Source organism: Cylindrospermopsis sp. CR12, from assembly GCF_001432185.1.
GTDB lineage: Bacteria > Cyanobacteriota > Cyanobacteriia > Cyanobacteriales > Nostocaceae > Raphidiopsis > Raphidiopsis raciborskii.
Map to the genome: position 1 here is coordinate 1 of NZ_LMVE01000042.1, position 57,671 is coordinate 57,671.

42 protein-coding genes, 1 tRNA gene and 1 pseudogene (1 of these 44 running past the window's edge) are annotated in these 57,671 nt (G+C 40.1%); 21 read left to right on the forward strand and 23 right to left on the reverse strand.

The window, feature by feature from the left end; translation table 11 throughout:
* Positions 1 to 280: 280 nt before the first annotated feature.
* From ASL19_RS04430 to ASL19_RS04450, 4 genes are all read right to left on the reverse strand, one after another.
* Positions 281 to 2,956 (reverse strand): RNA helicase, encoded by a 2,676-nt coding sequence (locus tag ASL19_RS04430; RefSeq protein ID WP_057177589.1) that lies wholly within the window; start codon positions 2,954 to 2,956, stop codon positions 281 to 283.
* Positions 2,957 to 3,183: 227 nt separating this feature from the next.
* Entirely contained in the window at positions 3,184 to 3,987 is an 804-nt protein-coding gene (locus tag ASL19_RS04435) for a PhzF family phenazine biosynthesis protein (protein ID WP_057177590.1), read from the reverse strand.
* A gap of 169 nt (positions 3,988 to 4,156) precedes the next feature.
* Positions 4,157 to 5,203: an anti-sigma factor antagonist gene (locus ASL19_RS04440; RefSeq protein WP_057177441.1), complete on the reverse strand. Its 1,047-nt coding sequence runs from the start codon at positions 5,201 to 5,203 to the stop codon at positions 4,157 to 4,159.
* A 333-nt stretch (positions 5,204 to 5,536) separates the two neighbouring features.
* On the reverse strand, positions 5,537 to 6,178 hold the full coding sequence (locus tag ASL19_RS04450; RefSeq protein ID WP_057177443.1) for a DUF3318 domain-containing protein: 642 nt from the start codon (positions 6,176 to 6,178) through the stop codon (positions 5,537 to 5,539).
* Positions 6,179 to 6,568: 390 nt separating this feature from the next.
* Between ASL19_RS04450 and ASL19_RS04455 the strand changes: the two genes are divergently transcribed.
* Genes ASL19_RS04455 through ASL19_RS04465 form a run of 3 tightly spaced genes read left to right on the forward strand, consistent with a single transcriptional unit; the run spans position 6,569 to position 9,660 of the window.
* Positions 6,569 to 7,624, forward strand: a complete 1,056-nt coding sequence (locus ASL19_RS04455; RefSeq protein WP_057177444.1) for an amino acid ABC transporter substrate-binding protein — start codon at positions 6,569 to 6,571, stop codon at positions 7,622 to 7,624.
* 33 nt (positions 7,625 to 7,657) lie between these two features.
* Entirely contained in the window at positions 7,658 to 8,599 is a 942-nt protein-coding gene (locus ASL19_RS04460; RefSeq protein ID WP_057177445.1) for an amino acid ABC transporter permease, read from the forward strand.
* A 38-nt stretch (positions 8,600 to 8,637) separates the two neighbouring features.
* Positions 8,638 to 9,660 carry an amino acid ABC transporter permease gene (locus ASL19_RS04465; RefSeq protein ID WP_057177446.1) on the forward strand — a complete coding sequence of 341 codons (1,023 nt, stop codon included), beginning with the start codon at positions 8,638 to 8,640 and terminating at the stop codon, positions 9,658 to 9,660.
* Between the two features lie 73 nt (positions 9,661 to 9,733).
* Here ASL19_RS04465 and ASL19_RS04470 read toward each other — a convergent pair whose 3' ends face one another.
* A complete protein-coding gene (locus ASL19_RS04470; RefSeq protein WP_057177447.1) occupies positions 9,734 to 13,123 on the reverse strand; it encodes an alkaline phosphatase in 3,390 nt (1,129 codons plus the stop codon).
* A 275-nt stretch (positions 13,124 to 13,398) separates the two neighbouring features.
* Between ASL19_RS04470 and ASL19_RS04475 the strand changes: the two genes are divergently transcribed.
* Entirely contained in the window at positions 13,399 to 14,139 is a 741-nt protein-coding gene (locus ASL19_RS04475) for an amino acid ABC transporter ATP-binding protein (protein WP_057177448.1), read from the forward strand.
* Positions 14,140 to 14,201: 62 nt separating this feature from the next.
* Here ASL19_RS04475 and ASL19_RS04480 read toward each other — a convergent pair whose 3' ends face one another.
* On the reverse strand, positions 14,202 to 16,793 hold the full coding sequence (locus tag ASL19_RS04480) for a M1 family metallopeptidase (protein WP_057177449.1): 2,592 nt from the start codon (positions 16,791 to 16,793) through the stop codon (positions 14,202 to 14,204).
* 301 nt (positions 16,794 to 17,094) lie between these two features.
* Here ASL19_RS04480 and ASL19_RS04485 point away from each other — a divergent pair, with 301 nt between their 5' ends.
* The 4 genes from ASL19_RS04485 (at position 17,095) to truB (ending at position 22,646) form a co-directional block, all read left to right on the forward strand.
* Positions 17,095 to 18,720 (forward strand): DUF3352 domain-containing protein, encoded by a 1,626-nt coding sequence (locus ASL19_RS04485; RefSeq protein ID WP_057177450.1) that lies wholly within the window; start codon positions 17,095 to 17,097, stop codon positions 18,718 to 18,720.
* A 45-nt stretch (positions 18,721 to 18,765) separates the two neighbouring features.
* Positions 18,766 to 19,689 (forward strand): class I SAM-dependent methyltransferase, encoded by a 924-nt coding sequence (locus ASL19_RS04490; RefSeq protein WP_057177451.1) that lies wholly within the window; start codon positions 18,766 to 18,768, stop codon positions 19,687 to 19,689.
* Positions 19,690 to 20,027: 338 nt separating this feature from the next.
* On the forward strand, positions 20,028 to 21,707 hold the full coding sequence (locus ASL19_RS04500) for an alpha/beta fold hydrolase (RefSeq protein WP_329606406.1): 1,680 nt from the start codon (positions 20,028 to 20,030) through the stop codon (positions 21,705 to 21,707).
* A gap of 63 nt (positions 21,708 to 21,770) precedes the next feature.
* A complete protein-coding gene (gene truB / locus ASL19_RS04505) occupies positions 21,771 to 22,646 on the forward strand; it encodes a tRNA pseudouridine(55) synthase TruB (protein WP_057177454.1) in 876 nt (291 codons plus the stop codon).
* A 172-nt stretch (positions 22,647 to 22,818) separates the two neighbouring features.
* Here the strand turns inward: truB and ASL19_RS04510 are convergent, their stop codons facing one another.
* Positions 22,819 to 24,828: a TonB-dependent siderophore receptor gene (locus ASL19_RS04510; protein ID WP_057177455.1), complete on the reverse strand. Its 2,010-nt coding sequence runs from the start codon at positions 24,826 to 24,828 to the stop codon at positions 22,819 to 22,821.
* Between the two features lie 111 nt (positions 24,829 to 24,939).
* Positions 24,940 to 25,821: an ROK family protein gene (locus ASL19_RS04515; RefSeq protein WP_057177456.1), complete on the reverse strand. Its 882-nt coding sequence runs from the start codon at positions 25,819 to 25,821 to the stop codon at positions 24,940 to 24,942.
* Between the two features lie 158 nt (positions 25,822 to 25,979).
* Between ASL19_RS04515 and ASL19_RS04520 the strand changes: the two genes are divergently transcribed.
* On the forward strand, positions 25,980 to 26,906 hold the full coding sequence (locus ASL19_RS04520) for a cobalamin-binding protein (protein WP_057177457.1): 927 nt from the start codon (positions 25,980 to 25,982) through the stop codon (positions 26,904 to 26,906).
* A 16-nt stretch (positions 26,907 to 26,922) separates the two neighbouring features.
* On the opposite strand, the gene ASL19_RS04525 is transcribed toward ASL19_RS04520, so the two are convergent.
* Positions 26,923 to 29,193, reverse strand: a complete 2,271-nt coding sequence (locus ASL19_RS04525; RefSeq protein WP_057177458.1) for a bifunctional (p)ppGpp synthetase/guanosine-3',5'-bis(diphosphate) 3'-pyrophosphohydrolase — start codon at positions 29,191 to 29,193, stop codon at positions 26,923 to 26,925.
* Positions 29,194 to 29,325: 132 nt separating this feature from the next.
* Between ASL19_RS04525 and patD the strand changes: the two genes are divergently transcribed.
* A complete protein-coding gene (gene patD / locus ASL19_RS04530) occupies positions 29,326 to 29,736 on the forward strand; it encodes a heterocyst frequency control protein PatD (RefSeq protein ID WP_235528929.1) in 411 nt (136 codons plus the stop codon).
* A gap of 303 nt (positions 29,737 to 30,039) precedes the next feature.
* On the opposite strand, the gene ASL19_RS04535 is transcribed toward patD, so the two are convergent.
* Positions 30,040 to 30,777 carry a lipoate--protein ligase family protein gene (locus ASL19_RS04535; RefSeq protein WP_006276911.1) on the reverse strand — a complete coding sequence of 246 codons (738 nt, stop codon included), beginning with the start codon at positions 30,775 to 30,777 and terminating at the stop codon, positions 30,040 to 30,042.
* Between the two features lie 70 nt (positions 30,778 to 30,847).
* Between ASL19_RS04535 and ASL19_RS04540 the strand changes: the two genes are divergently transcribed.
* The gene (locus tag ASL19_RS04540) at positions 30,848 to 31,423 is read left to right on the forward strand and encodes a gamma-glutamylcyclotransferase (protein ID WP_006276912.1); all 576 of its coding nucleotides are present in this window, start codon (positions 30,848 to 30,850) and stop codon (positions 31,421 to 31,423) included.
* Between the two features lie 12 nt (positions 31,424 to 31,435).
* Here ASL19_RS04540 and recR read toward each other — a convergent pair.
* Positions 31,436 to 32,017 (reverse strand): annotated as a pseudogene (gene recR, locus ASL19_RS04545) (recombination mediator RecR); the annotation flags it as partial.
* A gap of 165 nt (positions 32,018 to 32,182) precedes the next feature.
* On the opposite strand from recR, the gene ASL19_RS04550 reads away from it, so the two are divergent.
* From ASL19_RS04550 to ASL19_RS04565, 4 genes are all read left to right on the forward strand, one after another.
* Entirely contained in the window at positions 32,183 to 34,804 is a 2,622-nt protein-coding gene (locus ASL19_RS04550) for a DNA translocase FtsK (RefSeq protein ID WP_057177459.1), read from the forward strand.
* A 40-nt stretch (positions 34,805 to 34,844) separates the two neighbouring features.
* Positions 34,845 to 35,753, forward strand: a complete 909-nt coding sequence (locus ASL19_RS04555; RefSeq protein ID WP_006276917.1) for a lipopolysaccharide assembly protein LapB — start codon at positions 34,845 to 34,847, stop codon at positions 35,751 to 35,753.
* A 257-nt stretch (positions 35,754 to 36,010) separates the two neighbouring features.
* Entirely contained in the window at positions 36,011 to 36,559 is a 549-nt protein-coding gene (locus ASL19_RS04560; protein ID WP_006276918.1) for a phosphate-starvation-inducible PsiE family protein, read from the forward strand.
* Positions 36,560 to 36,679: 120 nt separating this feature from the next.
* Positions 36,680 to 36,919, forward strand: coding sequence for a hypothetical protein (locus ASL19_RS04565; protein WP_006276919.1), 240 nt, complete (start codon positions 36,680 to 36,682; stop codon positions 36,917 to 36,919).
* Between the two features lie 66 nt (positions 36,920 to 36,985).
* Here the strand turns inward: ASL19_RS04565 and ASL19_RS04570 are convergent, their stop codons facing one another.
* Together ASL19_RS04570 and ASL19_RS04575 are read right to left on the reverse strand one after the other, a co-directional pair.
* On the reverse strand, positions 36,986 to 38,797 hold the full coding sequence (locus ASL19_RS04570; RefSeq protein ID WP_057177460.1) for an ABC transporter ATP-binding protein: 1,812 nt from the start codon (positions 38,795 to 38,797) through the stop codon (positions 36,986 to 36,988).
* Between the two features lie 159 nt (positions 38,798 to 38,956).
* On the reverse strand, positions 38,957 to 39,586 hold the full coding sequence (locus ASL19_RS04575) for a hypothetical protein (RefSeq protein WP_057177461.1): 630 nt from the start codon (positions 39,584 to 39,586) through the stop codon (positions 38,957 to 38,959).
* A 235-nt stretch (positions 39,587 to 39,821) separates the two neighbouring features.
* Between ASL19_RS04575 and galE the strand changes: the two genes are divergently transcribed.
* Positions 39,822 to 40,829, forward strand: a complete 1,008-nt coding sequence (gene galE / locus ASL19_RS04580; protein ID WP_057177462.1) for a UDP-glucose 4-epimerase GalE — start codon at positions 39,822 to 39,824, stop codon at positions 40,827 to 40,829.
* Between the two features lie 9 nt (positions 40,830 to 40,838).
* Here the strand turns inward: galE and ASL19_RS04585 are convergent, their stop codons facing one another.
* Complete coding sequence (locus ASL19_RS04585) at positions 40,839 to 41,351, reverse strand: RidA family protein (RefSeq protein ID WP_235528930.1); 513 nt, start codon at positions 41,349 to 41,351, stop codon at positions 40,839 to 40,841.
* 131 nt (positions 41,352 to 41,482) lie between these two features.
* Between ASL19_RS04585 and ASL19_RS04590 the strand changes: the two genes are divergently transcribed.
* Positions 41,483 to 42,499 (forward strand): aldo/keto reductase, encoded by a 1,017-nt coding sequence (locus ASL19_RS04590; RefSeq protein WP_057177463.1) that lies wholly within the window; start codon positions 41,483 to 41,485, stop codon positions 42,497 to 42,499.
* A 9-nt stretch (positions 42,500 to 42,508) separates the two neighbouring features.
* On the opposite strand, the gene ASL19_RS04595 is transcribed toward ASL19_RS04590, so the two are convergent.
* Positions 42,509 to 42,742: a hypothetical protein gene (locus tag ASL19_RS04595; RefSeq protein WP_006276929.1), complete on the reverse strand. Its 234-nt coding sequence runs from the start codon at positions 42,740 to 42,742 to the stop codon at positions 42,509 to 42,511.
* A gap of 85 nt (positions 42,743 to 42,827) precedes the next feature.
* On the opposite strand from ASL19_RS04595, the gene ASL19_RS04600 reads away from it, so the two are divergent.
* Positions 42,828 to 44,900, forward strand: coding sequence for an NAD(P)/FAD-dependent oxidoreductase (locus tag ASL19_RS04600; RefSeq protein WP_057177464.1), 2,073 nt, complete (start codon positions 42,828 to 42,830; stop codon positions 44,898 to 44,900).
* Here ASL19_RS04600 and ASL19_RS04605 read toward each other — a convergent pair.
* From ASL19_RS04605 to ASL19_RS04635, 7 genes are all read right to left on the reverse strand, one after another.
* Positions 44,897 to 46,030: a hypothetical protein gene (locus ASL19_RS04605; RefSeq protein ID WP_057177592.1), complete on the reverse strand. Its 1,134-nt coding sequence runs from the start codon at positions 46,028 to 46,030 to the stop codon at positions 44,897 to 44,899. The genes ASL19_RS04600 and ASL19_RS04605 overlap by 4 nt on opposite strands.
* A 40-nt stretch (positions 46,031 to 46,070) precedes the next feature.
* Positions 46,071 to 47,582 carry an Ig-like domain-containing protein gene (locus tag ASL19_RS04610; protein ID WP_057177465.1) on the reverse strand — a complete coding sequence of 504 codons (1,512 nt, stop codon included), beginning with the start codon at positions 47,580 to 47,582 and terminating at the stop codon, positions 46,071 to 46,073.
* An 89-nt stretch (positions 47,583 to 47,671) separates the two neighbouring features.
* Positions 47,672 to 48,448: a TIGR03943 family protein gene (locus tag ASL19_RS04615; protein WP_057177466.1), complete on the reverse strand. Its 777-nt coding sequence runs from the start codon at positions 48,446 to 48,448 to the stop codon at positions 47,672 to 47,674.
* 24 nt (positions 48,449 to 48,472) lie between these two features.
* A complete protein-coding gene (locus tag ASL19_RS04620) occupies positions 48,473 to 49,516 on the reverse strand; it encodes a permease (protein ID WP_057177467.1) in 1,044 nt (347 codons plus the stop codon).
* 111 nt (positions 49,517 to 49,627) lie between these two features.
* Complete coding sequence (ccsB, locus tag ASL19_RS04625) at positions 49,628 to 50,671, reverse strand: c-type cytochrome biogenesis protein CcsB (RefSeq protein WP_006276936.1); 1,044 nt, start codon at positions 50,669 to 50,671, stop codon at positions 49,628 to 49,630.
* Between the two features lie 52 nt (positions 50,672 to 50,723).
* Positions 50,724 to 51,344: a chorismate lyase gene (locus tag ASL19_RS04630; protein ID WP_006276937.1), complete on the reverse strand. Its 621-nt coding sequence runs from the start codon at positions 51,342 to 51,344 to the stop codon at positions 50,724 to 50,726.
* A 429-nt stretch (positions 51,345 to 51,773) separates the two neighbouring features.
* A tRNA-Ala gene (locus ASL19_RS04635) sits at positions 51,774 to 51,846 on the reverse strand.
* Positions 51,847 to 51,980: 134 nt separating this feature from the next.
* Here ASL19_RS04635 and purL point away from each other — a divergent pair.
* The 3 genes from purL (at position 51,981) to ASL19_RS04650 (ending at position 57,406) form a co-directional block, all read left to right on the forward strand.
* The gene (purL, locus tag ASL19_RS04640; protein WP_057177468.1) at positions 51,981 to 54,317 is read left to right on the forward strand and encodes a phosphoribosylformylglycinamidine synthase subunit PurL; all 2,337 of its coding nucleotides are present in this window, start codon (positions 51,981 to 51,983) and stop codon (positions 54,315 to 54,317) included.
* Positions 54,318 to 54,504: 187 nt separating this feature from the next.
* Positions 54,505 to 55,995, forward strand: coding sequence for an amidophosphoribosyltransferase (gene purF / locus ASL19_RS04645; protein ID WP_057177469.1), 1,491 nt, complete (start codon positions 54,505 to 54,507; stop codon positions 55,993 to 55,995).
* Between the two features lie 223 nt (positions 55,996 to 56,218).
* On the forward strand, positions 56,219 to 57,406 hold the full coding sequence (locus ASL19_RS04650) for a glycoside hydrolase family 10 protein (RefSeq protein ID WP_057177470.1): 1,188 nt from the start codon (positions 56,219 to 56,221) through the stop codon (positions 57,404 to 57,406).
* A gap of 63 nt (positions 57,407 to 57,469) precedes the next feature.
* Here ASL19_RS04650 and lpxB read toward each other — a convergent pair whose 3' ends face one another.
* Positions 57,470 to 57,671: the 3' portion of a lipid-A-disaccharide synthase gene (gene lpxB, locus ASL19_RS04655; protein ID WP_057177471.1), read on the reverse strand. It continues 962 nt past the right edge of the window; the window shows 202 of its 1,164 coding nt (coding positions 963–1,164); the start codon falls outside the window, past its right edge; its stop codon occupies positions 57,470 to 57,472.

The following is a 57,671-nucleotide window of genomic DNA, read 5'->3' on the forward strand; positions in this document are numbered from 1 at the left end:
GTCTTAAACCTCATAAACGCCTCTTTTTCAAGCGTGGCTTTCAGGCTCTATCCCTTATGAAACAAGCTGTTTGACCACTTTGTCACCCGGTAAGAGCTTGTGCCGGGATCTAAATGCGGCTATAAATATAAAGGCGCGTGGGACACACGCCCTCAAAGCTCAATCAATGTCTTCATAGAAGAGTCGTTGAGAAGCCCACACTCACCTGTAAGGGAGTGTGTGGAGTATGTCACTATATCCAATTTATCTTAAACCACGCCCCCGATTTATCGAGGGAGCGTCAATCCATCACCTCATTTACAGGAAAACGGTCGATTAACTGCATCGCCCTTCCAGCATTTTTCCGCAAAGACTCGCTCACAAAGGGAGCATGAGGAATTTGTGATAACAAATCAAGAGTACGCCTTAATAACCTAACTACATCACCCTCATCTAAAGTGGTCATAGCACAAAGTTGTAACCATTTGGTCCCCAGTGCCCATTGTTCCACAATAGCAATCAGTTCAAATTCTAACCATATAGGTAGAGCAACATGATAACGATGTTGAATCTGAAATAACTTACGTCTAATATTACGCAACTTTGACAGGGCACTCCCTACCTCATTACTCAAATTAAAACTTACCCTACTATCAGGTCGTGGTGTTTCCGTGACTAGTGCTGCTACTGCTGCTGCTAAGTGATGGGGATCTAAATTATCTAGTTCACCACTATCTATAGCTAATCCTAACCATAATTCATTCTCACCCCTAATGGTGGACGCCATTTGTCCCAAGTGTGTGGGTGCCAAATTGTCTAGGGCATCAAAATGTTGTAGAATCCTAATCAAGTTCAGAAACTGCTCCCAATGTTCCTCAGAGTTTCGTTTTACCTTCTTCTCTAAACCCTCCAGATATGATTTTAATTCCACAAACTCGGCTTTCTGCTTAAATATATGCCCAATTTTCCCCGACTGATGTACGGAATTCTTTTCCATTTGTGACTGTATAGACACTACCCGATTGAGTTGATTTGCTAACTCCGGTGTCATGTACAAAAACTCTGTCGTATCTGGAATAAGATCCGCTATTTGTGCTGTCTGTGCATCTCCTCGCCAAGAATAACCCTTTTTTAATCCTAGCTCTATAGGGGGTATAATACTTTCTGGCACTTCTACCCTAGATATGTGAGCATGTACTTCAATTACATCTGAGTTTGTAGCTGAATACCAACGATTATTCTTGCCCAAGCAAATAATGAAGGAACTTGGACCAGTTTCTGGCACTTTACTATATAATATGGCTGTCATTGGTAGGGTAGCTGTCGTGTTTTTATCTCTCAAGCTCAAAAGGGTACCTTTGACGGCAAATTCTAGCATCATATACAATTCAGACTCTCTTTCTTCCCTTAGTTGCTCCTGTAAGGTTCTAAATATATGTAGCTCTACCTTTAAAATCTGTTTCAACTTTTCATAAAGGGTAATTTCATTTTCGTCTATGGCACTTAATTCTTCCTCAATTTTTGCCAGTTCTGCCTTAATTTCCTCAATTTCGTCGTATTCTGGCTTTAAATATAAAGTCGCCATGTACTGACCAAAACTGCGCTCTATTAGTTCCTTAGCTTGTTCTAATGTATGGGTTTGCAACAGGTTTAACACCATGCCATAACTGGGGGTAAACTGACTCACTAGGGGATCCGCAGGGGATGTGGCTAAATATGCAGCTTCTCTTGCTCCCTCAAAGGGTGTTTGTAGGGTTACTACGTGACCCTGTTTATCCATTCCTCTTCTACCTGCACGACCGGACATCTGTAAAAACTCAGAAGCCTTCAATAGTCGATGTCCATTATCAGTTCGCTTGGAAAGAGTTGATATTACTGTCGTTCGAGCAGGCATATTAATACCTGCCGCTAAAGTCTCTGTGGCAAATACAACTTTAATTAGACCCTGCTGAAATAGTTCTTCAACTAGTAACTTCCAAGCTGGTAATATGCCTGCATGGTGTGCCGCAATACCTTTATACAGGGGAGCAATTTGCCCAGAACGTCCAGCTTCCGGATTACGAGTTAAAAATTCATCAATTTGTACTCGTAATATTTGGGATTCTTCATTATTGACCAGCCATAGGTCGCTAACTTCTGAAACCGCTTTATCACAACCACGACGGCTGAAAATAAAGAAAATCGCAGGTAACATATCCCTCTCGGATAATTGACTGAGGGTATAAACTATAGTTGGCGGTTCGGGACGATTACCATAACCCCTCTCCCCAATCCCCTTCTTACCCCGTTTGATTAACCTGGAATTAATTTTGGTCTTATTCTCATTGAGTAGGGGAAATAAACCTTTTGGGTTACAGAAGTGAAACTCTAGGGGAACGGGACGAAAATCAGAGTAAATTAAATCTGTTGGTCCGTGAACCCGATTTAACCAATCTGTTAGTTGGTCGCTATTATCAACAGTAGCAGAAAGAGCAACCAACTGAACCTCCTGGGGACAGTAAATTATGGATTCCTCCCAAACCGTACCCCGCTGCTGATCATTCATGTAGTGGCACTCATCTAATACCACAGCCTCAACATTGGTCAAAGATACCCCAATTTGTCCTATGGGGGTACCATAAAGCATATTACGGAAAATTTCCGTGGTCATCACAATAATCGGTGCTTCCCGGTTTACAGAAGCATCTCCCGTGAGCAGTCCCACCTGGTCAAAACCAAATTTTTCCCGAAAGTCCCGTAACTTTTGATTGGATAAGGCTTTTAGGGGAGTAGTGTAAAATACCCTTTTACCCTGAGACAAAGCCCGATAAATGGCATATTCACCAATTAAGGTTTTACCAGAACCTGTCGGAGCACAGACAACTACCGATCTTCCAGCATTTAAAGAGGCGATCGCATCTAGTTGAAATTGATCGAGTTCAAAGGGAAAAATTGACTGTAGGTCAATTTCTAAAGGGGATGGAGTGTGATTGTTCACTAGAACCTCCACTCTGAGGAGGATGATGCTATCACAAGACCTGGAAGTAACATCTGGGCGAATTGATTCGCCACCTGAAAATTCATAACTGTAACCATCCTGAATTTGCGGATTGTTGAACAATATTTGTGGGTGACTGTGTGCCCCCTGCACATACTGGAGGAACTGTACTTCCCACCATTATAAATGGATATGGTGGAGGATGGGGGGTTTTCAGTAAGTCCCACTTAATAATTCACCAATTCACCACGGATGATGGTAATAGCCTGTCCGCTTAAAAAAACCCGATTTCCTCCTGAATAGGTCACTTTCACTACTCCGCCCCGTTGAGAAGCTTGATAAGCTAAAAAACTATCTTTTTGCAGTTTATGTCGCCAAAAGGGCGCTAAACAACAATGTGCAGCACCAGTTACTGGATCTTCGTCAATACCAAAACCGGGGGCAAAAAAACGAGATACAAAATCATATTCCAGATCACCAGTACTGGTAACAATCACGTTCCTGACTGGTAACAGTCTCATTTGTTGCAAATCTGGCTGTATTTGTCGGACTAATTGTGGGGAGGCCAATTCCACTAAATAACCAAGGGAGTTCAAAGAAACTGATTTGTAACCAACTCCTAAAACCTCATTTAGCAAAGGTAGTGGTTCCACAATTTGGGAATGATTAACGGGAAAATCTAATTCAATCCAATCATCTTGCTTTTTCGCAATCAATAAGCCACTTTTAGTATAAAACCGGGCTGTTTGTTCCGGTGATAAATATCCTTCTGACCAAAGAACGTGGGCACTAGCTAAGGTAGCATGACCGCACAGGGGAACTTCTGTGGTTGGCGTGAACCACCGTAAATTGAAACCGTCATTTTCTGCTAGCAAAAAAGCTGTTTCTGATAAATTCATTTCTTGAGCTACTTGCTGCATCCACTCGTCAGATTGAGAATTGGTCAAGACGCAAACTGCAGCAGGGTTACCTTGGAATGGTTTGTTGGTAAAAGCGTCAACTTGGATAATTTTTTGGTTAGTGGTTCTCATGTTATTGTTATATGTAAGTAGGGAGGCACAATTATTTGTAGGATGGGTTGTAGGGTAACCCATGGGGGCGTTGGGTTTCGTTCCTCAACCCAACCTACGTTCATCTTATGTTTAATTCCACCCACCTAGAAGCCATTAACCACAATAGATTCCGGATTTGCCCGAGGATTTAAACAGCACCACTGTTTTTATTAAATAAAATGGATATAGTTTTAACAATTAATTGCAAATCGTAAACTAAACTCCAATTTTTCTGATACTGTAGGTCTAGACGAATAACATCCTCAAAATTGCGTACTTTGGAGCGACCATTTACTTGCCATTCCCCAGTCATCCCTGGTTTTACATCCAAGCGTTGCCATTCTGGCACTTCGTATAATTCCACTTCATCAGGGGTGGGTGGACGAGTACCAACTAAACTCATTTCCCCTTTTAACACGTTCCAAAATTGTGGCAGTTCATCCAAACTGGTACGACGCAAAAAACGTCCTACCTTAGTGATTCTAGGGTCATGATCATTTTTAAAAAATGCCCCAGCTACTTGATTTTTTACCTGGGACTTTTTAGCTTCCGCATCTACACACATGGAACGGAACTTCCAAATATAAAAACGTTTACCCATCCACCCACAACGGATCTGTCTAAAAAAAATCGGACCTGGATCATTGATGCTGATGGCAATCCCAATGGGAATCAATAAACATGCTGTAATTACTAACCCTACTAAAGACCCAACTATATCAATAATTCTTTTCATCCGAGACTTTACGCAAGGATGAGTTGCTGGTAGGTCTTCTAGTCTACAATTACTGCCACGACTATTTCCGGAGTTAGTCAATTCTGAGGTTTTATTAGTTACAGAAGATTTAATTATAAATACCTGATCTAATCCCGTTAAATTCAGGACTGCCATCACTTGTGGGGTCACATTATCAAGTATAAATTCTATCTCCTTTTCTTGAGCGGACTTAAAACTACTGACTAAAGCCCCCAGCCCACTACTATCCATAAAAGTTGTGTTATTCAAGTCTATTAATAGAACTTTAGAATCTAGGTTAGACTCAATTAGATCTCGGCAGGTCTTTTTAAAGCAAATGGCTTCATTTACGCTGAGACGATTTGAAGCCTGGACTACCATCGTACCTTCCAGATAATGAACCGGAAGATCTATTTCTGCGAATTTTCCAGTCATGAAGCTATCAACTTGGGTTACCATCTACAGATTAAGCTAAGATTCCACCACGCTCACCCACCCGGAATGTTTAGTTTTAAGTAAAAATAAACATCTCCAGGGTAAATCTTTCCCACTGTTTATCCCCTACCCAAGGGGTAGAGGTTCTCAACTAGTTTCAACTAATAATTATGTTTCTAAGGATAGATGCTAGTGGCTACTTTACGAATAGAAAACAGTTTAGACTGTTTGCTCCTATGATAAATTTCCCTATATTGACGAAAAGTATCTTGCTTACCTTTTTTGGAAATGTCGATAAACTTTCATTTTTTCCACTAGAACAACACAAAACTTTATATTTAGAAATAGGTAGTTGAATTAGTAATTTTCATCTACATTGTTAGATCTAGATTTGGCTTTATTAGCACTACGTTTAAGAGCAGAAAGCCTAGCTTCGTAACGGTAACGCTGACGCTTACCTGGGGTAGTATCAATTAAGGTTTTAAGAGCACTTCCTAAACTTTTATAGGCATTAGGTAAAGTATAACCAAATCGCGTAGCTAAATTAATAGCTTTTTCATCAGCATCAATTAACTCTTTTGTTTGCTTTGCGCCATTATTTTTTTGATATAGTCGCCAGCCAGAAACTCCACAAAGAGCTAAAGCTAAAACTAATAATAATCCATCCTGCACCCACAATTCACCTACAGCACCACCTAAACCAATAGCCAACGCAGCCATTTCCCACCCATCTTTAGGAATAGTATCATTTTGAATACGTCCCACCTCATGCCAAAATAGGAGGTTACGCTGGTCCATAGCTAAGGCATCCCACTTAATTAAATCAATTTGAATCTCCACTTGGTCTTTACCAATTTCTTCAGAACGAATCAAAGGAGGACTGACTTCTGTTGTTCCTTCCACAATTACCCAACTTTGTAATTCTGGTGGAAGTAGACTCTTTAATCGTCTAAGTTCGCTCATTTCTGCCTTAGCAGAGGAAGTTGTGTATGATGTCATAAAAATTCAAGCGATATCAGTTTGTTAATATTTACTAAAAAACGACTATGTGGACAGTCATGGTGGTATCATGACCCGGAAGAGAATTTGGAAACTCTACCACAACCATCTTAACTTGCTATGGATATTTTTGAGAGAAAGTGAAGCAGTCGAATCCTATTGGTTTGAGGTTTGTTTGAAAACTTACATGATTGGAGCTAGTTAGAACATTAACTATTGGTTTAAAGAATGTGAGAATGGCTACAATTACTGTTTAAAACCCCAGACATCATCACATAGTGAAAATAATGGGGAGTAAAGGTTATATAGTTGAAACTATTGACAGTAACTAAGAAAATTTACTATAATTCTCCCCGAGTTTATCCCGACATTTACCATTGTAGCAAAATTATGGCAAAATCATTTTTGTTTTTAGCAGTTGCTCCTCTTATTTTCACCCTTTTAGGTTGCAATAGCAGTCCTACTAGCAGCACATCTACATCAACAGTACAACCACGCAATACTACTGGCAAAGTTAAAACCAATCTCCGTTTAGTTTGTGGTGTTAGTGGTGAGTTACCTGGATTTAGCTTTGTGCAAACCGATAGTAAATATGCTGGTATTGATGTGGATGTTTGTCGTGCTGTTTCAGCTGCCTTATTTGACAATCCGGACAAAGTAGAGTTTCGTAATCTTAGTGCTAAAGAAAGATTCACTGCTTTACAAACTGGTGAAGTGGATTTACTTAGCCGTAATACAACATGGACTTTTAGTCGTGACACTTCTATGGGTCTATATTTTTCACCCGTGGTACTATATGATGGTCAAGGGATCATGATCCGTAAAAATAGTGGCATTAATTCCTTAGCTGATTTAAAAAACAAAGCTATCTGCACCCAAACAGGTACAACCACAGAACAAAATTTAGCTGACCAAATGCGGAGGCGGGGCATTAGTTATAAACCCGTAGTTTTTGAAGATATTAACGTTACCTTTGCTACCTATTCGGAAGGTCGTTGTGATGCCATAACAGCTGATCGTTCAGCCTTAATTTCCCGACGTACTACCCTACCCAAACCTGAAGATAATATTGTTCTGAATGAATTACTTTCTTCAGAACCTTTAGCTCCTGCAGTTGCGCAGGGAGATCCCCAATGGCATAACATTGTCAAATGGAGTGTTTACGCCCTAATTAAAGCTGAAGAGTTAGGCATTAACTCTCAAAACATATCCCAATTTGCTAATAGTAAAGACCCAGAAATTAAACGTTTTTTAGGCACAGAAGGTAACCTAGGTCAAGGTATAGGTTTAACCAATGATTTTGCTGCTCGAATAATTAAGCATGTTGGTAACTACGGGGAAATTTACGATCGCAGTTTAGGGTCTAAAACCAAACTGAATCTCCCCCGTGGACAAAATGAACTTTATAGCAAAGGTGGCTTACTGTATTCTCCACCATTTCGTTAGTTTCCAACCAGTAATTATTGGAGAAGATAACCAATGACTAATTCCCAACCACCAATATGGCGTAATTATCGGTTTTGGCAAATTGCCATACAGGTTGTAGCCATAATTATAGCCTTGGGTATAGTGAATATCCTGTGGAATAATGCCAACCATAACTTACGCCAGTTGGGTATTAGTTTAGGCTGGGATTTTCTTGAGCGACAAGCGTCTTTTGACATTGGTGAGAGCCTAGTTAAATATCATGCTACTGACTCCTATGGGCGCGCTTTAGGTGTGGGACTAGTTAATTCCTTGCGGGTAGCAACTTTAGGAATTTTGTTCGCTACGGTTGTGGGAATAACTGCTGGTATAGGGCGTTTATCTGATAATTGGTTAGTAAGAAATATCAGTTTAGTTTACGTGGAGATTTTTAGAAACACCCCTTTATTATTGCAATTGTTATTTTGGTATTTTGGAGTTTTTCTATCTCTACCAAGACCAGAAAATAAAATTTCTCTTTTTGGTTTAGGTTACCTGAGTCGAAATGGCATAGATTTACCCACCCTCACCTATCAGGGAGTTAACCTAACTCCAGAATTTTCTACCTTGTTATTAGGTCTGACATTTTACACCGGTGCTTTTATTGCAGAAATTGTCAGAGCGGGTATAAAGTCAGTTTCCCAGGGACAGCGAGAAGCGGGATTATCCCTAGGATTAAGACCTGGTTTGTTAATGAGGTTGATAATCTTTCCCCAGGCTTTAAAGCTGATTGTTCCCCCACTTACCAGTCAATATTTGAATTTGATGAAAAATTCTAGTTTAGCGATCGCTATTGGTTATCCAGATATTTATTTTGTCGCTTCCACCACCTTTAACCAAACAGGAAAAGCTGTGGAAGTCATGATTTTATTGATGATCACCTATTTAACTTTAAGCTTAACTATTTCTATAGTAATGAATTTAGTCAATCGCACTGTTCAAATTAAAGAAAGATAATAATCACTTTGCTCAAACTAGTTATGGATAACTAAATTATGGATCAGCTAATTTGGCTTAGAAAAAATCTATTTAATAACTGGTACAATGGGGTATTAACTATAGTTTGTGTAATTGCTTTATTTTTCCTAGGTAAAGGCGTATTATTTTGGATATTTAATCAAGCCAAATGGCAAGTTGTCACGGTAAATATCCATTTATTTTTAGTTGGGAGATTCCCCCGGTCCTTATATTGGCGAATCTGGTTAGCTTTGGCAATCAATTCTATTATAGGGTTGATAACTTGGCATGGATTGATGCAAAAATATCATTTGCCTAAAAACCAATTGCTTCAAAAAGCTTATCAGTTAATTAGACCTCTGTTAGCACCTATATGGTTATTAACTTTTATCATTACTATTTGGTTACTTGGTGGCGGTTTTGGGTTACAATCTGTTCCTACAAATCTGTGGAATGGACTTTTATTAACCTTGTTAATGGCATTTGTTAGTATAGCACTTTCCTTTCCTCTGGGTGTACTATTAGCATTGGGAAGAAATAGTGAATTACCTGTAATTCGCTGGTTTTCTATTCTCTACATTGAGCTAGTTAGAGGTTTACCGCTCATAGGAATTTTGTTTATTGCCCAGGTGATGTTACCTCTGTTTCTACCTGCCGACTGGCGTTTAGACAGATTAGTTAGAGGTGTTGCAGGACTAGTTTTATTTAGTGCTGCTTATATGGCAGAAAATGTGCGCGGGGGACTGCAATCCATACCTAAAGGACAATTTGAAGCAGCAAGAGCATTGGGTTTAAATACCTTTTTACTCCTGATATTGGTTGTATTACCTCAAGCTTTACGAGTGGTAATCCCTACAATTGTAGGACAGTTTATTGGTTTATTCAAGGATACCTCATTACTGTCCCTAGTGGGTTTAGTGGAATTAACCGGAATTGCCCGCTCTATTTTAGCACAACCACAATTTCTGGGTACATACATGGAGGTTTATATATTTATTGGCGCAGTGTATTGGCTATTTTGTTATTCCATGTCCCTAGCTGCACGTAGGTTAGAAACCTAGAATGGAAGTTCCCTGGATCTTCGTAAAAGACCCAGGGAACGCACAACCAAGATTGCTCTAACTTAATTCGTAATTAAATGTTAGGACTAGCAAAAACAAAAGTTGCACTTGCAGCATTCACACCGTTAAGAGTGGCAACTAACACACCATTGATGCTGATGTTACTACCACTAAAGGTCAAGTCGCTTACAGATGTAGCAACCTGATTAGTAATGCCAATTACGTCAGTACCAATGGTGTAGTCAACAATTGTATTGGGGGTTTTCAACAAAGTGGGGTTATCAGTCAGAATCCAAAACTGATCTACACCAGCACCACCGGAGATTACATTACCTCCACCTTCACCCACAAAGAACCGGTCATCACCATCACCACCTAAAGCACGACCATTCGCACCTAGGTAGAATGTGTCATTCCCAGTACCACCGGATATGCGGTAGCCACTGGCATCTGTGGCATAAAATATATCATTACCACTACCGCCAAAAATGCGATCGCCATTGTTGAGATATATTTCATCTCCACCACTACCGGTAAAAACGCTATTATTTCCGGCAATAGCAGATTTTGCGGTAGAAGCATCCACCTGATCAGCGCCCGCACCAGTAAATACCAGGTCATTAATACCGTCAAAGGACCTAGGACTGGAGTTAGCACCCGCAACCAATTCATCATTACCTGAAGTACCAGAAATTAATTTTACTTCCTGTTGGGTAGCAGCAAATTCTGGTGTTACACCGAACAGAGTTTGATACATTAGATCATAAATTTGAGTATTATCTACAGTACCGGGTAGCTTATCAGCATTCATTCCGTAGGCCTTGGAAACAATACTACCAGGAAAATCAGGAGTTCCCACCCAAGCAATCCCAAAATTACCCATGGGTCCATCAATACTATTCTTAGCAGCAAAGGGAATCCAGGGTTCCGCAGCAGTACCAGTACTACCTTTGGGACCATCCAAAAATGCCCGGTTATTGTTGGTAGTTGTCGGGTTAACTCCAATGAATGGTACTTCAGGTTGGCTATTAGCTAAATTCGGTTTATTAGCATCAAAGTTACCACTGGGACGGTTGTAAGGAGCAAATTGAAACACCTGCATCCCACCAGCATCACTGTCTGCTGCTGTTATTACCAGAGTATTAGGGTCTTGTTTAACATAGTCCATAGCTACGCCTATAGCCGCATCAGCTCGGCGTAGAGCTTCTATGGTTCCTACCGCGTTGTTATTATTGGCAAAGTTATCAGTTCCTTCCTCTTCTATGACCACAAAGAATCCCTGGGGGTCTTGACGAAGAATTTTTAATGATGCTGTTAACATTTCCGCCACTGTGGGAGCTGTACTCACATACAGAGGTAAAGGACTGTTGGTGTTCAGTCCTAGAGACTCTTCCCGACGATCATCAAAGGTGTGGTTGGCGGCAAAAACCCCTAGAAGCTTGGTGTTAGCAGTAGCAGTAGCAACTGCTGCATTCATTTGCTCCTCCGTGTAAACCACGGTGTAGCCGAGGGATTTAGCCAGGTTAATTAGGTTAATGGTTGGACGATCAGCTGCATCAGTGTATTCCGCATCAATGGCAGCAGTAACATGGAAACCAGTAGTACCCTTGGGTAATAAATAAACCTCGCCCCCAGCCATGATTATTTGAGTACCAGAGCGAATCACCTGCTCCGCAATTTCCGCTGTTTTATCCCGAGCGCGAATATTGTCCCCATCTCGGTTGGTTGTAGCAGCTGCAAAAGCCGCAGTTCCAGGCTCACCAATGTGACCAGACTGAATTAGGGCTGTTGCTTTACCAGAGGCGATCGCCTCTTCTAGGATGGTGTAGCCAACTTTACCAGAAGCCGGGGTAACAATGGAATTATCTTCATTTAGTCCAAAGGACTCATTAAACACCTTGACACCATTAGCATGGGTAACAGCTCCTGCATTAGAGGTTCCCGTGAGTTGGTTTTCCATGTGACCGAGGTAAACTCCAGCGTGGGACATTTTATCCCAGTTGAGTCTGCCATCTGGTCCCAAATCAACGTTTCGCAGGGCCATGAAGTGAGAAGGGCTAGTACCATCCGGATGAATAAATATCACATTCCCCGTTGGTTTTGTAGCAGCAGGAGCGGCCAAGTTATTATCAGCAGGATTACGAGCCGTCAGTTCTTTTTCAAACAAGGTCTCGTACATCAACTCATAGATTTTGGTGTTATCTAAAGTGGGCGGTAACCTATCTGCATTTAGACCATGGGCTTTGGAGATAATGGAACCACTAAAATCAGGAAGACCCGCCCAAGCAACACCAAAGTTAAAACGATCACCATCAGCATCGGGAGCGGACACAAATGGAGGACTAGCTACTCCTGTTCGACCATCCATTGGTACGTTTCGTGCTGAAGTGCTGTCAATGGGGTTATTGTTAATATTGCCTACATTACCAGTTCCCAGAGGATCACGGATTTGCAGACCACCGGCATCACTATCTGCAGCGGTAATAATCAGCGTATTTTCATACTTTTTAACAAAGTCCATAGCCACCCCAATAGCCGCATCAGTACGACGCAGAGCTTCCAGGGTTCCAGAAGCATTGTTATTATTACCAAAGTTGTCTGTTCCTTCCTCTTCCAAAATAGTAATGGATCCCTTGCTGAAGTTGGGGTGACGTTCCATCAACTTTTGGGTTACATTCAACATCTCCCCAATGGTAGGAGCTGCTGGTGAATATAAGGGGAGGTTCTGTCCTGCTAATACTTCTTCAGGTCGGTCATTGAAAGTGTGAACGATTGCGAAAACACCTAATACCTTAGTCGGGGGTGTGGGTAGAGTAAGTAAAGCGTTAAGTTGGTCTTTGTTGTAAACAACCGTATAGCCCAGAGTTTTAGCTTTCTCTATCAGGTTTTCCGTGGGGCGCTGTAAAGAATTTGTACTTACAGCATCAAGCTGTGCCGCAGTACCATGAAATCCATTGGTTCCCACGGGTAATAGGTTTAATTCCCCACCACCCATAATGAAATCCACACCGGAGTCAATTACCTGTTTAGCGATTTCTGCAGCTTGAGCCCGGGGTACTATGCGGGAACCATCAGGATTAACAATTTCCTTTGTTTTGGCGACAAAGGCCGCAGTTCCCGGTTCATAAATGGCACCAGATTGAACTAAAGCAGTTACTTTACCAGCATCCCGAGCTGCTTGCACAATAGTTTTATTACTGCCATCCAGAGAAACAATCGGAGTGTTTCCCGCTTCAAAACCAAAGGACTCTGCATAGGCCTTGGCTCCTGTTGCATGGGTGACTGCTCCTGAATTGGAGGTTCCACCCAGTTGATCTTCCATGTGACCAAGATATACTCCGGTCTTTTCTAGGTTGTCCCAGTTTAATCTTCCATCAGGACCTTTGTCTACAAAGCGAGCAAAAGCGAAGTGAGAAGGACTAGTTCCATCCGGGTGAATGAAAATAACGTGGTTTCCAGCCATATTGTTATATCAACTCCTAATCAAATACAGTCTAAAAGATTTAACCGAATAAATTTTTAACCCATATCTATCTTGATGAATTATTGTTAAATCGCGTTTATTTTTAGATTAAGAGTAAATGAACTAAAGGTTAAAAAATAGCAACTCTCCTATAACCATAACATAAAGATGATATATATCATAGATAAAAGTCTATTAGAGTTGTTGGGAAATAATACTAATTGTTTAACCATAAATCAGCTATAATTAGGTGAGATTAATGTAAAATATCAGGCATGAAAACACCAAAGGCAGTTATTATTGCGGAAGACGTACATAAGTGGTATGGTAAATTCCATGTCCTTAAAGGGGTGAGTTTAAGAGTAGATCGAGGACAGGTAGTAGTCTTAATGGGCCCATCCGGGTCAGGAAAGTCAACCTTCATACGTACATTTAATGCACTAGAAGCATATCAACAGGGGAGAATAATTATTGATGGTATTACCTTGAGTAGGGATTTAAAAAATATTGAGGCGATCCGCTCAGAAACAGGGATGGTGTTTCAACAGTTTAACTTATTTCCCCATTTAACCGTCTTACAAAACATCACACTAGCACCCATTTGGGTGCGTAAATTGCCAAAAGTTAAAGCAGAAGAATTGGCAATGCAGCTGTTAGAAAGAGTGGGAATTTTAGCTCAAGCTAATAAATATCCAGGACAATTATCTGGGGGACAACAACAACGGGTAGCCATAGCGCGTGCGTTAGCCATGCAACCGAAAATTATGTTATTTGATGAACCGACATCCGCCCTGGATCCAGAAATGGTGCGGGAGGTTTTAGATGTGATGCGGAATCTTGCCCGGGAGGGAATGACCATGGTAGTGGTGACCCATGAAGTTGGTTTTGCTAGGGAAGTTGCTGACAGGGTGATTTTTATGGATGAAGGTTATTTGGTCGAAGACACAACCCCGGATTTGTTTTTTACTGCACCTAAAGAGGAAAGAACGCGAAAGTTTTTATCACAAATTCTTTAGAATACAGTAACCCAATTCTCCGGTTTCTCTTCCTAACTTGTTTAGCAAGTTTTAGATGGGCATCATTCCTGCTTACCAACTATCTTGGATTTGGCTTCTAAATTCTCCAGACGGCTTCTTAACTCCTGATTTTGTTGTTTGAGCTGGTCTAATTCTTCACGCATGTGACGGAGACTTTTTTCCGGTCCAATGTGCTTTTGAACTTTCGGAATTTCTTCCTGTGCATAGCGTCTGACCCTTCCATCAGAGGTTTGATCAGCTAGACTTTGTAAAATGCCAATTGCTTTTGGTGTTTCCATTTTTCCTAAGGCGCTGATCACAGCGATTTGGGTTAAAAAGAATGTCTCCTTAGCTATTTCTCCTAATTGACCTAAAATTCGTTCTAGATTGGCTGAACTTTGACCTAGGGAAATTTTACCCAAAGCTCTAATAGCAGATAATCGCAATGCTTGAGAAACCCCTAGTTTGCTGTATTCCAAGACTAAATTTAAGGCAGCTTCTGATGTCTTAAATTGTGATAATCCAGCAATTGCACCACTTCTAACTATTTCATTCCAACCTGCTCTTGATTGTAAAACAGATGCCAATAAGTTAATTGTAGTGTCTTCATCAATGTTTTCATCTAGGTTAGTAGCACTAATTAATCCCAAACTTTGACAAGCTGCAGCTTCTACATAATAGCTTTGGTCTCCTTTTTCTACCAGCTCTTTCACAGCTTGATAACTAGAATAGGTTTTGATTTGAGATAGGGATTCAACCACCGCTAATCGCACAAAGGGACTGGTATCTCCCAACCCGGAAACTAAACTATCAAAGACCTGATCTAGCTTAACTTCTGCCAGGTTTTTGGCAACTTCTGCTCTCACACCCCAAAAGGGATCGTTTTGTAAGGCGTTGGATAAAGCTTGTACAACCTCCCAACCACCTTTTTTGGCTAGTGCTTCTGCTGCATAAATACGAGAAACTGGATGGGGGTCACCTTCTAACTGGGCTTTTAGTTCCGGTAGGGGATATTCCAAAACTACAGTTTTTAAAAAATTATTGCCTACATCAAAACTGATAAAATCTGGTTTTTCTCCCAAAGGAAAGTAAAAACTTTGTTCTCTTTCATTAATCCGCACGGTAAAGGTTTTCAGGGGGGATTTTTCTGCTCTATAACCAAAACCAATGGGAATCTTGAGATCAAATAAATCTCTTTCATCACTAGCTTGAGTTTGAGTTACTGTGAGTTTTGCTAGGTTAACATCTCCATCCCAAAAGTAAGTAATTTTAAAATCCGGATGACCACCACGATAAACGTATTGGTCAAATAAGAAACTTAAATTTCTCCCTGTCGCTTTTTCTATGGATCGCAATAAATCTATGGTTTCTACGGTTTGGTGGGCATAATCTTGAACAAAGGTGTGAATGGCTTGCCAAAATAGCTCTTCCCCTAGCTCTGCGCGAATCATGTGATAAACACAGGAACCTTTTTCGTAAATATGGCGATCATACAGTTCTATCGCTTCTCGGTAAACATGAGTTACCATGGGACGACGATAACGATGACTGTCTTCATTTAAATAACTACGTGCTTCTAACAAGCGATAGTAGGCTGCTTCCTCCGGTCCGTATTCATGCTCTGTCCACATCACTTCTGAATAGGAGGCCATCCCTTCCTTAATCCAAGCATGAGACCAGTGTTTAATGACTAATAAGTCACCAAACCATTGATGCGCCAATTCATGGACAACTAAACTTTCTGTATTACGGTTGTCTAGGAGGGATCTTTCATCTAGCAAGCATCGATCTGTTAGCAGGGTGGTAGAAGTGTTTTCCATCCCCCCAAAAATGAAGTCATCCACGCACACTTGAGCATATTTGGGATAGGGGTAAATATAACCATAGCTTTGACTTAAAAATTCTACCATGCGAGGCGTTTTGCCTAAGCTGCGTTCAGCATCTGCTTCTCTCCCTTTCTCTACGTAATAACTGATAGTTTTATCTTGCCACCCCTGTTTTATCTCTGAAAAATCACTGACAGCTAAGGTCATTAAATAGGTTGGATGTACTTGTTTTTGGACCCAGTGATAAATTTGATGATTTCCATCCTCTAATGTATCAATTAACTCACCATTGGAAATTGCCATCAGAGGTTTGGGCACGCGAATACGAATTTCTGAGGTGGATAACTGTCCTGGATAATCAAAACAGGGAAACCAGTAACGGGAATCTTCGTCTTCACCTTGAGTCCATACCTGAGTTGGTTTATGGGGGTAGTATTTGTCCGGTTGGATAAAGTAAATTCCTCTTTGGGGCTTTTCTACTGAGTAGGCGATCGCCAGTAACAGCCTTTTGCCACACTGGGTAGCTTCAGACAAGTAAATATAAAGCTTTTTTCCATCATGTTCAAACTTCTGCTCAATTTCATTGATTAAGACAGATTTTATTTTCAGGTTGACAGCATCCAATACTAATCTATCAATGTGATTTCGTATTGGTAATAGACTAATGCTACAATCACCAAAACAAATTTGGTTGGAAATGTCTAAACTCAAATTCAGAAAAATATGCTCTACTTGTCCTGGCTTATCAGGATTATAATGTGGTTTAGCTCCTGGTAGTTCGAAAGATTTGTATCTTTTTTTGTCTGTATCAAAATGGAATTGCAACATTGTTTATTAATAGCCTTGTCATCCTGAACATTTTCTTCAACAGAATAGATAATGCACCCTGTTCAAAATTTAACTTGAGCAGTATGGTGTTTGGGATCTGATGATTACAAGCAATCCCCCCATTCTATCACCCAAGTTTCATATATTGGTATCATCTGATATTGGGTAATTTGGAATCGTTAACAAAATTTTCCAAAATCATATCCAGATTATCATTAAGCAGATATTAATTAACTCCCAGAAACTTAGTAATGGACTTTGTTACTATTTAAGATATTTTCAACCCGAGAGGATGATGACAATGGCTAAGAGTAAATCCAAGTTCCTAATTCCCGCTGTTGGCGCTACCATGGTGGTTGCAGGGAGCATAGCTACATATCTGTACCTAAATTCTTTTACAAGTGAAACTCCGTTGGAGAGTGCTAAATTAATTCCCAGCAACACTTTAATGGTAACCTACTTCAATACAGATCCACAACTCTGGAGTAAACTGGGCAAATTTGGCACTTCCCAAGCACGACAAATAGTAACTCAACGGTTACAGTCCGTCAATCAAAGTATATTTGAAAACAATATTTCCTATGAAAAGGATATCCAACCCTGGATTGGTGGTGTCACCCTTGCTGTATTACCATCAAACTCTAATGGGAATTTATCTACCTCAGCACCTAATCTACTAGTGGTTGGCATTAAGGATAAGTTTGGTGCCCTAAATTTTGCTAATAAATTAAGACAGCAAAAGACTCTCAAAACTGAGGAGTTCAACTACAAGGGGGAGAAAATTATTTCTAGTAATAACAAGGGTAAGTCTAGTTATCTTTGTTTGTTAAACAGTACATATATACTATTATCTGATCAAAAGGAAACTGTACAAAAAGCTATTGATACTTTTAAAGGTCAACCTTCCTTTGCAAATGCGGAAGCAAGTAAAAGTATTCTTTCTCAAACAGTAGATGTAAAAAATAGTCTAGGTCAAATATATGTACCTGATTATGGTAAGATGATCAAGGAACTAAGTGCGTCAAGTCCGAATGCTGGACCATTACAACCACAAGTTTTGGAACAAATTAAGCGAGTAAAATCACTAGTAGCCAAGGTTGGGATTGATGATTGGGGACTCAGGTTTAAAGCGGTGGTAAATTTAGATCCTCAACTAAACAAGTTTGAGTATGAAAGCAGTTCTTCCAAAATACTGGAACTGGTTCCTGGAGATACTATTGGTTTGGTCACAGGGAAAAACATTAATCGCACCTGGCTAACTTTCTTAGACGAATCAAAAAATGATCCTCAAATTTGGCAAGGGATTCAACAAGTAAAACAACAATTCCAAAACAATGCTAATATTGACCTCAATAAAGACATATTTAGCTGGATGGACGGGGAGTTTGCTTGGAGCGCAGTCAAGTCAAATCAAGGACTACTAGCTAATAGTGGGTTTGGTATAGCAATGGTCTTTGATACGAGCGATCGCCCGACAGCGGAAACAACCTTAAAGAAACTAGATGACTTAGTCAGAAAGCAGTCATTAACAGTAGCAAAAAGGAACATTAACAATAAAAGCATTACGGAGTGGGGGGTTCCGGGTGGAGGGATTTTATTTACCCATGGTTGGTCAGATCAAGATACCGTATTTATGGCGCTTGGGGGTGCGGTGGGGGAGAAACTGGCTGACAATAAGGGACAAACCATTGACAAAAGCAACAATTTTAAGTCTGTAATTAGTTCCCTAGAAAAACCCAACGGTGGTTATTTCTATCTGGATATGGACAAAACCATCCCCATAATCAATAGTATATCAGGTCAACCCCTACCACCAGATACAACTGCCATTTTATCTTCAATTCGCGGTTTTGGGATGACCTTTCACAACCCCAATAAGTCCACCACTCAACTGGAAATGTTATTGGGATTGAAACCGAGTAGGTAGGAAGCATACAATCGTAAATCAACTGCTCATCATCTAACCATCCACATGACTACTGCTATCAAACCCGATTTAACTTCAAACTTGGTCAATAGGGTACTTTCCATTAAGCCCTTATTTGATTTTGCTAAACACCAAGCAAGAGAAATGATGATTAAACGGGCCCAAAAAATAGGTGTAAATTGGCATCAAGAAGTGGAAAAGTTGCAAGCACGAGACTGGAGCAATGATCTGGCCCAAGTGCAAGATCCTCAACTTACCTATCCAGACTACTATCTTACCTCATTTCACGCATACGAAACGGGTAATATGAGTTGGCAAGCTGCTTTTGAGGTAGAATCTGCTGCTTATGCAGTTCATGCAAAGGTTTGGCCAGATTTTCTTCCTGACGGAGATGCCAAACTTAGACAAAGCTACCACCATATCCTGAAAACCTTGATCCCCGACACACCAAAGGATATTTTAGACCTAGGTTGCAGTGTGGGAATGAGTACCTTTGCTTTACAAGCAATTTATCCCCAAAGCCAAATTACGGGTTTGGACTTATCTCCCTATTTTTTAGCTGTTGCTAATTATCGTTCTCAAAAAAGTCCTCAATATCAAAATTCCATTAATTGGCTTCATGCAGCAGCGGAGTCTACAGGAATGCCAGATAATTCCTATGATCTGGTTTCTATTTTTCTAATGTGTCATGAATTACCCCAGTCTGCTACTCAAAAGATCTTTGTGGAAGCAAGACGGGTTTTACGTCCAGGTGGTCATTTGACCATTATGGACATGAATCCCCAATCAGAGATTTACAAAAAAATGCCCACTTATGTTTTTACCTTGCTAAAAAGTACAGAACCCTATTTAGATGATTACTTTACCCTAGATATGGAGAAATCATTGATAGATGCTGGTTTTAAAACTCCAACTATGACTAGCAATAGTCCTAGGCACAGAACTGTTATTGCTCAAGTAATCAAGTAATGACCCGCTCTGTGAACAACAACCCTCATATATGGATTACGGGGGATTTATTGACAGGTAAAAAAGTATCAAAGAACCCTGAAATAACCCCCGGATTCGAAGTAATCTCCCTATTAAATCCCTCTTTTCCCCACTTCCAAAGGACTGCTCAGAAATATCCAGAGGATGGGGGTAAAAAGGGGTATATCAATGTATCAACTTACCAGGTGTTTATATGACTACCAAATCAAAATCCTACTTAAACGCACTAAAAAACCCCGGATATGAAGAGTTTATTTGGTAATTTCCCCAATTTCCCCAACAGAGTCAAAAAAAATTCCCTTCTATTGCTACTATCAATGCTACTACCAACTTTTAGCATCGGTAGTTCCGCTACAGCAGCAGAAAAAATATATGTTAATTATTCCATTTTAGAAATTCCCATTCCAGTCCTTAGTTTGGAAAAATATACCAAAACGGGAGTGCTAGATAATGATTTATCAGTTTATCAAAACTCCCTCCAGCAGTTACAAGATTTAAAACAAATACTCTCCATAAAAATACGTATTGATCCTGCCACTACTAAACAGTTTCTTCATACCTTACCAGGGGAGTTTATATTACAAAGATTGGCAAAACTAATAACTAATAAATCTGGGGAATCAACATCACAAATTGAAAATTTACGCACTGCTATAGTTGCTGCATCAGCACAACCAGAGGGTTTAACATTATTGAACTTAGTGAAAAATTACCCTGGTTATAGTGTGAATATAGACCTAGACCATGGTTTATATGTGGCTAAGAATTTAGAGCGGTTAATTAATAAAACAAATCAGGCGATCGCCATTATACAAGAGCAATCAAAAAAAGAAGCTGCTAATATTCCCCAAGGGAATTTATCCGTTTTACCAGATTTGCAAAATCAAGGTAATTTCATAGTTAAAAAATCTGTCAAGAATTTTTTTGATACTAGTCGCAATCGGCAATTATTAACAGATATTTATATTCCAGAAAGTAATAATTTTCATCAGTCGATTCCAGTGATAATTATTTCCCATGGATTAGGTTTAGATAGTAGTAATTTTCGCTATTTAGCCAAACATCTAGCTTCTCATGGATTAGCTGTGGTTGTTCCCAATCATCCTGACGTGCTGCTCAAAAAAATTAATCTCACTAAATTAGAAGAAGCAAAAGAGCTGATTGATAGACCTCTTGATATAAAATATATCTTAGATGAACTAGAAAAAATTGACCGGATCCATATACCATTCCAGGGTAAATTGAATCTGCAACAGGTGGGAGTATTTGGACAATCTCTGGGAGGTTACACCGCCCTAGCATTAGCAGGAGCAAAAATTAACTTTCAGCAACTAAAAAAGGATTGTACTCCCAATGCACTGGGGGAAACCTGGAACATGTCCTTATTACTTCAATGTCGGGCCCTAGAATTGCCCAATAATTTCTTGACTGAACAACAAGTTAAGTTAAAATTGAAGTTGTACGGAGACTTGAACACTAATCTCAAAACTAATCTAAAACCAAATTTAACCCTTAATTTACGGGATGATAGAATAAAAGCAGTGATTGCGGTTAACCCTTTAATCAGTTCTATATTTGGAGAGGATGGATTAAATGAAATTGCCACTCCAGTTATGTTAATTAGCAGCAGTCAAGACGCTGTCTCACCAGCGTTATATGAGCAAATTCTTCCTTTTTCTTGGTTAAATAAGGTTAATAAATTTCTGGTTATGCTGGTAGGTGGAACTCATTTTTCTAGCATTGGCAATAGTGAACCAGGAAGCGAGCAAATACTATTACCACGAGAATTAACCGGAGACACGGATCAGGCCCATACCTATATCAATACTTTAAGTTTGCCTTTCTTCCAAAGCTATGTATGGGGGAGACCACAATATCTCCCCTACCTCAATGCTGCTTATGCTCAAAAGATTTCTCGTCAGTCCTTGGGTTTAACTCTGATTCGGTTTTTAAAAACTCCCCAGTTATTACCTCTATTCAAGGAGCAACCAGAGTAGGGAAATAGAAAATATAATAAAGTATAATTTAGAAACTATAACTTAGAAATTACTAATTATTTCGTGGAAGGATTTCTCAATTTAAACAAACCTGATAACTGGACCTCTCATGACTGCGTAGCTAGGGTGAGAAAATTGCTTCGGTTAAAACGGGTAGGACATGCAGGAACTCTAGACCCAGCAGCTACGGGAGTATTACCCATTGCTCTTGGTAGGGCTACAAGACTGTTGCAATTTTTACCTGGCAATAAAGCATATCAAGCTACGGTCCGCTTTGGGATCAGAACCACCACAGATGATTTACAAGGGGAAGTACTTACTTGTGAACCTTGTCCCCATTTAAATTTAACTGACATAGAAAGGGAAATTGGGCAATTTACCGGGTTAATTCAACAGATACCTCCCAGTTATAGCGCTATCCAAGTGGATGGTAAACGATTGTATGATTTGGCACGACAGGGAGAAATCTTCCAAGCGCCAACGAGAACTGTACAAGTATTCAAAATAGATATTCTGGGTTGGCGTACTGGTGATTTTCCTGAATTGGATTTAGTTATATGCTGCGGTACAGGTACTTATATTCGTGCGATCGCCCGGGATTTAGGGGTAGTGTTAAAAACAGGCGCGACTCTGGCTAAATTGACTAGAACTGAAAGTAGTGGTTTTGATTTAGAAAACAGTTTGAGTTTTTTAGACATAGAAAACCAATTACAGTCCCAGACATTTAAACCTATTGCTCCGGATACACCATTAGAAAACTTGTCATTTATTAACCTGGAGGAAACAATTGCCAAAAAATGGTGTCAAGGACAAAAAGTGCCAGTAGAAGTTAGTTTAATGGATTTAGTTAGGGTTTACGGACAGCATAACAACTTTTTGGGAATTGGTAAAATAGAAAATGAGATTCTCATACCTCAAATGGTGTTTGAACCAGTATAAACTTGCTATTTCTTAGGATGGAAGAAACTCCACAATGGTTTTCCACCATCCCAAGTAAACCAACTAAGTAGGGAGTCACAATTATTTGTAGGATGGGTTAACCCATGAGGATGTTGGGTTTCATACTTCAACCCAACCTACGTTCATCTTATATTTAATTCCACTCACCGACTTAAATATTAGCGTTGACACCCACTCTAAAAGTGAAACCAGGACTGTAGATACGATTTACCTTTTCATACTGTTCACCCAAGAGATTTTCTAGGTAAAAAGTCAGTCCCACATTTTTACCCATGGGAATGCGACCACTCAAATCTAAATTAACAAAACTAGGAGCAAAGTCTGTAGCTTGCTGACCAGCATTATTATTAGTAAACAAAGCACGACGAGTACCGCTATTATAAGTCAAATATAAATTAGCCCCCCAACCTTTGTTTTCATAACCCACACCACTTTGTAATAAAGAATAAGGAATCAAACCTAACTGTCTTCCCTTTTCTGTTCCTGTTTTAATTTGCGCATCAGTGTAAGTATAATTGACAAAACTAGACCAATTAGGAGCAAACCTATATTGTAAAATTCCCTCCAAACCATTGGTATTTACCAACCCTACATTGTCCCATTGAGGTGGATTGGGAGCGGGACGAGGAGCAAGAGACAAGCGATTATCCAGACTACTGCCAAAATAGGTTAACTGGGCCAAGAAGTTCCTAGATATATTAAAATCAAACCCTGCGGTCCAAGTGGAACCAGTTTCTGGTTTTAAGTCAGGATTAGGATCCCAGTTATGGACTGTGTCAAAAACATATAACTGGTCTAACCCCGGATTCCGTTGGGCTCCCCCCCAACTTCCTCGCACTGCAACTACGGGATTAATCGCATACTTTAAACCCACACTAGGATTTAAATAACTGCCAAATTTGCTGTCAATATTTTGTCTTAAACCCAAATCAACTGAAAAATCATCGGTAATCTTCCAAGTATTGACTGCAAATAAAGCTGTGTTGAGAACACTTCTATCTTCCTTCTCATTTTTGGCAGCAAGTGCTGGGTTGGTACTAATAACATCTCCCTTTAAATCAGTATTTTTTAAATCTAACCCCCAGCGTAATTGATTATTGAGACTCAGTTTCCACTCATGATCTACCCTAGCAGTAATTTGTTTAGTATCTAGGATTCCTGTGCGATTGAATATTCCACCTGCACCTGTTGGTCCATAGGTACTAAAATAATCCTGGTTATAGCCAACGGTGGTGGTGAGATTAGAATCATTGTTTTGAGCTAATCGAGTTTTCCAGGATAATCCCACATTTATAGCATCATGGTCTAATCTATCCCTTTGCAGGGGAAATCCAAAGTAAACTAAACCCCGACGACTGGCAATACTCTTCACATCTAAATTCAAAGAATTTTTGGGGTTAACATCTAAAATCACACGACCAAAATAGGTACTAACCCCTGTATCAGCATTGAATAAAAAACCATCAGCAGGATTGCGATTAGCTGCTCCTTCGGGTACGGGATAACGGTTGTCTATGAAGAATCTTTCAAAGCTTAAATTGTATTTAACTCTGTCACCAGAACCGGAATAACTCAACTGTTGATTATTAAAATTTAAAGAGCCAAATTCTACAGTACCAGTAAGTTTTGGCTTGGAAGAGCCTTCTTTAGTGATGATGTTAACCACGCCACCAAAAGCAGAGGAACCATACAAAGAAGCAGCACCACCGCTATATAATTCAACTCTTTCAATGGATTCCACGGGAATACTATTTAAATCTGTAGCTCCATGATAGGTGCTAATATTAGTGTTAATTGGTCTGCCATTAATTAAAAATACAGATTGATCAATGGAAGCACCTCTATAGTATGTACCAGTGTGAATATCCGCTCCATGTCCTACATTATTAATAGTAAAACCGGGCATTCTTTTTAAAACGTCAGCTACACTTGTCGCACCTTGCTTTTGAATCTCTTCTTTGTCAATAATATATGTGGGAGTAGATTCCGGTAGAACGTCTTTTTCTCCTATCACATCTACGGAAATATCTGAATCATCTTGCTCCGTTGCTAAACTGGTACTTGAGAATTCACTAGCATGCGCCTTACCACCTACAGAAACGGGAAAAACCACCAGCAGATTCAATAAAAAAACCGGGAATAAAACAAAACTACTTTTCATATTTTTAACTCACACCTAGTGTGGGTATTCTCTCTCCCAGTCAAAAAACTGTCAACAGACAGGTTGTCATACTAGGTTGTTCATCGTGAAATTTCTAGTAATGCACAATACTTACTTATTCCAAGCTAATTTTGCTGCACCTACCATACCTGCACTATTACCCAGTTTGGCTTGTAAAATTTGTAAACCTATACGAGAACTTGGTAAAACCCGGGTTTCAATTTCCTCTTGCATTGCTGGTAAAAAATACTCAAAACTAGCACTAATACCACCACCAATAATAATTGCTTGGGGGGTAAGTACATATATTAAACTGGTTAAACCAATGCCCAAGTCTTTACCATATTCTTGCCAAAAAGTCAAGGACTGAATATCACCTTGTTGAGCCAACTCCCCCAGTATAGCTGGGTCCTTTCCTGTGCGACGAGAAATAGCACCAATGGAGGTGTATTGTTCTAAAGAACCTTGATTACCACTATTACATAATGGGCCATTGGGATTAAGAGTAATTAGTCCTAGTTCCCCTGCTGCACCTTGATGACCAACAAATAGTTTACCATCCAAAATAATGGCTCCACCCACACCGGTTCCCAAGGTCAACAAGATCAAGTTTTGAAAATCACGCCCTGCACCCAACCATGCTTCTCCTAACCCTGCACAGTTAGCATCATTGGCAATAATTGTGGGTATTCCTGTACGGGTTTCTAACCATTCCGCTAAGGGTACATTGTCCCATCCCTCAAGGTTGATCGCTACTTTGGCAACTCTCCCCGCTGCATCCACGGGGCCTGGAGTTCCTACCCCTAGGGCTAGGATTGTACCATTCTGCTCAATCAGGGAATTTATCCCCTCTAACATTGTAGATAATACAGCTTCTGGAGTCGCTGGTTTAGGGGTCTGTAATATTATAGTTTGTAAGCGGTTGCCATTAGGGTCAAATACGCCTAATTTTATAGATGTTCCCCCCAAATCAATGCCAATTACCAGTCCCATAATTCCCTCCCTCCCCCCTAAGATAGATGTACTATTCACATGAATGTGTCAGAAATAAGATTATAATACTAAATGTGAAGAAGTTGCACATACTGGACTACTTTTTATTGTGAATTTGTTTTTAATTTGTAACTCCTAATTTTGAGGAGGTGAAACCTATGGAAAAAGATATCAGAATTGTGTCTTTAATTCCCAGCGCTACTGAAATAGTAGCTACCCTGGGACTCCAAAATGCCATTGTTGGTCGCTCCCATGAGTGTGACTATCCCCCAGAAATAGCTAGTTTACCTGTCTGTACCCAAGCTCGATTAAATGGTAATGGCAACAGTAGTGCTATTCACGATGAGGTAAGTAAAATTCTTCAGTCTGCTTTAGGCATTTATAAGATTAAATTAGATGTTCTAGAAAAATTAAAACCTACTCATATTATTACTCAAGCTCAATGCGATGTTTGTGCGGTTAGTTTGTCAGATGTGGAAAAAGCTGTGAAGGAACTTACCCATCTTTCACCTGAGATTATTTCTTTACAACCTACCACCTTAGGAGATGTATGGGGTGATATTGAAAGAGTGGGTCAAACTTTCGGCGTGAATTCAATAAAAATACTAGAAAATTTGGAAGCAAGAGTAAAAATTTGCAACAGAAGAATAGGTGGACTTTCCCTGGGAGAAATGCCCACAGTTGCTTGTATTGAGTGGACTGACCCAGTGATGACTGCGGCAAATTGGATACCTGAGCTGGTAGATTTGGCGGGAGGAAAAATCTTGTTTACCGTTATGGGTAAACCCTCTACCCGCATTAATTGGGAAACTCTGGTGGCAACTAATCCAGATGTAATTATTTTTATGCCCTGTGGCTTTAATTTGGAAAGGACTCAACGAGAAGCTAAGTTATTAACTCAACATCCGGACTGGGGTAAACTCCATGCTGTCAAAACTGGAAGAGTATTTGTCACAGATGGCAACGCCTATTTTAATCGACCAGGACCACGATTGGTTGATTCTGTAGAGATTTTGGCGGAAATCCTACACCCGGATATTTTTGAATATGGTTATCAGGGTACTGGGTGGGAACTGGCCAATTAACAACAGATAATACGCCTTATGTTGGTGAGCTCTCCATTTCACCCACCCTCCGAATATTCAGAATGTCACTCATTTTTTTGATCTGCACAAACAAATGTTCTAATTGATTGCGATCGCGGACTTCAATACCAAGCTTCATCAATGCTGGTTGACCGGAGGTGGTCTTTACATCAGCGTGACGGACGTTGATACCTTGATCAGTGAGTCTAGATAGAACATCTTTTAAAATACCAACTCTATCCAGGGTCTCGATTTGAATGGCCACGGGATATGTTTGGGGACGGTGGTGATGTTCCATAGCTGTATTCCACTGTACAGGTACGAACCGTTCATATTCTACCTGCTCTAAGTTATGACAGGATTGACGATGAATGGATATACCTCTTCCTCTAGTTACCACACCAATAATTGGTTCTCCCGGAATTGGTGTACAACATCCAGCTACATGATAAACCAAACCTTCTACTCCTAAGATTGGCGAGTCAGTGGACTTGGACGTGGTGGGAAAGCTGTCCTTAAAAGTTTTAGGAGATAAATCTTTAGGTAAAAACGGAATTATGTCAGCTACGGGCTGCTGTGACTTGATTATATCTCGCCAGCGATTTAAGACTAAATTTAAGGTAATTTCTCCATACCCCAAACCTGCTAATAAATCTTCCACATTGTGATAATTGCACTTTTCTGCTATGGTTTGCATGGGGTTAGATTTTAACAGGTGATCAAATCCGGTTTTGCCTAATTCTTTCTCTAATAATTCCTTACCTCTAGTAATATTCTCTTCCCTTCGGGAACGTTTGTACCATTGTTTAATTCGATATTTTGCTGCTGAAGTCCTGACAAAATTCAACCAGTCTAAACTAGGATGACTATTCTTTTGAGTAATAATATCAACAATGTCCCCATTCTGTAGTCGGGTTGATAGGGGTACTATGCGCCCGTTTACCCTTGCTCCTGCGCAGTGGTTTCCCACTTCTGTGTGAATGCTATAGGCAAAGTCTATACTAGTAGAGCCTGGACTGAGAGCAACCACATCTCCTTTAGGGGTAAAAACATAAACATCATCTTCAAATAAATTATCTTTAACACTGTCTAAATATTCTTGGGCATCTTTCAAATCACTTTGCCAGTCTAATAATTGCCGTAACCAGGCAAATTTTTCATCTGTCCCTGTAACTTGAGCTGTAGATCCACCTGTTTCCTTATACTTCCAGTGAGCTGCAATACCATATTCTGCTACATGGTGCATTTCCATTGTGCGGATTTGCACCTCTAGGGGACGACCAGTTAAACCAATTACACATGTATGTAAAGACTGATAACGATTAGGTTTAGGCAATCCAATGTAATCTTTAAATCTACCGGGAATGGGACAAAAAGCATCATGCACTACTGCTAAAGCGCGATAACATTCCTCATTTGTTTCTACAATAATTCTTAATGCAGCCAAATCATAAATTTCATGAAATTCCTTTTGCTGACGCTGCATTTTCTGATAAATGCTATACAGGTGTTTAGGACGGCCACTAATATCCAAACATTTAATTCCCGCTTGTTCAATTCTCTCCCGCAATACCTCCTTAGCTTTGTTTAATTTTTCTTCCCGTGCGGTTCTTTTTTCCGCCACGTGTTCTTGAATTTCTCGATAAGCATCCGGTTCCAAATATTTAAACGCTAAGTCTTCTAGTTCCCATTTAATGTGCCAAATACCCAACCGATTAGCTAGGGGGGCAAAAATGTCTCTAGTCTCCTGGGCACTGCGACGACGACTGGTTTCCGACATATACTGTAGAGTGCGCATATTGTGTAACCTGTCTGCCAATTTCACTACAATCACTCGGATATCCTGGGCCATGGATAAAAACATTCGCCGAAAATTTTCTGCTTGACTTTCGGTTTTGCTGGTGAAGTTAATTTTCGATAATTTAGTCACACCCTCCACCAATTGTCTGACTTCATGACCAAATTTCTGTTCTATATCCTCAATTGTGACTTCTGTATCCTCAACTACATCATGTAGAAACCCAGCTGCTATCATAGTAGCACTACAACCTAAATCCCTTAACAAATCAGCTACTGCTATTGGGTGAGCTATATAGGGTTCTCCCGATTTTCTGTACTGTCCTTCATGTAGTTCATAAGCAAACTTTAAGGCACTGCAAATTAAATTGTTATCATTACGCCTTCGGTCATCCTCTCCTGAACCACTGTTGCTAGTGTTTTCTTGAAGGCATCTTTTTAGCCATTGAGGTAGGTTAATCTTTGTCAAAGGGTCAATAAAGCTGGTCATAGGAATAGTGGGTTTTTTAGTGGGTTAATGCTTTTGGTATTTGGTTTCAAAACTGTGGATATAGTCTTGAAACTGGGTGTTTTTGGCTGTAAATCGATTAAGAATCGAGTTCTGCCATCAATTTTTGCGATCATGGCAGAACCTAGTAATCTGATTCTAGAAGATATAATTGTACTCCAGATTCAAGAAATAGAAGTTCTAATGTCCTTTAAATATCAAAAATATCAAGAATTGAAAACCTTGGTTGAGCTATTGTTGTCAGATGTTAACAAAGCCCATGTCTACGATCCCACCTGGAAATCCCTTTTGGGTGAGATCAGCGGTTTTTTTGCGCGAGAAATTGCCGTCTTTACTGATTTGGAATCTCGTCAGCAGTCTTATCAAACAGAGATAAGTAAACAGATACGTTTATTAGAACTTGATATGATGTTTTTACAAAGTGCAAAACAGACACTAACTATAAAATCACGATTGGAAAGTATTCAACAAAGAGCTGAAATTTTAATTAGATATTGTCAAAACATATTAGAAATAAGCTGTTAGTGATTAACCACCGGTTCACTATCATATAGGGAGAATGATAAGATAAATTTATATAAATGCTATCGTTTTTTGAATGGGAGTCACTAGACTTATTTCTAGACTACATCAACGATCTTAACCGATATGACTCCAATATGAACACAGGATGAATGATTTAATTTACTAATATAAAATTTCCATGAAACCTCTTGCCATTTTCCTAAAACTAGTGATATATTCTATTTGTGTGTGAGGAGCAAAGTTCAAAAGGCGCTTAGGGTGGAAACACGGCAACACTCCTGGGCGCTTTTTGATTGTGTAGCTTTAGTGGGGATCAGATGCCATAATTTCTTGCCACTCTTCCGGGGAAAGAGGTTCCTCTTCTAGAACCATATTAAAGACATCACAAGCAGCAGCAATCAAACTGGGAATAATAACTTCCTGAGTCAGACTCTTAGGGAGGCTAATGGGAAAAAAGGAACCTTCACCAAATATGGTCTCAAACAGCTCCTGATCCGGTTCCAAAACCATGGAGCCATGTTGGAGAATGACCTTATCAGTTCGCAGTTGGGCGCTACCAATCAGTTTAGCACCATTTGATAGAATTAAATCTGCACCCGTTGCAGTGCCAAAGCAGTTGGGATTGTGAATATAACCCCTTCCTGCTTGACCATAGCTTAATTGTACCCCAAGTGACCCCCATCCTTGAATCAGAAAGTCACAAATCTTGGTGTAAGATTGCAATCGGTTCCCGGTTATTCCTGATGTGATAACGGTATAGGTTAAATCACCTTGATGTAGAACCGCCCTACCACCACTGGGACGAGAGACCAAATCTATCTTCTCACCTTGCCAAATTAAGTCATGCCAAAATTCTGGGTATGTTTTTTGATGATGACCCAGGGAAATAGCTGGGGGAGACCAGGTATAAAACCTGAGAATTCCAGAGTATGTTTTTAAAGATTGGTGCTCATGCTGTTGTAGTAACCACCTGTCAACTGCCATTTGTATTTTACCAGGTGCTGGAAAACAGGGAATTAACCGCCAAATTTGTTTGACCACAAAAAGTTGGAAAACTACTAAAACTACTATAGTATGGTAGATAGTAGAATTCTGAGCAAGGAAAAAACAGTTGCAAGAATCACAACAAAAAGCACCAACACACAAGATACCAAAAGAACCAACATTCTACTATTTTGCCTATGGTTCTTGCATGTGCCCGGTAGACCTAAAGCGATCGCTTGGTGAGAATGTCCATCCTTACGTAGTTGGACATGGCATACTAAAAGAATATAGACTGAGATTTTATGGCTACTCTCATTTACGTAAATGCGGAGTTTTAGATGTGGTACAAGATACTGCATCCCTGGTTAGGGGTGTGCTGTATGAACTACCTTGGAGGTTCAGCGAAAATTTGGATAAGAGAGAGGGGGTATGCCAGGAATTCTATCGTCGTGAGATGGTCAAGATTCAGCACCAAGGTGAAATATACAAAAATGTTCGCACGTACGTCGTGGTAAATAAATTACTAGAGGAAATACCACCAAATGATTGGTATTTTAATGTAGTATTAAGGGGTGCAATTACCTGTGGGTTACCAGAAGAATATTGCTGGCATTTGTTTGACAAAATGCACGGGTTACAACAGAAATCGCACCAAACCTCTAATATTAGTAAAAATAATTTTAAGAAGACCTGCAACTCCTGAATCTAGTAATGGTTAGTCTAATTCCCGACGACCTTCTAGTGCTTTAGCCAATGTAATTTCATCAGCGTACTCTAAATCACCACCCATAGGTAAACCGAAAGCGATACGGGTTACCCTGGTAAATGGTTTAAGTAACCCAGCTATATACAGAGTTGTAGTTTCCCCCTCCACGCTAGGACTAATGGCCATAATTACCTCTTGGGGTTTTTGTTGACTAACCCGACGGACGAGAGCTTGTAAAGTCAACTGTTCAGGTCCAATACCATCCATAGGAGAAATTACCCCACCCAAGACGTGATACTTACCCCTATACTCGCGGGTTTTTTCCAGAGCAATCACATCGCGGGAATCAGCAACCACACAAATGGTTTGACTATCTCGATGGGGATTGCGGCAAATTTCACATACGGGTTCTGCTGTGAGATGATAACAAACCTGACATAAACCCACCTGTTTTTTGGCATCAATTAATGTTTGTGCAAGAGCCTCAATTTCTGACTCTGGACGCTTTAGGATATATAAAGCCAAGCGTTGGGCGGACTTGGGCCCAACTCCGGGAAGGCGTTGTAATTGTTCAATTAATCGGGCTAAGGGGCGTGTATAAACCGTAAATTTTCTCCTGTGCTTACAAACGTAATTTTATGGTAATCCTAATCAAGGTTAAAACTAAGTTTAGCAAAAAGCATCTGGAAATTACACCTTATACTATAATTAGGTGATACTAAAGCTTAGTAGATAAGGTAAACGGAAGTTAACACAATGCACTACCTAACAGATCCTGCGGAAATCTACCAGCAAATTTCTCAGCTTGCTAAGTGTAAAAGTCTGTGGCTAGATACGGAAATCGCTGATTGGAATACTCCGTGTCCTAGGTTATCACTAATTCAGGTATTGGCTAACCCTACGGACTTAATCGGTGAGTTTGCTTATATTTTCGATGTCTTAGATAAGCCCGATATTTCCACATATTTTATTAGCCAAATTATGGTTGATGCCCAGATTCAAAAGGTGTTTCATAATGCAGATTTTGATTTGAAATATTTAGGTAAAAACTCAGCTAAAAACGTTACTTGTACTTTTAAAGTAGCTAAAAAAATTGGACATAGAATTTTACAAACCACTAACTTAAAACTAAAAACTTTAGCTGTTGAACTGTGTCACTTTTCCGATGTGGATAAGGAAGGAGGAGCTAGTGATTGGGGAAAACGACCTCTGTGTGAAAAACAACTAAAGTATGCTGCTATGGATACGGTTTACCTCGCTTCTGTTCATCGTCGGTTAATGGAATTATCCGATCCTGATGCTGTCAGTAGTATTTTTAATAACAATTTTGATAATACTACCCCCAATATCCTTCATGATATGGCAAACCCTGAATCAGAAAATTCTTCTTTGACTCCCACCAAACTAAGATTGGCTTTTGAGTGTCCTCGGATATTTTATCTTAATCATCGTTTTAATAATAAATCTTTGTTTATTCCGGAAGGTTTGATTGGTGGTATTGGTAATGTTTTTCATAAATTGGCAGATGAATTTATCGATTTATTGCTGAATGATGCCGAACTTACAACTCTATTTAATCCCCATCCTAACGAAATAAATTTGCAAGAGGTGGTGTTAGCGCTTCAGCAGTCATTTTATAAAATTGTCTTTTTTCCCTATTCTCAAACCCAGGAAGAGAGCAAGTCTTTGGTATTACATCAAGTTTGGCTAGGATTAACAGGATTAATTAAAAAGTTCACTGAGTTATTGATTAGCAATCGAAATTATTGCCATGCCAACTTACTTATTGCTAATACTTTTATGAGGGAGGATCGCGTTTTAGAACATGATTTTAATTTACCAAATGGTAAAAGACAACTGATAAGAGGTAAATGTGATTGTTTGGTATTTGATTTTGCAACCAACCGGTTTTCTGTGATAGAGTTTAAAACTTATCAACCAATAGATACATCAGCACAAGTGGCTCAGGTCGCCCTGTATAGCTATATGTTATCTGAGAGAAAAAAAGTACCTGTTAATGTTGCTGTTTATTGCGTTCTACCTGAATTCAAGGAGTATAAATATACTGCCGAAGAGTTAGAAAATAATATTCACCAAGTCATACCTCATAAATTATTACAAATGCAAAATTGGTTGACCTGGGAACCTCCCCAACCCAATCCACCTCCTATGACATCCCAGTCTCACTTATGTCAAATTTGCCCCGAAAAACAAAAGTGTCAGACTTTTTTTGCTCCCGACTTTGACAACTATTTTAATAACTGGGAGTTTAATCATCAGGATTCCCCAAATATTGAGGGTAAGAATTCCCCCCAAACAAGTAAAACTCAGAAAAATAATCCCTTTAATCCCGATCAAATTGGGTTAGATTTGGTGAACACTTTGAAATCCTTTGGTATTGGTGTGGAGTATCAAGGTGCTATAGTAGGTCCGGCATTTGTAAGAGTGAAATTAAAACCTAATTTGGGTGTTAAAGTGAATTCTTTATTGAAATTATCTGATGATTTACGGGTGCAATTGGGACTAGAATGCCCACCCTTAATTGCATCACAAGCTGGCTATGTAAGTGTTGATTTACCCCGCAAAGACCGAGAAATTGCCAGATTTGAAGATTATATGCAAAAGAATTTTTTATCTGCGACTGCTAAGTTAAAAATTGCCCTTGGATTGAATATTGATGGGAAGTTAGTAGAAGCTGATTTGTCTGATCCTAATACCTGTCATTTTTTAGTTGGTGGAACCACCGGAAGTGGCAAAAGTGAGTTTTTAAGATCCTTGCTCCTAAGTTTGCTCTATCGACATTCTCCTGAACACTTGAAAATTGTTTTAGTAGACCCTAAAAGAGTCACTTTTCCTGAGTTTGAAACAATTCCCTGGTTGTATTCACCAGTCGTAAAAAATAGCGATCGCGCCATAGAGTTAATGAGTGAGTTAGTAGCAGAGATGGAATCCCGATACCAAAAATTTGAGCTGGCTAAATGTGCCAACATAACAGTTTATAATCAAAACTGTGCCCAGGTTTTACCACGTATAGTTTGTATATTTGATGAATATGCGGATTTCATGATAGAGAAAGAGACCCGAACTGCTTTAGAGCAGAGTATTAAACGTTTAGGAGCAATGGCAAGAGCAGCGGGAATACATCTAATTATTGCCACCCAGCGTCCAGAAGCTACTGTGGTTACTCCTATCATTCGTTCCAACCTTCCTGGAAGAATTGCTCTGCGCACTTCAAGTGCTGCGGACTCCCAAATTATTTTAGGGGGAAAGATATCACAAGCAGCGGACTTATTGGGTAAGGGGGATTTGGTTTATCTAGTTGGGTCTGAATTACAAAGAATCCAGAGTTTGTTCGCTGAAAAAATTCAGTTTTCTTGACCACTATTCATTATCTATTGAAACCTTTAAACAGAAAATTATGAATACCTGGCTAAAAAAATATCCTTTAATGACGCTGATTACCATCTCAATTTTATGTATTAACATGGAATCAGCGGTTTCCATTTCATCCCCCATGGGACTTGTTGTTCAAGCTACTCAACCAATAGCATTAGATTGGTTAAACAAGGGGTTAAAAGCTATTGCAGAGGGTAAAGTACAAGACGCAATTATAGCTTTTCGTCAAGCAGCACAATTAGATCCAGCTCTAGCCCCCGCTCATTATAATCTAGGTTTAGCACTGCGACAAACTGGCAAATTACAACCAGCAGCAGACGCATTCTATCAAGCCACCCAAGCTGATCCCCAATTTGCATCAGCTTTTGCTAATTTAGGCGGGGCATTATTAGAAGGAAATAATTTACCATTGGCAATCGATTATTTAAAAACTGCTTTACAATTAGACCCAAAGTTGGGTTTTGCCCACTATAATTTGGGATTAGCAAGACAACTGCAAAAAGATTGGCAACAGGCGATCGCCTCTTTTCAACAGGCAATAATATATAGTCCAAATTCTGCAGAGCCAGTTTACCATTTGGGGAATTGTTATTTACAACAAGGGAAATTAGAATTGGCAAAATCAACATTTATTAAGGCTATAAGTTTAAATTCTAACTATACAGAGGCTCATTATAATTTGGGTTTAATTTTGTTCGAGCAAGGACAACTACAAGATTCATTATCAGCATTTAGAAAAGCTGCTCAGACAAATTATAATTATCCTAATGCTTATTACGGAGCGGGATTAGTATTTGTACAACTTAAACAATATGAACAAGCAATAAAAGTAATAAAATATGCAAGAGATATATACCAAAAACAAGGCAATATGGCATGGGCAAATAATGCGGAGAAACTGTTGACACAAATACGAAATCTTAGAAGATAAGTGGGTGAGTGGAATTAGACATGAACGTAGGTTGAACCCAACGCCCCCATGAGTTACCGCTAACCCATCCTATAAATAATCGTGCCTCCCTACTTAATTGCCCACCAGTAAATTTCCCAATTCCTAATTACCAATAAACCATCATCTACCCCGATGTCAAAGGATAAATTATAGATAGAATAAATAAAAAGCTAGTTTTTAAAAACCGAGTAATTGTTATCAGTATACTAGCTAAGTACCACCAAAATGTTAAAATCATGAAAAAACGATTCAAGAGTAGATTTTTATTTGCTGGTCGCTGGCTAGATAGACAAATAATAGTCAGGAATATGGAAGCTTTTCAAGATCTGATTGTCATGGTATTGTGTTTAGCTTTATTTGCAGTTATGTTAATCCAATTATGGGGTATAATTATTGCTATTACTAAATTCATAGGCTATAAGGAATTGACATCAAAAATACTATTTGTATTAATCCTAGTAGAATTATTTAGACTACTAATAGTTTATCTACAGGAGCATAGTATTTCCGTAGGTGTAGCTGTGGAAGTAGCCATAGTTTCCGTGTTGAGAGAAGTGGTAGTGCATGGTGCCCTAGATATTTCGGGAGTGCAGACAGCAGCAATTTGTGGTTTATTATTTATCCTGGGTGGACTGCTTCTGGTTTGTGCTAAAACTCCTCACATGGACTGCATAAGTGCAAATACCAAATATTGTCCACTTGTGGGTCAAGAAAACCAGCAAATGCCAAATGGATTCGATTATTTAGAAGAGGAAGATGAAAATTTGAACAACAGCATCATTTAGAGGTCTTCTATCTAAAGGTAGTATAATCGAGTATTGTTTTTCCTCTCTTGGAGAGATGCAACCCAGAGAAAAATTAAGTATTTATGGAGTAAATGCACTCAGCAAAAGGAATCAAAACTGATGACTACTACTAAGACAAAAATCCAAGAACCAATTAGCAATTTAGAATACGATTTTATCACCGTCTTACACAATAAAGCTGCAGCGGTTCAAGCTTATGAACAATATATTAAAGATGCACAAGAGGTAAATTCCCAACCCTGCGTGGAACTATTTGAAAAATTACGTCAATCAGAAATTGATGAAGCTCATGAAATTCGCCAGCATCTGCAACAGGTAATGGTAAAGGGAAAAATGTAGGTTTTTAAAAACATACCTTACCTCAATCACTCCCTATGGGTGTCTGACACCCATAGGGAGATTGTGTTATTGTAATAACTGTTCCATTTGATGCTGACTCCATAACTTTTGGTATAGTCCAGGTTGTTCTACCAAATCCGAATGTTTACCAATTTGCACAATTTCACCCTTTTCCATAACCATAATCCTATCAGCACTAGCAGCAGCAGCAAGTTGATGGGTGATGAAAATTACAGTTTTCCGTTTTTTACCTTGGGAAAGGTTTTGCAGAATCTGGGTAGCTGTTTCATTATCCACACTAGAAAGAGCATCATCTAAAATTAATACCGGAGCATCAACTAACATGGCTCTAGCTAAAGCAGTACGTTGTCTTTGACCTCCTGACAGGGTGATTCCCCTTTCACCTACCAGGGTGTCATATTGTTGGGGAAAGTTATTAATTTCTGCTGCTATGTGAACTAGATTAGCAACACTTTCCACTCTTTCTTGTTCAAACCTCCCCCTAAGTCTATTCTTGGCTAAATTGGCAGCACTACCTAATTCTTCTTGTTCAGTTACAAGGTCACCATAGGAGATATTATTCCTAATACTAGTGCTGAACAAAAAACTATCTTGTGGTACATAGGCAATTGCAGCTCGCAAATCATTTAATGATATTTTTGTAATGTCCCAACCATCTAAGAATAATTGTCCTTCTCCAATATCTAGCAACCTAGGTAAAGCATTGGCTAGAGTTGATTTACCAGAGCCAATTGCTCCTACAACTGCGATCATTTCCCCTGGGTTAATATTAAAGTTAACGCCTGTCAACGCAGAAATCCGACTACCTGGATAGGCATAACTAAAATTATTAGCTGTGATTGCTCCCTTAACCTTATTAATATCTAAGGAAATTGCTTCTGGCACATCTTGAATTTGAGGAGTGACACTGAAAATAGATTCTAGTCTATCAATGCTAACTTCACCCCTTTGGTAAGCAGTAATTGTAAAACCTAGTAGCGCAGTAGGAAAAACTAATCGTTCCACATAAATCAGGAGAGCTAAAAAATCTCCCACGGACAAATTCCCGGAAGATATGCGCATTGTCCCTAACCAAATAATGATCAAAGAACTGATATTTGCTAGTCCACCAATCATGGGAAACAGGGTGCTTCTAGTTTTAGCCAGTGTTAAATTCGCTTTTAATAAAGCCTGGTTTTTATTTTGGAAGGCCCGACGTTCATTTTCCTCTTGAGCATAGATCTTAATTAATGAAATCCCGCTCATATCCTCCTGAATTAATTCACTTATATCCGAAAGTTTTTCCTGTACTGCTGCTTGTTCTTGACGGAGGCGATCGCTAAAAGTATGCACTAAAAATAACATTACCGGATAAACAACCAAAGCTGCTAGGGTCAACTCTATGTTAATCGATAGCATGATTGGTATGGTCATAGAATAGGCAAATACAGTATTTACCAGGCTTAATACTGCAAACCCTAGAAGTCGGCGGATGTTTTCCACATCGCTGGTGGTGCGAGTAATCAAATCCCCGGGTGGGTTAATAGAAAAGTAAGCGGGTTCTAGCTTGAGTAAATGTTCAAAAATCCGTTGTTTTAGTTCAAATTCTACCTGACGACCAACACCAAAAATCCAGATGCGGGAGGCCATACGCATCATCCACATGGCGGAACTGAGCAGAATAATAACTACCGCATAATATAGAATTTGCTTAAAACTAAAAGTAGTAGATAAGGTAGCAACACCAGAGCGAATAAGCAGAGGGATATAAACTCCTAAGCCATTGACAGACAACAGAGCAATAACGCCCAATAATGTTTCTTTCCAATGGGGACGCAAGTAGTTACCAAGTTGAGCAAGTCTTCGAGATTTCACCATTATTTTTATCTTTAATACCTATAGTAGCACCATATAGGTGGGGGCGGGGGAGTTTACCAGGTTGAGAGAGCTCTACTAACTAAGCAAGTATCTCCCAAATAACTCCCCAGTTCCACAGCGGTAGAGTGTCAAACCTGCCAACTTTTTAATCTTTGCAGATTAAGAGCGTCCACGCAAGAAAACATAAATTTGATTCAGATAACTTTCCCAAACCTGGGTGGTGAGTTGTAGAGTTTCCGCACTTGGCACAAAATCTTCTACCCTGAGTCCTCTATTACTAATTGCTTGAGGGGTTTGTAACAAATAGGATGGGATGTTAACACCAGCACTATTTAATATACCACCACTCACTACATCAGATGTAATATTGCTGCTTATTCCTAGTGGCAAGGATGCTACTAATACGGGAGGAGGTAGTATAGTAGCAATAGGGGTTCTGACTAAAAAGTAGGCAATAGCAGGGGTACTAGAAAATAGTAAAATAGCTAATGACCATCCTAACAGATATCCTCCAGGTTTTTCTATACCACCTCCCTTGATTTTTTGAGCGGCGATAATTAACAGCAAAGCTGATGCTCCCAATGGTTTGAGGGGAAAAGAAATAAATCGCCACAGAGAAGCAACTACAGGTTCACCTGGGTTGAAAAATGCCAAAGCCAACACGGAAATTATTAACCCCACTACAATTCTACCAACAAAGTTAACCGTGGGGTAGAATTTTTGGAACAGGGAGTAGGCAATAACCCCAATTAATAGCCATAGTAAAACCCGGCTTAATAATTGAAACATAAATAAATCAACTCTCTATTTTTTTGCACAGCTAGTCTGGAGAATTACATATAGCATTAGCCCAGGATAGTGGCCCAGGTGGCCAGAAAATTCATCTCAGAGTCAAAAGCCTAAATAACTTTTTACTCCCAAATCCAAACTTTTGCCACAAATGGGTTTATTTTACCGTCAAACCGTAATCTCCCAGCTACTCATAAACCTAAATGCAGCACAAATCACAAATTAGGAGCAAATTATGTCTATTTTCCCAATTTCAAAACCCACAGTTTTAGTCACAGGTGGAGCAGGTTATATAGGTTCCCATACGGTCAAAGCCCTATTACAAGATGGTTATCATGTCCTTATTCTGGATAATCTGGTCTATGGTCACCGGGATCTAGTCGAACAGGTATTACAGGTAGAACTCATTCAAGGAGATATACAAGATATCCCCCTCTTAAATTCCATATTTCAACGGTATCAAGTGGAAGTTGTTATGCATTTCTCAGCATACGCCTACGTAGGTGAGTCAGTTACTGATCCAGCCAAGTATTATCGTAATAATGTAGTAGCCACTTTAAGTCTTTTAGAAGCCATGCTGGGAGCTGGTATTTACAAGTTTGTTTTTTCTTCCACCTGTGCTACCTACGGAGTCCCCCAGTTTATTCCCCTGACGGAAGAACATCCCCAGCATCCGATTAATCCCTATGGAGCTACTAAACTTATGGTAGAGCGGATACTCTCGGATTTTGATATTGCATACGGGTTAAAATACGTATCTTTCCGTTACTTTAACGCTGCTGGTGCTGATCCTAGTGGGATTTTGGGGGAAGACCATAACCCAGAAACCCATTTAATCCCACTAGTATTGCAAACCGCCTTGGGTAAAAGGTCTTCAATTTCGATTTTTGGCACTGATTATCCCACTCCCGATGGCACTTGTATTCGTGATTATATTCACGTCACTGACCTAGCAATTGCCCATATTTTGGGTCTGGAATACCTGCTGCAGGGGGGTACTAGCACAGTTTTTAACTTGGGTAATGGCAACGGTTTTTCCGTCAAAGAAGTCATTGCTGCTGCAAAGGAAGTTACAGGTAACAATATACCCATTACTGAGTGCGATCGCCGTCCCGGGGATCCGCCTATTCTCATTGGTAGCAGTGAGAAAGCCAGGAAAATACTAGGTTGGCAACCGGTATACCCTCATATCAACGAGATAGTTTCCCATGCTTGGAAGTGGCATCAGAAAAGACATGGGTAGAATTAAGTGTTAACTAATTACAGCAATGCATTCAATTTCTACTAATACATCCTTAGGCAACCGAGAAACCTGTACACAGGCGCGTGCGGGAGCAGAGTCAGTTGAAAAATAGCGAGCATAAACCGCATTCATAGCGGCAAAATCTTGCATATCAGACAAAAACACACTAGTTTTCACCACATCGTTAAAGGTGGCACCTGCTTGAGTGAGAATAGCCTCAAGATTGGTCATTACCTGTTCCGTTTGTTTAGTGATATCAGTGGTATGAACCACATCTCCTAAAACTGGGTCTATGGCTATTTGTCCAGCTACGAACACCATCTTCCCAGTGGCTACAATGGCTTGATTATAAGGACCAACCGGTGCGGGTGCTTTCTCAGTACGAATAACTTGACGGGCCATAAAAATATCTTTTGCTGGATCCCCTATAATATACCTGATTACCTGAAACCAGTCAACAGAATTCCTAGCAACTATCTCCAGTCGGTTGAAAACTTTCCGGTGGGTTTCGATGGAGATCAACGTTTAGTCTTGAACTTACGTTAAAAGGCTCAAAGCTTATAAAAGAGTTAAATCAAAATTTATCTTTGATTAAAACTTAAAACTGTGACCTTGTGAAAGTCATCTTAAAAAATCCATTAAAACAAACTACTATGCTACCTACAAAAAGCTATTTACAACTTACTCCTGATTTACGAATTTGCCGCATTTTAAATGGAATGTGGCAGGTTTCTGGCGGACACGGACGCATTGTGCCAAAAAACGCTTTAAGTGCTATGTTCAAATATGTTGATGCTGGTTTTACTACCTGGGATCTGGCAGATCACTATGGCCCAGCAGAGGATTTAATCGGGGAGTTCCGTCGTCAGTTAATAGCACAGCGCGGAGAGTTAGCAGCTAATAATATTCAAACCTTCACCAAATGGGTTCCCCGCCCTGTTAACATGACTAAGGGAATCGTTGAAGAAAATATTAATATTTCCTTAAAAAGGATGGATGTGCCATCTTTGGACCTAATGCAGTTTCATTGGTGGGAATATGGCAATTCTAACTATTTAAATGCCCTAAAATATATGGTAGAGTTACAAGCCCAGGGCAAAATTAAACACTTAGCTTTGACTAACTTCGATACGGAACACTTGCAAATCATTACCCAAGCTGGCATAAGAATTGTTTCCAATCAAGTGCAATATTCTCTAGTTGATAGAAGACCAGAAGTGAATATGATTAAATTTTGTGAAGCACACAATATTAAGTTATTGACCTATGGTACTATTTGCGGTGGTTTTTTATCCGAAAAATATTTGGGACAGTCAGAACCTCGCAGTTTTGATTTAAATACCATTAGCTTAAAAAAGTACAAAAACATGATTGATGCTTGGGGTGGATGGCAATTGTTCCAGTCCCTACTTACTACTCTTGAACAAATAGCAGACAAGCATCAAGCTAGTATTGCTAATGTGGCTATCAATTATATTCTAAAACAGCCAGCAGTAGCAGGTGTAATCGTAGGTGCAAGGCTGGGAATTAGCGAACACATAGCAGATAATCAGCGGGTTTTTGAGTTTGATTTGGATGATGAAGATATCAAAATCATCAATAGGGTTTGCCAACAATCACGAGATTTGTATCGGGTCATAGGGGACTGTGGTGATGAGTACAGGAGATGAGGAGAAGATTTATGAGAAAATTTCCCATGCTTGTGCTACCAGCTGGCTCAGCCATCTTCTTTGTTGGCGGTCTAACATGGGATCCTCTTCCAGAACTTGAGCAGTTAAATCTTCTAGGGACTGCCCTTGGGCGCGACCTAACTGGACTAATCCTGCAATGGCGGCAGCTACTAACTCTTCATCAACGGGTTGTTGTCGTAGGGCGACGATTTCTTGAGGACTCTGTGGGATAGGATAATTCATGGCGCGAATTTAGGATAAATTTTTTAGGTAAGTTTAGGTACGTTTACAACAACATCACAAAAACATTGGGAGATATCACTAGAAAATGAAAGAGCTTCTTTACTTAGAAATTCCCACCAGCGATAGTGGTGCTGTCCGGGACTGGCTACAAACAGAGTTTGTTCCGGGAGATGGAGAAAAATTACTAACTCCACAAGGAGTTCGCGTGGTAAATGAGGAGTTATCTATTGAAAAACATTTAGCTACGGAACTCTCGATTTTTGTTTGGTCTGTACAGCGAACAACATACTTGAAGGTGTTTCGTTGGGGAGATAAACCATTTAGAAGAGAAGGTTTAGTTTTACAACGCTTAACTATGGGTATTCGGAGCCGCTTTCCCCACCAATACCCCGATCCCCCAAAGATTGACCCCCAAAGGTCAATTTTTACAGAATTAGAACCCTATTATCCTCTAACTGTCAAGTATTTTCAGAAAATTCCCAATGGGGAATATGATCTTAAACGTGTTTACTGGTGGGAGCAACGTTGGCGCGAAGGTGTCAAAAGTCCTCAGCAACCCCGTCAAGTAGTTTTTGACCACCAAACAACCTCATCAGAAAACTCATCTGGCCCAATCTATGACCTAATCTATATCGGTGGCGCTTTGGGTTCAATCCATGCTGCAGTTATGGCTAGATTGGGTTATAAGGTGCTACTGATTGAAAGATTACCTTTTGGCAGAATGAATAGGGAATGGAATATTTCTCGGGATGAAATTCAAAGTCTAATCAATCTAAACTTACTTACAAATGAAGAAGTAGAAACTATTATTGCTAGAGAGTATAAAGATGGTTTTAATAAGTTTTTTGATGCCAATAATCCATTTGACTTGCAAGCACCTGTATTACACACACCTACGGTTCTGAATGTGGCTCTGGATGCTGAGATATTATTAACCCTGTGTGGACAAAAACTGCGAGATGCTGGTGGTGATATTTGGGATGAAACAGAATTTGTGCGAGCAGATGTCACTAGTTCACAAGTTAGTGTAACTGTCAAGAGTATAACTACAGGAAATGAGAAACTAGTAGGGGGTAGATTACTCATAGATGCTATGGGTACTGCTTCTCCTATAGCTTGGCAATTAAATGGTGGTAGAGCTTTTGATAGTGTGTGTCCTACAGTGGGTGCTATTATAGAGAAGGGATTCGCTCCTGGAGTGTGGGACTCCCAGTATGGGGATGTTTTGTATAGTCATGGGGATATTTCTAGGGGAAGACAGTTAATTTGGGAGTTGTTTCCAGGAAAGGGGGAAGAACTGACAATTTATCTATTTCACTATCATCAGGTAAATGGTAAAAATCCCGGTTCTCTTTTGGAAATGTATGAGGACTTTTTTGCAATTTTACCAGAATACCGCCGTTGTGACCTGGATAACCTGGTGTGGAAAAAGGCTACTTTTGGCTATATACCCGGGCATTTTAGTACCAGTAGTAGAGATCGCAAGGTGGCTTTTAACCGAGTAATTGCCATTGGTGATTCCGCTTCTTTACAATCTCCTTTAGTATTTACTGGTTTCGGTTCTCTGGTTCGCAACCTGGACCGTTTAACGACTCTGTTGAATACTGCTTTAAAACATAATTTACTGAGTTTCACACATCTAAATAGAATTCGTGCCTACCAAAGTAACGTTTCTGTAACTTGGTTATTCTCTAAAGGAATGATGGTTCCCACGGGGAAATTTATTCCTCCCCAAAGGGTAAATGCTATGCTCAATACCTTCTTTGGTTTGCTGGTAGATGAACCTTTACAGGTAGTGGACAATTTTATTAAAGACCGCTGTGACTGGTTAACCTTTAATCGTCTAGCGATAAAAGCTGCTAGCAAAAATCCTGCTTTACTGATTTGGATTTGGCAAATGGCGGGTTTTCAGGATCTAGTTAAATGGTTGGGCAATTATTTTAATTTTGGTGTTCATGCTCTGGTAAGCGCTTTGCTGGGAACCTGGTTCTCCCCATTCCTCCAATGGAATCAGTCCTGGTTGGAACCTAATTATCCCGCACTTTGGCTACAATTATTGGAAATTAATTATGCCATTACCATTGGGAGGCGTGTTAACACTCGATTTGTCACTTCCATTTCTTCAGATTTGTCTGTAGGTAAGTTTAGGAAGAGTTAACGAGCGTCTTGATTTTGAGACTGAGGTGGGAAATTTGGCAGCTCTACTGCTGCTAAGGTTTTTCTCACTTTCACCGTTCGACCAGGGTAAATCAAAGGTGAAGGTGATTTCTCTTCTGAATCTTGCTCTAAAGGTTCTACAGGGGAGAAGTTATTAGACGAATTATTAATTTTATTAATTGACCATTGTAGATCGTAATTATTTTGTTGGTCACTGGTGTTCATGTTGATGGTATTTATGGGACAATCAGATAACAAGTTCACTTTGGGTAAATTATTTATATCTTTTGAACTTTCTGAAGTCATGGTTGGTCTAGGTTCATTTTCCTCTGGATTTGAGTCTATGATATTGGTCTCCTTGGTATTATTTGTCCGATTTGTATTTGATATATCTGACACATCGGGATTAGAAGCAAAAAACACGGACAGAATATCTTCCAATCTCTGATCTACATGGGAAGTCTCTTCGGGGACATCCATTGTGTTTTCTGTGGGTTGGTTAAATTCTGAGTCTACATAGTCCATTGCTGACCAAGGTCTAATGGGTTCCCTGTGTGATAATAAAGACTGCACTTTTTTATAAAATCTGCTGTCCTCCGTATTTACATCTAAATAACAAGCATTATCATCTATTTCTTGATCGCTAGAAGCAGGATTATCTAAACACTTTTCCAAAGCAGCTTTAAACTGTAGGGTTTGACGCTGTTGTCTTAAAAGTCGCATACCTAATTCACGACAGGTATTTTCTGACTGTAGTAACTGTTGAGATTGTTCACTACATTTAGTTTGTAGAAGGGTACATTCTCTTTCTAGTTGGGCGATTCTTTGTTGATTTATTTGCGATTCTGCTTTATGGGTTTCAATAAACATCTCCTGACTTTCCATATTTTGCAAAGCAGTTTCCAATTGCTGGGAAAGGGACTGTATTCGCTCTTGAGCAGCTGTTATCTCCTGATTCTGCTGATTTAACATGGATTCGCTGACGCTAGAGCGTTTTTTTTGCCACTGTAGAATTTTTTCCGCTTCCCCTAATTCCTTGTTTAACTTCTCCAATTTTCTACATAAATCATTGTTAACATTTTTTAGTTCTTGATTTAAGGTTACTAACTGTTGTATTTCTGAATCTACCATGACTTGTTTCTCTCTGTATAATTGTAAAATAATAGAAAGGTTATGGGAGCCATACCGGGTTAAATCCATCCATAGGAAGTGTTTCCGGTTTAATCAGAGACTTGCCTTGATCTTCAGCAATCGGTACTAGGGGCATAAACCATAGACTACTTTTGGCGATCGCCTCTCCATCATTGGTTTTCAAGATACTAGGTGGTAAGGAAAGGGAGTTATTACTTACAGGTACAATTTGGTCAAACAAAACTGCTAAACCATCGGGAGCTAGGCTCATTTGTACATTTCTTTGTCCTAATGGTAACATTAAAATTGGTTTATACTTTTTTGTATCCAGATTGATCGCCACCAGGTAAGGTTGTTCCACATATTTGTCTTGTGATACTAAACTAGTTAATAAGCAGTAGAGAGTGGGTGAGGAAGGATCAAAACTGCAGTAAAGTATGGATCCTGAGGTTTTTAGTAATGGTTTCTGAACTCCTTGATTGGTAACCAAGAATAAATCTCTAGTATAATCGTTATTAAATTTTACCATAGCAGCTTGGGAACCATCTTTAGAAAAGGCTTGTACCAAACCAAACTGAGGTAAAAAGTCCAATGGTTTACTTGTATCTCCTGCTAGGGATAAAATCGCAGTTCCTTGTCCTTGGGCAACTGCTACTGCTTTGCTATCCGGTGTAATGATAAAGTCACCTGCTGGTTTACCTTCTAAGCGTTTTAGTGTTACTTTTCCATTGGAATCTAGGTTATCCAGGGATGAATACCATAGTCCAAAATCTCCAGGATTATCTTTTTTACCTCTTTGAACCACAATAGTTTCCCCGTCAGGGGACAAGTCAAACTTGAGGTTTTGATACTCTTGACTGTCCAACATTAAACCCAGTTTACCTGCTGGTTCTGATTTTTGTTCTTGTCCATTAACTATTCCTGTAGTCACTGTATAAATTTTCGCCGACAGTAAATCTGGATTATTACTTGCACGAGCGGAAAACAGGATTTTATCCCCTATAGGAAATGGCTCAAAGTCCATAACAATTAAATCCCTGGGGGTAAGTATGGTTTTCTGCTCTTGGGTTAAGTTATAAAGAACCAACCTACCATATTCCTGGGGACTTGCACCAATATAGACTAACGCACGATTGCGAGTAGAGAAACTACCCATAAAAGATTTGATTAGTCTATTGCTATTCTGACTGCGGGAAAATTTGTCCTTGGCTTTATTTAACGAAACTTGATAATTTGTGCCATAGGGAGCTGGTGTTAATAGTGTGTAGACCATCCTTTTCCCCGCCCAGCTGATTTTACCAGCTAGTGGTGGGGTAATTTGCAAATTATCCTCCACACTTTTAGCATCCATGGGACGACTAAAGACCAGACTAAATGCAGTATCTTCAGCACCAATCTGTCGATCTTGCCAACTAAAACTGCGCACAGTGGGTTTTACACCATCCCCCTGAGCAATAGTTATTCCAATCAACAAACCTAACACTAATATCAGGGCGATCGCCGCACGATCTAGTTGTGAAACAGACAAAATAGATTTATAGGTTTTAGTCATCGGTAGAAATGGAAAATAATTCCTGTACAAATGCAAACAAATCTAAACAAGTCTCGGGTTAATTAACATATTCTAGTCACCTAATACACCTAATAACTGTAAGGATTTTTGGGCTGGGGAATTTTGCGGATAGAATTAGCCTTAATAGTGAGTCGGCGTTTACCAGCAATATTGGCCGTGATCATTTGTCCTTCCACTTCTAACCAGGTATCTGGGGGATATTGGTCGCGATTAGTGGGGAGTTGGACAGGTAATCCAGCGGGATAAACGTCCGCAGCACAACAAGTAATCACAAACCTAGCTAAGATAAGATGGTCCAGATTGAGTTCCTGGGAGTGAATCACAAACCCTTGAACTTTGACCTTCTGTCCAGTATAAGCGTCCGGTTCTGGATAGACATTGAGTATTCTTACCCAATCTATTAGAGTTCGCTCTTCTGGACGGGTATTAGCGCGAAAGGACTGGGGTTGAGTCCGTGTTGCTCCTAGTATTTCCGTAACTTCTCGATTCAGTGCTGTTTGGGAAGCAAAGACTTGAGGACTAATAATAAATCCTAAAACCGCAGCAACTAATAGCAAGCTGCTACTCCACCCAGGGGGAAACACATTAATATGTTGTTCACCACTGGTGATTTGATCGGGAGGAATTTTGTGCCAAAGTTGCAAACTTTTACAAAAACTCATGGTCAGTAAACCAATAGCAGCTACAATAACTAACCAAAAGAAATCAGGGTGAATTAAGAGATTCAGTTTATTGGTTAGCCAGTACTTCAAGATTAGCACTCCCCAAGCAGCAATGGCTACTACCTCTAACCAAGGGAGTAAATGATTAGGCGTTTGGGATTTAGCATTTCGTAGTGAAGTCATACACGTAAAATCACAGCATTTAAGCTACATGATGTGGAGATTTAAAAACAAGGTAAATAAAAGTGTCAATTGACCTGCTAAGGCAAATAAATAAAACAGAGCTTTTGGTTTGAAAACAGATAACATTAATCCCACACCCTTAATGTCAATCATTGGACCGAAGACAAGAAAGGCTAATAAAGATCCACTAGTAAAAGTTGAAGCGAAGGAGAGGGCAAAAAAGGAGTCAACCGTGGAACAAATTGATACCACTGTAGCTAGTAACAACATGGTAAGAATTGAACTAATTGGCCCCGCACCCAAACTGAGAATCACATCTCGGGGGGCTAATACTTGAATAGCTGCTGCTATGGCACTACCTAGTACCATTATGGCTCCTAATTCTCGGAGTTCCTGGATAGCATTATCTAAAACCAGGCCCAGTTTCCCAATTAAAGTTCTGTTGGGTGTTTTTACAACTGGTTGAGAAAAATTTCCACTTAACCTGGTGGATATACCTGCTTTACCACCGAGGATATAGGTTCCCGATTGCAAAAGGGGACTGGGGGTTGTAACCTGTTCTTGTAATTGTGGGGTTTTTGGTTCTGTCTGTGCTGGGGGGTTAAATTTCAAATAGCGGGCAATCTGGGGTTGCAGGTAAGGAGTAATATCCTTTTGAAAGCTGAACACAAAGCCAATAATAGTAGCAATTGATAAGGATAAAACCACTCTTAAAACTACTATTTCTGGTTGATCCCTAAATGCAGTCCACGTTGCCCAAATCACAATTGGGTTGATAGTTGGTGCTGCTAGCAAAAAACCAATAGCAACCGACGTGGGCACTCCTTGCATTAGTAATCGTCTAGCTACTGGTACGTTACCACACTCGCAAACTGGAAATAAAAAGCCAATCATACTGCCAAACAAAGCTCCCAGGAAGGGATTTTTAGGCATTATATCTACAAGTTTGCGCTCTTCAACGAAAAACAACAACAAGCTAGAAAATAAAACACCTAAAAGCAAAAAAGGCATTGCCTCGACCAGCAGACTTAGAAATAGAGTAAAACCATTATTTAATTGACTTATCATCATTTCGTCTTAGTCAAAAGCGATTTGGTAACTTTAGGTTATGCCCAGTTATTCTATCTAAATATTGGTCAAATCGGGAATGGGGATCAGGGGAGATTCCCCCTGATAGAATTAGAGAAACCAACCGTAGGAATGTAAGCCTTTACCCAACAGATTTACGCCTAAATAGCAGGTCCAAACCACTAAAAAACCACCAGCTGCTAAAATTGCTGGTTTTCTTCCTTGCCAACCACGGGTAATTCTGGCGTGAAGATAAGCAGCAAAAACCAACCAGGTAATTAGGGCCCAAGTTTCTTTTGGATCCCAACTCCAATAGGAACCCCACGCCTCATTGGCCCAAACGCCACCAGCAATAATACCTATTGTTAGTAAGGGAAAACCAAGACCAATTACCCGATAGCTAATATTGTCCAAGGTTTCCGCTAGGGTCAGACGTTGGGGAGAAAGGGTTGTAACTGGTGATATATGGTCAGCTTTCACCACTTCTAAAACTGCTGTACTATATCCATTACCATTTTGATTGCTTTCTACCCGGGCAAAACCATTCTTTTCTCCTCCAGAACCTTCCATCATTAATTCCTGGGATTTGAGCAGTTTATAACCATTGGTACGATAACCACCATTACCTACCGAACTACCCTGTAATTCAATATTTTGACCCTGGGTGACAATTAAAAAGGCGATCGCCAGTAAAGAACCTACCATTAAAGCTGAATAGCTTAACATCATCACACTGACGTGCATCATTAGCCAGTTAGACTTAAGAGCTGGTACTAGTGGTTCTGAATTTTGCATTTGCGATGGTAGGGTGAGGGTAGCAAAAGCGGTAATACCCATGGCTACGGGAGCAGTTACTACGCCTACCAATCTGCTACGACTAGTATATTCGGCAATTAAATGAATAGCAGTAATTCCCCAGGTGAGAAAAAATAGGGATTCATAAAGATTACTCAAAGGGAAATAACCCGCCTCCATCCATCTTGCTGTTAATAGAACAGCAATGGACAAATTGGCAATGGCCATTCCAGCGGTTCCCAGTGCTGCGGTGATGGAAAAACTAGGAAAAGCTGTCCCCACCCAATATATCAGCATGGTACAGAACAAAATAGCAAAGGAAGCATTATCTAGCCAATTCTGGAGTACAACCAGATTCATAAACAGTTCTCCGGTATCTACAACCTACTCAAGTCCACTCGTGCATCAGAAATCAAAAGTCTGCGGGGGATACTACAGTTTCACCTAAGTATTTAGTTAGATAGGGTGAGAAAACCTCATAGATTAAGGTTAAAGGTTTTCCATGATGCCAAAACAAGTAGTGGCGACCCCAAAAAGGTCCTGGTTGCCCAAAACCTAACTGTAGCGCATCCGAGTAACCGCAATAAATTCCTCGAATGTCCCTATACAATTCCGTACGAATTCTTGCTAAACTTGCCCAAATTGGTAGAGAGCGGTTTTGCAAAAATTCATCCACATGACTGGCCTCCCACCAAGATGTAGCATAACCCAATCTTTGACCGGATGATGTCTTTAGCCATACCTGTCGTCGTAATCTTGGGCCTGGTAAGGTTTCAATTAAATTGGGAGCCTGATCTAAATCCATGCCCACAAATGACATATCAATTACATCCACTTCTATTGGCTCACAGGTGAGTAATTGCAGGTGTTTAGTGGGGGAACCATCACCCAATAATAATAACTGCCATGGGGGAGCTAATTGGGTGTGTGGTAGTCCTCCTTGAATTTCTTCTTCCTCACCTTGCCAAATGGGTTGAAGAGGATGCCAGCTGGTTGGCAACTTGTTGGTTGGGGGAGCAAAAGTGGTAGTCAATTAATACCTTAGCCAAAAAAAAGTATGAAAAGGAAGGGTTGATATGGTAGAGTTATGGTCTTGCAAAACGAAAACTCAAAAACTACACACAGCCCATGTTAGAGATCATAACACTATTATGTTATCATGGTAGGGCAATGCACTGGTGTGGATAGACATCAGTCAACGCCGTATCACACCGAGGTAATGTACTTCAAAAATTTTTTAATCAAAACGGATTTACTCGCCAGCAAGGTAGTGTCTATTTTGGCAACGAAAATATTAACGCAGTTACGTGCGTTCTTGCTGCAATCGAGGTATCAAAGTCGCTTCCTTGGTTTGCTACATCTGTAAGGGATATTCGTATGCTTAGAATTGAAGAACTAAATGATCTAATGCCAGCCGTTCAACAAGGTGGAATAGCATAACAAATCACTGTTGTATTTAAAATGGAGTTAAGCGGAATCGAACCGCTGACCTCTTCAATGCCATTGAAGCGCTCTACCAATTGAGCTATAACCCCTCGACTATTCTTGGATGTTACCTTGTCTTGCTCAAGATGTCAAGCAGATTTTCTAAAAAAGCTGTGTTAGAAACACCGGTTTTATCCCAACTTTTCGATAAAATAAACATCTGTACCTTTGGTGTAAAACAGACATGAGTACCAGTCCCTTTTCTTCCCAAGAAATCGCCTCCCAAGGCATTAAACCAGATGAATATGCTGACATAGTGCGTCGTCTAGGTCGTCACCCCAATAAGGCTGAATTGGGAATGTTTGGAGTGATGTGGTCCGAACACTGCTGCTATAAAAATTCCCGCCCGTTGCTCAAACAGTTCCCCACTACTGGACCACGCATTCTGGTGGGACCTGGCGAAAATGCTGGTGTGGTAGACTTGGGACAGGGACTGCAATTAGCATTTAAGATAGAGTCCCATAATCACCCCTCTGCTGTGGAACCTTTTCAGGGTGCTGCTACCGGTGTAGGTGGTATATTAAGGGATATATTTACCATGGGGGCGCGTCCCATTGGAATATTAAATTCCCTCCGGTTTGGCAATTTAGAGGATCCAAAAACCCAAAGATTATTTACGGGTGTGGTGTCGGGTATAGCCCATTATGGGAATTGTGTAGGTGTTCCCACTGTGGGGGGTGAAGTTTATTTTGATTCAGCCTATTCAGGAAATCCTCTAGTTAATGTTATGGCTTTGGGATTAATGGAAACACCCACCATAGTTAAATCTGGGGCAGCAGGAATAGGGAACCCAGTTCTATACGTTGGTTCTACCACTGGGCGAGATGGTATGGGTGGTGCTAGTTTTGCCAGCGCTGAATTAACCGATGAGTCCATGGATAACCGTCCCGCAGTGCAGGTGGGCGACCCATTTCTGGAAAAGTCTTTAATTGAGGCATGTTTAGAAGCATTCAAGACAGGAGCGGTAGTAGCTGCTCAGGATATGGGCGCTGCAGGGATTACTTGCTCTACTTCGGAAATGGCTGCTAAGGGTGGTGTAGGTATTCAGTTTGACTTAGATAAGGTTCCGGCTCGAGAGTTAGGAATGATACCTTATGAGTACCTGCTTTCCGAATCTCAGGAAAGGATGTTATTTGTGTCCCAGAAGGGGAGAGAGCAGGAGTTAATTGATATTTTCCAGCGTTGGGGACTCCATGCAGTAGTTGCAGGGGAGGTAATTAGTGAGCCAGTGGTGAGAATTTTATTTCAGGGGGAAGTAGCAGCATCCATTCCAGCAAAGGCTTTGGCTGAAAATACTCCTTTGTATGAAAGGAAACTATTGTCGGAACCTCCAGAATATGTAAAACTAGCTTGGGAGTGGACTTCAGCCAAGTTACCAACTTGCGATGTCAGGGGAATTGAGGTACAGGGAGAGTTTTTAAGTTGGCAAGATATTCTCTTGAAATTACTCAATACGCCTACTATTGCTTCTAAGAGTTGGGTATATCGTCAATATGATCATCAAGTCCAAAATAATACTGTATTGTTACCTGGTGGTGCGGATGCAGCAGTGCTGCGATTACGTCCCTTATCAGAATCCACGGTCACCCATTGGGAATCTGGGGTGGCGGCTACGGTAGATTGTAATTCGCGCTATGTGTATCTTGATCCTTATGAAGGTGCTAAGGCAGTGGTGGCTGAAGCAGCGCGGAATCTTAGTTGTGTAGGTGCACAACCGTTAGCAGTGACTGATAACCTGAATTTTGGCAGTCCAGAAAAGGAAGTAGGTTATTGGCAGTTGGCTTATGCTTGTAAAGGAATTAGTGAAGGATGTAGGGAGCTGGGAACTCCTGTAACGGGTGGTAATGTTTCTTTATATAATGAGACCTTTGATGCACAGGGAAATCCTCAGGCAATTTACCCTACTCCGGTAGTGGGAATGGTTGGTTTAATTGAGGATTTACAAAAAATCTGTGGTCAGGGTTGGCAAAATGTAGGTGATGGAATTTATCTGTTAGGTTTACCAGTTTCCGTGAAGTTGGAGTTGGGTGGATCGGAATATTTAGCAGTTATTCATCACACTGTTGCTGGTAAACCACCAAAAATTGATTTTGCCCTGGAACGGGATGTGCAACAGGTCTGTCGTTATGGTATTAGTCACAAATGGGTTAGTTCTGCTCATGATAGTGCTGAAGGTGGTCTGATAGTCGCTTTGGCAGAATGCTGTTTGAGTGGAAATTTAGGAGCATCCATTAATTTGGGTATTTCTTCTAATGAGGAATGTCGCTTTGATGAAGTGCTTTTTGGTGAAGGTGGGGCCCGAATCCTAGTTTCCGTACCCGGAACCTATCAACAAGTTTGGGAGTCCTATTTACAAACACACCTAGGGAATAATTGGCAAAAGTTGGGTTCGGTTGTCAATTTATCATCTGGGTTGACTGTTTCTACCCTTGATGACTATGAGGTAATGGGTATGGATATTCCTCAAATGGGCAATGTTTATCATCAGGCGATCGCCCAGCGACTGGCTTTTTATGAGTGAAGTAACTAACAATTTATTTTTTATCCTTGACCGATTTGCGATACTCTGATAGTGAATGGTTAAGTTTTAATTAAGAATAAGGATGGCAAAAGTTCGACATTTATTTCTAGATCAATAACTACCTAACCATTCTCTAACCCACCCGTATTTTCTAATATTTAGTGACTCACCAGGAGCAAAAACCAGCATGATTCCCCAGCATCCTACCACTTTTGATCTAACCATGAACAGTTCTGAAAACCTCTGTGACAAACCGGAAGAAGCCTGTGGTGTTTTTGGTATATATGCCCCGGAACAGGATGTGGCAAAAATGACCTATTTTGGATTATATGCGCTGCAACATAGAGGACAAGAATCCGCTGGTATTGCTACATTTGAAGGACCTTATGTACATCAACATAAGGATATGGGTTTGGTTTCTCAGGTATTTAGCGAGACAATTTTAGAGGAGTTACCAGGTAATATTGCAGTTGGTCATACTCGTTACTCCACCACCGGTTCTAGTCGTAAGGTGAATGCTCAACCAGCATTGGTGGAAACTCGTTTAGGAACCCTGGCATTGGCTCACAATGGTAATTTGGTGAATACCATGCAATTACGGGAAGAATTGCTCAAAACCAACTTACACCTGGTGACAAGTACGGATTCAGAAATGATAGCCCATGCGATCGCTGAGGAGGTAAATACTGGTGAGGGATGGTTGGAAGCTGCAACTCATGCATTCCACCGATGTCAAGGCGCATTTAGTTTAGTAATTGGAACACCGGATGGAATTATGGGAGCAAGGGATCCCCATGGGATTCGTCCCCTGGTGATTGGCAAATTGGATAGTGAGCCAATACGCTATGTTTTGGCCTCAGAAACCTGTGCTTTAGATATTATTGGTGCGGAATATATAAGGGACGTGGAACCGGGAGAGTTGGTTTGGATTACAGAAACGGGTCTAGCATCTTTATTTTGGAATCCCCAACCCCAGCGCAAATTATGTATCTTTGAAATGATCTACTTTGCCCGTCCAGATAGTTTAATGCACAATGAGACGTTGTATAGTTATAGAATGCGACTGGGAAGAAATTTAGCGCAGGAGTCTCCCATAGATGCTGATATAGTCTTTGGTGTACCCGATTCTGGTATACCTGCTGCTATAGGGTTTTCCCAAAAATCAGGTATAGTATATGGCGAGGGACTAATTAAAAATCGTTACGTCGGTAGAACATTTATTCAACCCACTCAGAGTATGCGAGAGGCGGGGATAAAAGTAAAGTTGAACCCGCTCAAGGATGTGTTATGGGGAAAAAGAGTAGTAATAATTGATGATTCTATTGTCAGGGGAACTACTAGTCGCAAACTGGTGAAAGCACTGCGGGAAGCAGGCGCTAGGGAAGTGCACATGAGGATATCTTCTCCACCGGTGACTCACCCTTGTTTCTATGGAATAGATACGGATACACAGGAGCAGCTTATTGCAGCTACAAAATCGGTTAGTGAGATAGCTACACATTTAGAGGTGGATACTCTCGCTTATTTAAGTTGGGAGGGAATGTTAGCCGCCACTGGGGAAGATACAAATGGGTTCTGTTCTGCTTGTTTTACGGGTGATTATCCTGTAGCGATTCCTCAACAGGTGAAGAGTTCTAAGTTAATACTAGAGAAGACTAACCAATACGCTGTTTTATAGCTTTGGTAGTAGGAGGTAAAGGTGGGTCACTTTTACCCGTCAACTCTGTATATGGCGTTTTAGATAAAGCTATATATACATAACGTCTCTTGAATAACGATTATTATTAAGTTATGATTAGGGATTAGATAACAACTTGAGTTGATAATCCGCAACACCTCCCAATTTGAACACCTCCTTGACCAACATGAAACTCCCTCTTTTTTCGTTCAATTATCATCCAATGGATCAAACCAACTGGCCACGAAAAATCTGGAAGAAATTTTCCCCTTGGCTATGCTTAATTTCCCTATTGACAGTGGTACTCATACACTCAGTACCAAGTGTAACCGCTCAAATGTCTCGCGAAGAAATTCGGGGTGTTTGGGTAACAAGTAACGATTTAAATGTTTTCAAGGATCGTGCCCAAGTTAAAGATGCTGTGACGAAATTGCGGCGGCTTAATTTTAATACAATTTACCCGGTGGTGTGGAATTCAGGTTATGTTATGTATCCTAGCAATGTAGCTAAGAGCTTGGATATTCAACCCTTTGTATTTCGCGGATCCGATGGTCATGATATTTTAGCAGATATTATTAATCAGGCCCATAGTCAAAATCTACTGGCAATCCCCTGGTTTGAATTTGGATTTATGACCCCCAATACTGGAGAGCTGGCGTTAAATAAGCCAGATTGGCTCACTAAAACGCGAGATGGTGCTGTAGTTTCCATGAGTGCTGCTGGTGAAGTATCTTGGTTAAATCCCTTTCATCCCCAGGTGCAAAAATTTATTATTGATCTGCTGGTGGAGCTGACTAACAATTATGATATTGATGGTATTCAGTTTGATGACCACACTAGTTTACCCCATGAATTTGGCTATGATGACTATACCGTAAACTTGTATAAGCAAGAAACGGGTAAAAATCCCCCAGCTAATTCTCAAGATCCAGAATGGGTAGCATGGCGGGCCAATAAAATCACGGAATTCATGGTGAGGTTGAACCATACTATCAAGCAAATTAAACCAAAACTCATCTTTTCGGTTTCACCAAATTACTACAATCATGCTTATAGGTTTCAGTTACAAGATTGGTTGAATTGGGTAAGACTGAATATTGTGGATGAGTTGGTTATGCAAGTTTATCGTTCTGATTTGGAAAGTTTTACCTCTAAAATTGCCCGGAATGAAATACAAGAAGTGCGCCAAATTATTCCTACTGGAATTGGCATTATGGCCGGTTTAAGAACTAGTCCTGTTCCTATGCAACAAATTACTAAACAGGTCAGAACTGTGCAAAGGGAAGAGTTAGGCATAGTTTTCTTTTATTATGAAACTTTGTGGAATCGCTCTCCTGAAACTTTGGAACAACGTTTGGAAGGATTTAGAAATTTCTTTCCCTATCCATCTGTAAGAGTTGCAGCTGAATGATCAACTTGCTGGATTGTTGGTATTTCCAATGCTCACAATCCACCCCTATCTATAGTTCTTAAACTAATCAAATCGCCCCATCAGTAAAATTTCCTTAGCTGCGCGATCGCACACTCCAACCGAACCCAAACATTGACGCATTTCTTGATAATCTAATAAGGTTTTTTCTCTTTTCTCACTATTTAATAATAATTCCATCGCTGCTTTGGTAATATTATCCGCTGTAGCTTGTTCCTGTAATAGCTCAGGTACAATTTCTCGCATA

What these genes read in the sequence shown, in the direction of transcription:
- ASL19_RS04435 (WP_057177590.1), bottom strand. Translation starts at nt 3,987, where the DNA reads ATGAGAACCACTAACCAAAAAATTATCCAAGTTGACGCTTTTACCAAC.
- ASL19_RS04440 (WP_057177441.1), bottom strand. Translation starts at nt 5,203, where the DNA reads ATGGTAACCCAAGTTGATAGCTTCATGACTGGAAAATTCGCAGAAATA.
- ASL19_RS04450 (WP_057177443.1), bottom strand. Translation starts at nt 6,178, where the DNA reads ATGACATCATACACAACTTCCTCTGCTAAGGCAGAAATGAGCGAACTT.
- ASL19_RS04455 (WP_057177444.1), top strand. Translation starts at nt 6,569, where the DNA reads ATGGCAAAATCATTTTTGTTTTTAGCAGTTGCTCCTCTTATTTTCACC.
- ASL19_RS04460 (WP_057177445.1), top strand. Translation starts at nt 7,658, where the DNA reads ATGACTAATTCCCAACCACCAATATGGCGTAATTATCGGTTTTGGCAA.
- ASL19_RS04465 (WP_057177446.1), top strand. Translation starts at nt 8,638, where the DNA reads ATGGATCAGCTAATTTGGCTTAGAAAAAATCTATTTAATAACTGGTAC.
- ASL19_RS04470 (WP_057177447.1), bottom strand. Translation starts at nt 13,123, where the DNA reads ATGGCTGGAAACCACGTTATTTTCATTCACCCGGATGGAACTAGTCCT.
- ASL19_RS04475 (WP_057177448.1), top strand. Translation starts at nt 13,399, where the DNA reads ATGAAAACACCAAAGGCAGTTATTATTGCGGAAGACGTACATAAGTGG.
- ASL19_RS04480 (WP_057177449.1), bottom strand. Translation starts at nt 16,793, where the DNA reads ATGTTGCAATTCCATTTTGATACAGACAAAAAAAGATACAAATCTTTC.
- ASL19_RS04485 (WP_057177450.1), top strand. Translation starts at nt 17,095, where the DNA reads ATGGCTAAGAGTAAATCCAAGTTCCTAATTCCCGCTGTTGGCGCTACC.
- ASL19_RS04490 (WP_057177451.1), top strand. Translation starts at nt 18,766, where the DNA reads ATGACTACTGCTATCAAACCCGATTTAACTTCAAACTTGGTCAATAGG.
- ASL19_RS04500 (WP_329606406.1), top strand. Translation starts at nt 20,028, where the DNA reads ATGCTACTACCAACTTTTAGCATCGGTAGTTCCGCTACAGCAGCAGAA.
- ASL19_RS04510 (WP_057177455.1), bottom strand. Translation starts at nt 24,828, where the DNA reads ATGAAAAGTAGTTTTGTTTTATTCCCGGTTTTTTTATTGAATCTGCTG.
- ASL19_RS04515 (WP_057177456.1), bottom strand. Translation starts at nt 25,821, where the DNA reads ATGGGACTGGTAATTGGCATTGATTTGGGGGGAACATCTATAAAATTA.
- ASL19_RS04520 (WP_057177457.1), top strand. Translation starts at nt 25,980, where the DNA reads ATGGAAAAAGATATCAGAATTGTGTCTTTAATTCCCAGCGCTACTGAA.
- ASL19_RS04525 (WP_057177458.1), bottom strand. Translation starts at nt 29,193, where the DNA reads ATGACCAGCTTTATTGACCCTTTGACAAAGATTAACCTACCTCAATGG.
- patD (WP_235528929.1), top strand. Translation starts at nt 29,326, where the DNA reads ATGGCAGAACCTAGTAATCTGATTCTAGAAGATATAATTGTACTCCAG.
- ASL19_RS04550 (WP_057177459.1), top strand. Translation starts at nt 32,183, where the DNA reads ATGCACTACCTAACAGATCCTGCGGAAATCTACCAGCAAATTTCTCAG.
- ASL19_RS04555 (WP_006276917.1), top strand. Translation starts at nt 34,845, where the DNA reads ATGAATACCTGGCTAAAAAAATATCCTTTAATGACGCTGATTACCATC.
- ASL19_RS04560 (WP_006276918.1), top strand. Translation starts at nt 36,011, where the DNA reads ATGAAAAAACGATTCAAGAGTAGATTTTTATTTGCTGGTCGCTGGCTA.
- ASL19_RS04565 (WP_006276919.1), top strand. Translation starts at nt 36,680, where the DNA reads ATGACTACTACTAAGACAAAAATCCAAGAACCAATTAGCAATTTAGAA.
- ASL19_RS04570 (WP_057177460.1), bottom strand. Translation starts at nt 38,797, where the DNA reads ATGGTGAAATCTCGAAGACTTGCTCAACTTGGTAACTACTTGCGTCCC.
- ASL19_RS04575 (WP_057177461.1), bottom strand. Translation starts at nt 39,586, where the DNA reads ATGTTTCAATTATTAAGCCGGGTTTTACTATGGCTATTAATTGGGGTT.
- galE (WP_057177462.1), top strand. Translation starts at nt 39,822, where the DNA reads ATGTCTATTTTCCCAATTTCAAAACCCACAGTTTTAGTCACAGGTGGA.
- ASL19_RS04590 (WP_057177463.1), top strand. Translation starts at nt 41,483, where the DNA reads ATGCTACCTACAAAAAGCTATTTACAACTTACTCCTGATTTACGAATT.
- ASL19_RS04595 (WP_006276929.1), bottom strand. Translation starts at nt 42,742, where the DNA reads ATGAATTATCCTATCCCACAGAGTCCTCAAGAAATCGTCGCCCTACGA.
- ASL19_RS04600 (WP_057177464.1), top strand. Translation starts at nt 42,828, where the DNA reads ATGAAAGAGCTTCTTTACTTAGAAATTCCCACCAGCGATAGTGGTGCT.
- ASL19_RS04605 (WP_057177592.1), bottom strand. Translation starts at nt 46,030, where the DNA reads ATGGTAGATTCAGAAATACAACAGTTAGTAACCTTAAATCAAGAACTA.
- ASL19_RS04610 (WP_057177465.1), bottom strand. Translation starts at nt 47,582, where the DNA reads ATGACTAAAACCTATAAATCTATTTTGTCTGTTTCACAACTAGATCGT.
- ASL19_RS04615 (WP_057177466.1), bottom strand. Translation starts at nt 48,448, where the DNA reads ATGACTTCACTACGAAATGCTAAATCCCAAACGCCTAATCATTTACTC.
- ASL19_RS04620 (WP_057177467.1), bottom strand. Translation starts at nt 49,516, where the DNA reads ATGATAAGTCAATTAAATAATGGTTTTACTCTATTTCTAAGTCTGCTG.
- ccsB (WP_006276936.1), bottom strand. Translation starts at nt 50,671, where the DNA reads ATGAATCTGGTTGTACTCCAGAATTGGCTAGATAATGCTTCCTTTGCT.
- purL (WP_057177468.1), top strand. Translation starts at nt 51,981, where the DNA reads ATGAGTACCAGTCCCTTTTCTTCCCAAGAAATCGCCTCCCAAGGCATT.
- purF (WP_057177469.1), top strand. Translation starts at nt 54,505, where the DNA reads ATGATTCCCCAGCATCCTACCACTTTTGATCTAACCATGAACAGTTCT.
- ASL19_RS04650 (WP_057177470.1), top strand. Translation starts at nt 56,219, where the DNA reads ATGGATCAAACCAACTGGCCACGAAAAATCTGGAAGAAATTTTCCCCT.